Origin of the sequence: Providencia sp. PROV130, assembly GCF_028482225.1 — a bacterium.
Classification (GTDB): Bacteria; Pseudomonadota; Gammaproteobacteria; order Enterobacterales; family Enterobacteriaceae; genus Providencia; species Providencia rettgeri.
On the sequence record NZ_JAMPQC010000008.1, the window covers coordinates 1 to 57,671 of the forward strand.

Genomic DNA, 57,671 nt, shown 5'->3' on the forward strand with positions numbered 1-57,671 from the left:
TTAGCGGAAGAGCAAGCCGCCGAAGATGCGAGAATTGCAGAGGAAGAAGCTGAAGCTGAGCGCTTACGTTTAGAAGAAGAAAAAAATAATTTACCAACAGAGCAAGAAAAACCTAAAAAAGAAGGTTTCTTTGCTAGGCTAAAGAAAGGGTTATTAAAAACTCGCCAGAATTTAGGTTCAGGTTTTTTTGGGCTGTTTTCAGGTAAAAAAATTGATGATGACTTATTTGAAGAGCTTGAAGAGCAGCTATTGATTGCCGATGTCGGGGTTGATACCACTCGCAAAATCATTGATAACTTAACGGCACATGCAAGCCGTAAAGAGCTCAAGGATGCAGAAGCGTTATATGGGAAATTGCGTGAGGAAATGTCTGATATTTTAGCGAAAGTGGATAAACCACTCGTGATTGAAGACAAAAAACCCTATGTTATTCTTATGGTTGGTGTTAACGGGGTCGGGAAAACGACAACAATTGGTAAATTAGCACGTCAATATCAGTCGGAAGGGAAAAGCGTCATGTTAGCCGCGGGGGATACTTTCCGTGCAGCAGCCGTTGAGCAACTTCAAGTATGGGGAGAGCGCAATAAGATCCCTGTGGTCGCTCAACATACTGGCGCAGACCCTGCATCGGTTATTTTTGATGCGATTCAATCAGCGCAGGCGAAAGGGGTTGATGTTTTAATTGCAGATACCGCTGGGCGCTTACAAAATAAATCGCACTTGATGGAAGAGTTGAAAAAAATTGTCCGGGTGATGAAAAAACTCGATGAAAATGCTCCCCATGAAATTATGTTAACGCTAGATGCAAGTACTGGACAAAATGCGGTAAGTCAGGCAAAACTTTTTGATGATGCAGTCGGTCTAACAGGTATAACTTTGACTAAGCTCGATGGCACAGCAAAAGGTGGCGTAATTTTCTCTATTGCCGACCAATTTGGTATTCCAATTCGGTATATTGGTATTGGTGAGGGTATTGAAGATTTACGTCCATTTAAAGCAGATGACTTTATCGAGGCTCTATTTGCCCGAGAGGAATAATTTTCGATGATTCGCTTTGAACACGTTAGTAAAGCTTATCGAGGTGGCCGCCAAGCACTCCAAGGGGTTGATTTTCATCTTCAACCTGGAGAAATGGCATTTCTAACAGGCCACTCAGGCGCAGGTAAAAGTACATTACTTAAACTGATTTGTGGAATTGAACGCCCAAGTGCGGGTCATATTTTATTCAATGGTCATGATATCAGCCGATTGAAAAATCGAGAGATCCCGTTTCTGCGCCGGCAGATCGGGATGATTTTTCAAGATCACCACCTGTTATTTGATCGAACGGTATATGACAATGTCGCAATGCCGCTAATCATTTCTGGTGCCAGTACCGAGGATATTCGTCGGCGAGTTTCTGCTGCATTGGATAAAGTTGGGTTATTGGACAAAGCGAAAAACCTCCCAATTCAGTTATCTGGAGGGGAGCAACAACGTGTCGGTATTGCCCGAGCGGTGGTGAATAAGCCAACGATGTTATTAGCGGATGAACCAACAGGTAACCTTGATGGTGAATTGTCTGAAGGAATCATGCGTTTATTCGAGGAATTCAATCGTGTAGGGGTGACCGTTTTAATGGCGACCCATGATATTGCATTGATTGAGCGTCGTAACTACCGTGTTCTTACATTGAGTGAAGGTCGTATGCTTGGAGGTCAACATGGCTAAGAATGTCCGTAAAAGTAAGCCGGAACGAGCCAAGCAATCGAAAAGTAAAGCATTAAAAGGCGGTTGGAAAGAGCAATGGCGTTATTCGTGGTTGAATGCGCTCGCTGACATGCTTAGACAGCCTTTGGCCACCTTTTTGACTATCATGGTTATTGCGATTTCACTCACCTTACCGAGCCTTTGTTATATTGTGTGGAAAAACGTTTCGCAAGCCGCGGAGCAATGGTATCCAACACCACAACTCACTGTTTATCTGGATAAATCTCTTGATGAACAAGGTGGGCAAAATGTAGTAACACAACTGCAGGCTCTTGATGGAGTTGACCATGTGAATTACCTTTCACGTGACCAAGCCATGAGTGAGTTTCGCAGTTGGTCTGGTTTTAGTACCGCACTCGATATGCTAGAGGAAAACCCACTACCTGCAGTCGCAATAATTACGCCTAAAATTGATTTTGAAGGTTCTGATGTATTAACAACACTGCGTGATAGAGTCAGTCAAGTCGATGGCATTGAAGAAGTTCGCATGGATGATAGCTGGTTTGCACGGTTAGCCGCGCTAACGGGTTTGGTTGGGAAAGTCGCTTCTGTCATTGGGATTTTAATGATTGTGTCACTATTCCTTGTGATAGGTAACAGCGTACGGCTTAATATTTTTGCTCGCCGCGATACGATTAATGTGATGAAGTTAATTGGTGCCACTGACGGGTTTATCATGAGGCCATTTTTAAATGGTGGCCTTGTATTGGGTGCATTAGGCGCCATTATTTCCCTAATTATGACCTTTCTACTTGTTTGGCAATTAGCGGACGGTGTGGCAAAAGTGGCCAGTGTATTTGGTACACAATTTCAGATTGAAGGGTTGTTATGGGAAGAGTCTTTATTGATTCTACTGTTATCCGCTATGGTTGGTTGGATAGCCGCATGGCTGGCAACACTTCAACATTTACGACACTTTACACCTGAGTAATGCGTTGTTTTCTCATCATTTTTATTAAAGAGTCATGATTTGATTATATCATGACTCTTTGATTCTATTGCAAATTTTCGTTAAAAATGAACTTAGTCTGAATTGTTTTGTCCTACATTGACCTACTGTTAACAAATTTTGTATATAATTTATTTAACGCGGTTAAACTGGTAGACTAAAAACGTTTACCTCATGGTTAACCAATGCGGTTATCAATACAAACTAATCTGTTTCCTATTATTTTATTGAGGATCTGAATGACCAAAGACATGCAATCATTAGCTCTTGTTCCACAAGGAAGTATTGAAGCCTATGTTCGGGCTGCTAATGCTTACCCGATGCTCACCGCTGAGGAAGAAAAGGAACTTGCTGAACGGCTGCATTACCATGGTGATCTGGATGCTGCAAAGCAACTGATCTTATCGCACTTGCGCTTTGTTATTCATGTTGCTCGTAGTTATGCAGGGTATGGTTTACCACAAGCTGACCTAATTCAGGAAGGTAATATCGGCCTGATGAAAGCGGTGCGTCGTTTCAATCCTGAGGTTGGCGTTCGTCTTGTTTCCTTTGCGGTTCACTGGATCAAAGCTGAAATTCATGAATACGTTTTACGTAACTGGCGTATTGTCAAAGTCGCGACAACAAAATCGCAGCGTAAGCTATTCTTTAACTTAAGAAAGAATAAAAAACGTCTTGGTTGGTTTAACCAGGATGAAGTTGATATGGTTGCCCAAGAGTTAGGGGTAAGTACTAAAGATGTGCGTGAAATGGAATCACGTATGGCTGCACAAGACATGGCATTTGATATGTCAGATGACGATGACAGCAGTGATTTTGGTGGTCCTGTAGCCCCAGTCTTATACTTACAAGACAAAGCATCAGACTTTGCCGGTTCAATTGAAGATGATAACTGGGAAAGCCATGCAACTGACCGTTTAGCAGATGCGTTGGACTCTTTGGACGAGCGCAGTCAGGATATCATCCGAGCTCGTTGGTTAGACGATGACAACAAAACGACGTTGCAAGAACTCGCTGATAAATACGGTGTTTCTGCAGAGCGTGTTCGTCAGCTTGAAAAGAACGCCATGAAAAAGTTACGTTTGGCGATGGAAGAAGACGAAGATAGCGAAATGTAATTTATTACTGGCTAATTCGTTGTTCACTAAAATTATCTGCATTTATTACCCATTAAGAGGTGGATAAATGCAGATAATCATTTCTACTTTTACATTTTTAATTGTTCGATTAATCACCGTATAACTCTAGCGGTAAGCCATCGGGATCTGTGAAAAATGTAAAACGCTTTTGGGTATAGGGGTCGATGCGTATGGCCTCACAAGCCACACCTTGCTCAGTTAAATAAGTGACCCATTTATCTAAATCATCAACACTGAAGGCTAAATGACGCAGCCCTGTGGCTTCGGGATAACTCAGCCTCGCTGGTGGATTAACAAAACTGAATAATTCAATTTGGTAATATTCACCAAAGGCTAAGTCCGCTTTCCATGAATTATTGGCTGGGCGGTAATGTTCTTCAAGTAGATTTAAACCCAAAATACGGCAATAAAAATCCTTACTGACCTCAAAATTGGATGCGATAATAGCAACATGATGAATTTTATTTAACTTCATGCTGTTTTCTCCCATATATCAGGTTGCGTGGTGGTATTGAAGCCATTAGCAACCAAGAATAGTCGCATCGCTTCTTTTTCTTGTAGCGCGACCTCGCTAATATCAAATTTCCATAGTGTAACGTCAGGGATGGCTTGGCAAATTTCTTCTAATAAATATGAGCCAACACCGCGTCGGCGAGTGACCTCTCGTACACAAAAATCCTGCAAAGTGGCAGTGTTATGACCCACAGTCACTTTTGCGGCTCCAAGAAGGCGCTCGTTAAAACGAGCGGCATAGAATAGATCACCTGATTTACACATTTTGGCTAGTTCAAAAGGGCTCTGGTCAGGCCAGATTTTATGTAAGTCCAGATATTGTTGCTCAGTAGGATTGACCAGCGAGATAATAGTGAGTCTCATGATATTTTGTTTGTTTCCCTGTAAGAGTTGCAGTCACTCATCCTGCCAGAGTGATCTACAACCGATTTTTTGATTTTAGAGAGAAAAATTTGGTGATACTTAATTTTCCGAATTTCACTCGGATTAATTTAAATTTAACCAGAATATAACACTAGTATTTACAAAAAACCTACTTTAACACATCAGTTTTTTATTCTGCTTCTAATGTAAAAACCTACCATATCCATTTGCTATTTAGCATAATTATCTTGTTTAATGTTATGAAATATATAGCCTTATTCGCTGTATTTTGAAATCTCAGGCATTGTACCTGTCAACTATAATAATCTACTACAAATCAAACACAAACACTCAGAACCATGAAGACGGGGACGATAAAATGAAGAATATGAATAAAGCATTACTAGCGGGCTGTATTGCGATGGCATTCAGTTCAGCAGGATGGGCAAAGGAAATTAAAATAGCGGTTGTTGGTGCGATGTCAGGGCCTGTAGCTCAATATGGTGATATGGAATTTACAGGGGCACGCCAAGCGATCGCAGATATTAATGCTAAAGGTGGCATTAATGGAAACACATTAGTGGCAGTAGAATATGACGATGCCTGTGACCCGAAACAAGCGGTTGCAGTGGCAAATAAAGTGATTAACGATGGTATCCGCCATGTTATTGGGCATTTATGTTCCTCTTCAACACAGCCAGCATCCGATATTTATGAGGATGAAGGTGTCATTATGATCACCCCAGCTGCAACTAATGCGGATTTAACCACACGTGGTTATCAAATGGTCCTGCGGACAACCGGTTTGGATTCGGACCAAGGACCCACTGCAGCTAAATTTATTATGGAAGATATCAAACCAACTCGTATTGCTGTTGTTCACGACAAACAACAATATGGGGAAGGTTTAGCCCGTTCTGTACGTGAAAGCCTCAATAAAGCTGGCGTTAAAGAAGTGATGTTTGAAGGAGTAACGGCGGGTGACAAAGACTTTTCCGCTTTAGTAGCAAAATTGAAGAAAGAGAATGTTGATTTTGTTTACTTCGGGGGATATTACCCAGAAATGGGGCAAATTTTACGCCAAGCGAAGCAAGCTGGCTTGAATATTCGCTTTATGGGGCCTGAAGGCGTCGGTAACTCTTCATTATCAAATATTGCAGGTGATGCCTCTGAAGGTATGTTGGTAACATTACCAAAACGTTACGACCAAGTTGCGACTAACCAACCAATTGTTGATGCCATTAAAGCGAAGAAAGAAGACCCAACAGGGCCATTTGTTTGGACAACTTATGCAGCTATCCAAGGTTTAACGACGGCAATGGAACGTACTGGTAGTATCGAGCCTGAAGATTTAGTGAAAGACCTGAAAGCAAATCCGGTCGAAACCGTCATGGGAACATTAAGCTGGCAGCCAAACGGTGACCTGAAAGGGTTTGAGTTCGGTGTATTTGAGTGGCACAAAGATGGGACTTCCACCTCTGTAAAATAGTACTCAGCAGTGTTCCAGCATAGCGAATAAGAACCGGAAGTAAGTCACTTGCTTCCGGCTTCTGTTCTCTATAGAGGACAAGTAGTTCGAAAGGATAGTCTTATGTCAGATCAAATTCTGTATTTTATTCAGCAACTTCTGAATGGTTTAACCCTTGGCAGTACTTATGCACTGATAGCTATCGGTTATACGATGGTGTACGGCATCATTGGGATGATTAACTTCGCCCACGGTGAAGTGTACATGATTGGTAGCTATGTCTCTTTTATTGTGATCGCAGGCTTAATGATGCTTGGGATTGATATCGGCTGGATCCTTGTTGCTGCGGCCTTCATTGCGGCAATTGTGGTCTCTAGTGCCTATGGTTGGAGTATTGAACGGGTTGCTTATCGGCCTGTCCGCCATTCAAAACGCTTGATTGCGCTGATCTCTGCGATCGGGATGTCTATATTTCTGCAAAACTATGTCAGCTTATCGCAAGGCTCGCGTGATCTAGCTTTACCTAGCTTAATTTCAGGGCAATGGATCTTGGGGGAAAGCGATGGCTTTGAAGCAACCGTCACTAAGATGCAATTAACTATCTGGGTTGTTACGGTTCTTGCCATGGTGGCTTTAACGTTATTTATTCGTTATTCAAAAATGGGCAGAGCCTGCCGAGCCTGCGCAGAAGATCTTAAAATGGCCAGCTTATTAGGCATTAATACCGATCGCGTCATTTCATTGACTTTCGTTATCGGTGCTGCAATGGCTGCTGTGGCTGGTGTGCTATTGGGGCAATTTTATGGTGTGATTAATCCCTATATTGGTTTTATGGCAGGAATGAAAGCATTTACTGCGGCGGTATTAGGGGGGATTGGGAGTATTCCCGGCGCCATGTTAGGTGGTTTAATCTTAGGCGTTGCAGAAGCGATGACCTCTGCATATTTAAGTACAGAATATAAAGATGTTGTGTCATTTGGTTTATTGATTGGTGTGTTGTTAATCATGCCAACCGGCATTCTGGGACGCCCGGAGGTCGAAAAAGTATGAGAAAAGAAAATTGGATTAATGCCATTGTGGCTTCAGTGACTTTTTTCGTATTGGCACTGTTCATGATGGGGTTGCAGCTCGCTCTTGATGGCACAAAACTGGTTGTTACGGTTGGGGATTCTGTGCGTTGGAACTGGATCATTGCGGGTATTATTGTCATCTTTGTTTATCAGTTGGTTCGTCCGGCATTAAGTAAAGTATGGCAAGGAGTTCCTAAGAAGGCGTGGGCTATTCCTGATTTTGATGGTTCGACAGCCAAGCAAAAGATTCTTGCGGCTGTAATTATTATTGCTGCAATTATTTGGCCATTTATTGTTTCTCGCGGAAGCGTAGATATTGCTACCCTGACATTAATTTATGTAATGTTAGGCTTAGGGTTAAATGTGGTTGTTGGGTTATCCGGCTTACTAGTTCTTGGGTATGCCGGCTTTTATGCCATCGGTGCTTATACTTTTGGTTTATTAAATCATTACTATGGTTTTGGCTTCTGGGAAAGTTTACCGATTGCAGGGTTAACCGCTGCGTTAGCCGGCTTTTTATTGGGATTCCCTGTTCTAAGGTTGCGGGGGGACTATCTTGCAATAGTGACGCTTGGCTTTGGGGAAATTGTTCGTATTTTATTACTGAATAATACCGAAATCACTGGCGGGCCTAATGGGATCAGCCAATTACCGAAACCGACTTTTTTTGGCTTGGAATTTAGCCGTACTGCAAAAGATGGCTGGGATACCTTCCATAACTTTTTTGGCTTAGATTACAGCCCTGGTGACCGTATTATTTTCCTGTATTTTGTTGCCTTGTTATTAGTAGTCTTAACCTTATTTGTTATCAATCGCTTACTGCGTATGCCATTAGGTCGTGCATGGGAAGCATTGCGCGAAGATGAAATTGCTTGTCGCTCATTAGGGCTAAGCCCGACTCGAATAAAATTAACCGCATTTACTATCAGTGCAGCCTTTGCGGGGTTTGCAGGGACGTTATTTGCCGCCCGGCAAGGGTTTATCAGCCCAGAATCTTTTACCTTTGTGGAGTCGGCATTTGTGTTAGCCATTGTCGTTTTAGGGGGAATGGGCTCACAAACTTCCGTGATTTTAGCCGCAATTATCTTAGTCGTATCACGGGAAATGATGCGTGACCTTAATCAATACAGCATGCTGTTATTAGGGGCGCTGATGGTACTGATGATGATCTGGCGACCACAAGGCCTATTACCGATGAAACGCCGTCAAATGCAGGTGAAAAAAGTCCCTGAAGGGGAGGGCGTATGAGCCATATAACAACGCCTTTGCTACAAGTTAATGGCTTAACAATGCGTTTTGGTGGGTTACTTGCCGTCAACAATGTTGAGTTAACTATTAATCAAGGGGAAATAGTTTCACTGATTGGCCCGAATGGGGCGGGTAAAACCACCATTTTTAACTGTTTAACGGGTTTTTATAAGCCAACCAGTGGCACAATTTTATATCGTGAAAAACATCTTGAAGGGCTGACAGGGCAGTCTATTGCCCGCCTTGGTGTCATCCGAACATTTCAGCATGTGCGGTTATTTAAAGAAATGACGGTGATTGAAAATTTACTTGTGGCGCAACATCAACATTTAAAAAGTGGCATTTTTTCTGGGCTATTGAAAACCCCAGCGTTTCGTCGGGCAGAGGCTGAAGCGCTTGATAATGCGGTAAAATGGCTTGAGCGTGTTGATTTACTCCCCTTTGCCAATCGACAAGCGGGTAATTTAGCCTATGGGCAGCAACGTCGGTTAGAAATAGCTCGCTGTATGGTCACTCGCCCTGAAATATTAATGCTAGATGAACCTGCAGCAGGTCTTAATCCTAAAGAAACCAATGATTTAGATGACTTGATTGCCGAGTTACGAGCTCATCATAATGTTTCAATTCTCTTAATTGAACATGATATGAAATTAGTCATGGGAATTTCAGATCGCATTTATGTCGTGAATCAAGGAACGCCATTAGCGAATGGGACACCGAGTGAGATCCGTCAACATCCTGATGTGATAAAAGCCTATTTGGGGGAAGCTTACTGATGCTAGAGTTTAAAAAAGTTTCTACCCATTATGGAAAAATTCAAGCACTACATGAAATTAGTTTGAATATCCAAAAAGGTGAAATTGTGACCTTAATTGGAGCAAATGGTGCAGGGAAAACCACCTTGCTCAGTACGCTTTGTGGCGATCCACGTGCATCGGAAGGCCAAGTCATCTACCGAGGCGTGGATATCACCCAATTGCCCACTTCGAAAATTATGCGTGAAGACATTGCATTAGTACCCGAAGGGAGGCGTGTATTTTCTCGTATGACAGTGGAAGAAAATCTCGCAATGGGGGGCTTTTTTGCCGATCGCCAACAGTACCAAGAACGTATTGAGCGAGTTTATAAGCTATTTCCAAGGTTGTATGAGCGTCGAAGCCAACGTTCAGGAACTATGTCTGGCGGTGAGCAACAAATGCTAGCGATAGGCCGTGCTTTAATGAGCCAGCCAGAGTTACTCTTACTTGATGAGCCATCCTTAGGCCTTGCTCCCATTATTATTATGCAAATTTTCGATACAATTCAACAGCTACGTGAAGAAGGAATGACGATTTTCCTTGTCGAACAAAACGCCAACCAAGCGTTGAAACTCGCAGACCGTGGCTATGTGTTGGAAAATGGGCATATTGTGTTGGAAGACAGTGGACAAGCGTTATTAGCTAATGAGGCAGTGCGGAGTGCTTACCTAGGCGGCTAAAATTTTCATCATACTTCACGCTGTGGCGTTGTTGGCTTCACTCGGCTACTTGGGTCACATACTTATGTATGCTCCCCAAGCTATCCTCATTTTGCCGCCTAGCCACAACGCGAATGATTTAGAAAATTAAATCATCATTCACTTTTTCTGATTGCTCGGGTTATCTGTTGATGCAGGTAGCCCGTTTTTGTTTCTGATGTATTCCATTTTGAGCTGTTTGGCATGGGTTTTCTCTCTATACATCGTTGCAATGTTCTGTGAAGCGACTCGCAATTTCGCTATTTACTTGTTTCTATGCATAAAAACAAATGTATATACAAATTTTTCTCTAGAAACATACAGCTACTTGTTGTTGTATAACTTCTCTTGTGTTCCAACCTTCACACTTCCTATAAAATTTCAAATTTAAATGTATATACTTTGTGAAGTAAATGTATATATATTTGAGTCATAGATAAACAATCTCAATGAATAGATAGTCTCGAGTAAGTTGATATTAAATTAATCCATTGATTTTAAATCAAATAATTAATTTTAAAACACAAGTGCATCGCCACTAACTGGGTATCTCGCAGATTATTATAAATAAAATTGTTAATTTAACGTTAATTAAAAATGGATGATAGGGGATACAACCATGTTAAATCGTACTGACTCAACTCGAGTGATCCGCGCACCACGTGGCAGTGAGAAAACCTGTAAGAGCTGGCTGACAGAAGCGGTATATCGCATGATCCAAAATAATTTAGACCCTGATGTCGCTGAGCACCCTCAAAGCTTAGTGGTCTATGGTGGTATCGGTCGTGCAGCACGTGATTGGGAATGCTATGACAAAATTTTAGATGTGCTGACCACATTGGAAGATGACCAAACTTTACTCGTGCAGTCAGGTAAACCCGTCGGAGTGTTCCCTACCCATCCAGATGCGCCGCGTGTATTGATCGCAAACTCAAATATTGTTCCTCACTGGGCGAATTGGGAGCACTTCAATGAGTTAGATCGTAAAGGCTTAATGATGTATGGCCAAATGACGGCCGGTTCTTGGATCTATATTGGTTCTCAAGGGATCGTCCAAGGCACCTATGAAACGTTCGTTTCACTGGCCAAACAACACTTTAATGGTAACGCAGCAGGGCGTTGGATCTTAACGGGCGGTTTAGGTGGAATGGGCGGAGCACAGCCATTAGCAGCAACCATGGCGGGTTTTAGCATGATAGCGGTCGAATGCGATGAAAGCCGTATCGATTTTCGTTTAAGAACCCGTTATGTGGACAAAAAAGCGACGACATTAGATGAAGCACTACAATACATCGAGGAAGCCAAAGCAAGTGGCCAGCCAGTTTCTGTTGGGTTATTAGGTAATGCGGCTGATGTTTATAGTGAACTGGTGAAACGCAATATCACCCCTGATTCCGTCACTGACCAAACTAGCGCCCATGACCCTGTACACGGTTACTTACCACAGGGTTGGACACTTGCCCAATGGCGTGAAAAACAACAAACCGCAGCTGCTGAAGTGACCAAAGCAGCGAAAAAAAGTATGGCAGTCCAAGTGGATGCGATGTTAACGATGCAAAAGCGTGGCTCAGCAGCTTTTGACTACGGCAATAATATTCGCCAAATGGCAAAAGATGAAGGCATTAGTAATGCTTTTGATTTCCCAGGTTTTGTTCCTGCTTATATTCGCCCTCTGTTTTGTGAAGGTATTGGTCCATTCCGTTGGGTCGCGTTGTCAGGTGACCCTGAAGATATCTATAAAACAGACCAAAAAGTAAAAGAATTATTACCAGATGACAAACACTTACATAATTGGCTCGATATGGCACGTGAGCGTATCGCATTCCAAGGGCTTCCTGCACGTATTTGTTGGGTAGGCTTAAAAGACAGAGAAAGATTAGGCCGTGCTTTCAACGAAATGGTGAAAAGTGGTGAGTTAAAGGGCCCAATTGTGATCGGCCGTGATCACTTAGACTCAGGCTCTGTGGCTAGCCCTCACCGTGAAACGGAATCCATGAAAGATGGCTCTGATGCGGTATCAGACTGGCCTTTATTGAACGCACTATTAAATACCGCAGGTGGTGCAACATGGGTCAGTTTACATCACGGTGGTGGTGTCGGCATGGGCTTCTCACAACATTCAGGCGTTGTCATTGTGTGTGATGGAACGGACGCTGCTGATAAGCGTTTAGCTCGTGTTTTACATAATGACCCTGCAACGGGCGTTATGCGTCATGCAGATGCAGGTTATGACATCGCCATTAACTGTTCGAAAGAGCAAGGCTTGAACTTGCCGATGGTGAAGTAATGTCGTGTGCCAGCTGAAGTAGAGCTGGCATCTTTCTGGAATAGAAGGAATTCAGTATGAATGCTGCGTTAACTCAGAAAAGACAAGGGCCACTGGCGGGGATCAAAGTGATCGATTTAAGCCGTGTGTTAGCAGGCCCTTATTGCACAGGCATGATGGCCGATCTTGGTGCTGAAGTGATCAAAATTGAAGTGCCCAACCACGGTGATGATAGCCGCCATTTAGGGCCATTCATTGATGGGGAAAGTGTTTATTACGGTTTAATTAACCGAGGTAAACGCAGTATTGAATTGGATCTTAAAGCGGATGAAGACCGAGCGATTTTATTCCAGCTAGTCAAAGAAAGTGATGTGGTGGTTGAAAACTTTCGTCCTGGTGTGACTCAACGACTCGGTATCGATTTCGAGAGCCTAAAGCAGCACAACCCTAAATTAATCTACGCCAGTATCTCTGGATTTGGGCAAAACAGCCCACTCGCCAGTTATCCCGCTTATGACATCGTGGCACAAGCGATGTCAGGCCTAATGAGTGTCACTGGTTTCCCAGAAACAGGGCCTACACGCAGTGGTGAGTCAATTGGCGATGTGTGTGCAGGGATGTTTGCCTCATGGGCGATAAGCAGTGCGTTATTTGCGAGAGAGCGTCATGACGAAGCGGCACAGTATATTGATGTAGCGATGGTGGATGTCTTACTGAGCATGCAGTTAACTGGGCTTTCAAACCTATTTGCTCATGATAAGGCTCCGAGCCTAGTGGGTAACCGCCATCCAGTATCTACGCCATTCGATACTTATCAGGCAAAAGATGGCTTAGTGGTTATCGCGATTGCGAGTGAAAAGCTATTCCAACGTTTTTGTGAATGTATGGAAAAATCGGAGTTATGTCACGACTCACGCTATCTTAATGACCCGAGCCGAACACAGCACCAAGCTGAACTTAGAAAAGAGATCGAAAGTTGGACACGCCAAAAAACCGTTGAAGAGGTATGCGACATTTTATTAAATGCGGGCGTTCCTGCTTCACCAATTCATAATTTACACCAAGCAACACAAAGTGAGCATGCCCAAGTGAGGCAAGTTCTGACGCACCTGAATGATGGGGGAACGCCTTTGGTTTCTCAACCGGTTTTTTTCAATGGGAATAAACCTCATTCGACCCGCCGTGCACCAAAATTAGGTGAGGCAAACTTAGTGTATAAGCCAGCGAGAACAACCATTAAAAATGCGGAGACGATGCAATGAGTTTTGATATTAATGAAACAGAACAAGCGGTTGTGGATGCGATAGAAAAAGTTTGTCATGACATTTTACAGCCGAATGCACAAAGATACGATGAGACAGAAACCTTTTGTGCAGAAAGTTTACAAGCGTTAGGAGAAATGGGCTGTTGGGGAATTAATTTACCTGAGCAGTATGGCGGTTTTGGTATTGGCAGTGTGGCGATGAGTCAGGTAGTCGAAGCTGTTGCTGCCGCTTGTGCTTCGACTTCATCGGCTCTAACGGCACATTTTTTGGCGACAGATTCAATTTTAATTGGTGGTACCGAAGAGCAAAAAAATTATTGGTTACCAAAAGCCGCTGCTGGGGAGCTATTAGGCGCATTTGGCTTAACTGAGCCGGCTGCGGGTTCTAATCCTGCAGATATGCGAACCGTGGCAACTCGTGAAAATGGTGGCTGGCGTATTCGGGGTAATAAACACTATATTACTAACGCCAAAGAAGCCGACTTTATTGTGCTATATGCGAAAACGGATATAGAAGCGGGAGCCCGTGGGATCAGCGCATTTATGATCCCTAAAGGCACGGAAGGTGTGGCATTTTCTCAACCTGAAAAAACGATGGGATTACGGGGGAGCACGATTTATGAATTAGCACTGAATTGTTGGCTACCGGAATCGGCATTACTGGGAGAGGAAAATAAAGGGTTCCATACCGCGATGGAAGTTTTAGATAAAGGGCGTGTTGAGGTGGCCGCAACATCCCTTGGTATTGCTCGCGCTGCGATGGAAAGTGCTTTAGGTTGGGTAAAAGAACGCCAAATTGGTAAAAAACCATTAGCCGCATACCAAGGAACTCAATGGCGTATTGCGGATATGCATACCCAGTTGGAGGCCGCTCGTATGTTGACTTGGCAAGCTGCCGAATTGCGTGATTCAGGGGAGCGTTTTAGTTTGCAATCTGCGACGGCGAAATTGTTTGCCGCTGAGTGCGCGGGTTTTGTTACAGATGCAGCATTACAGCTTCATGGTGGCTACGGCTATATTCGTGACCTTCCCCTTGAACGTTATGTGCGTGATGCACGGATTTTACGGATTTTTGAAGGCACGTCAGAAATACAAAAAATTATTATTTCACGTGCCGTTTTAGATGCCCACTAATTTATTTTAAGTATTGAGCGAGTAAGCGGGACAGGCGTTTACTGGTTTATGGAGCACCATAGGAAGCACTACCTGACAACAGGATCATGGAATTAAAAACACAACAACAATCAGGTTTAAGAATGTATTTCAATTAGTTATTTAGGGTGAATAACAGATAAAACATCACCCAGCGTAATGCTTAATAACTGTACCTTACAACTGTAGTTATTGCGGTTCCATTACGATTAATTGGTTCATTCTTTAAGCCAGCCTTGCTTAAAGAGGAGTTACCATGACAGTTTCAAACGACATCGCTACAGGGCAAAAAAATCGGCAGGAGAATGTACCTTTAATCGAAGCGCGTTCCATCGATTACATTCCAGAGTCCGAGCGCCACGGCACCTTATCAAGCCAATTCACACTTTGGTTTGGTTCTAATTTGCAAATAACCGCAATTGTAACCGGAGCCTTGGCAGTCGTACTAGGTGGGGATGTATTCTGGTCATTAATTGGCTTATTTATTGGCCAGTTGTTAGGTGGTGCGGTGATGGCCTTGCATGCGGTGCAAGGACCAAAATTGGGGTTACCACAAATGATTTCGAGCCGTGTACAGTTTGGTGTATACGGTGCCGTCATCCCTATTTTATTAGTTTGCATGATGTATGTCGGGTTTTCTGCCAGTGGTACTGTGCTGGCAGGGCAAGCGGTGGGTCAGTTATTACATGTGACGGATTGGGTTGGAATTATCATTTTTGGTGTGGTGATTATTGGCATCACAATTTGTGGTTATCGCATCATCCATATTTTAGGAAAAGTGGCGAGCGTTATTGGTGTAATTACGTTCTTCTATCTATTTTTCCGTCTATTTTATATGAATGATGTTTCGGTACTACTGGAAAACCGCCATTTTAGCTGGACTAACTTTTTATTAGCGATGTCATTGTCTGCTTCTTGGCAAATTGCATTTGGGCCTTATGTTGCTGACTATTCACGTTATTTACCGACTAAAACTCCAACAATCAAAGCCTTTTTGGCCGTGGGTTCAGGTACAGTTATTGGTACGCAAGCATCGATGATTTTAGGGGTTTTTGCCGCAGCGCTTGCAGGGAATAAATTTGCGGGTAACGAAGTATCGTATATCGTGGGCTTAGGTAGCACAGGTTTGATAGCGGCTCTGTTATATATCAGTATTTTCTATGGGAAAGTGACGATAACCGCGCTGAATGCTTATGGCAGTTTTATGTCTATGGCAGCAATTTGGTGTGGCTTCCGTGGGAAAAGCCAAATATCTCGTGGGCAAAGGTTGTTTTTCATCATTCTGATGGTGAGCTTCTCGACAGCTTTAGGGTTAGCTGGGCAACATTCATTCTTAAAGTTATTCTCTGCTTTCTTATTGTTTTTACTCGCATTCTTTACTCCTTGGAGTGCAATCAATCTTGTTGATTACTATTGGGTCACTAAAGGCCGCTACGATGTGCCTGAACTCGCAAACCCAAATGGCCGCTATGGGCGTTGGAATAAAGTTGGGATATTCACTTACATTGCGGGTGTGTTAATACAGTTACCCTTTATTTCAACAGGGTTTTATACCGGGCCTTTAGTCGAAAAACTCGGTGGTGTTGATATCTCATGGATTGTGGGCTTGGTGGCAACCAGTGTTATTTACTATGTTGCGATTAAAAAATGGCCTATGTCAGTGGCAGACCGATTGATATTACCCACAACTAAATAACCATTTCATCAAAAACGAGCATTAAAAATAGTAAAAATTGAGATAGCCAGTAGCAGTGTGAATATCACTGTTACGGTTTCTCTCAACCTAAAAAACGATTTTAGAACATCATCATACCCAACAATCGTTGAAGAATTGGGATAGGAGTTGCTATGAAAATTTTAGTCGCAGTGAAGCGAGTAATAGACCATAACGTCAAAATAAGAGTAAAAGCCGATGGCTCAGGCGTTGAATTGGCGAATGTCAAAATGGCCATCAACCCCTTCGATGAAATCGCTGTCGAAGAAGCTGTACGTTTAAAAGAGGCGGGAAAAGCGACAGAAGTTATTGCTGTTTCCGTTGGTGATATTGGCTATCAAGAAACATTACGCAGTGCGATGGCGATTGGTGCTGACCGTGGCATTTTAGTCCAGAGATCTGGAGAGTTGACCTTAGAACCACTGGATATTGCGCGTTTACTTCAACGAATTGTGGAAAAGGAACAGCCAGATCTTATTTTATTAGGCAAACAAGCTATTGATGATGATTGTAATCAAATAGGCCAAATGCTTAGCGCATTATTGGATTATCCGCAGGCGACATTTGCCTCACAAATTCAGTTTGAAGGCCAATTACTGCAAGTTACAAGGGAAATTGATGGCGGGTTAGAAACGTTAGAGATGCCATTACCCGCGGTTATCACAACGGACTTAAGGCTCAATGAACCTCGTTATGCAACTTTGCCTAATATCATGAAAGCTAAGAAAAAAACGTTAGATATTATCGATATTGCTGATATGAATTTTACTCTATTAGGGCAAATTAAAATGCTTAGTGTCTCAGAGCCTAAAAAACGGGCAGGGCAATGTACATTGTTAAGCAGCGCGATAGAGCTAGTCAGTGCATTGCAAGCGAAAGAAGTGATTTAATCGAGGAAAATATCCATGAGCCAAATATCTGTATTAGTGGTGGTCGAACATGATAACCAAACAATTAAAATCTCTACTTATCATAGCATTAACGCTGCAAAACAACTTCTTGCCGCGGGTGATCATTTGCACTTATTAGTTGCAGGAGATGAGACGAAATTGGTCGCTCAGCTAGCTGCGTGTATACAGGGCGTGAGTAAAGTTCTAGAAATACAATCAGATAACTTGAAAAACCAACTCGCAGAACCGATGGCTCACGCTGTGGTTAATATCGCAAAGGAGTATACCCATTTACTGTTTCCTGCGACGACATTTGGGAAGAATATAGCCCCACGGGTTGCTGCAACGTTAGGGATTGCACAAATTTCAGACATTACTCAAGTTATTGATTCTCAAACCTTCATTAGGCCTATTTATGCAGGAAATGCGTTAGCAACAGTGCAGAATAATGGCCAACAAGTGGTTATTACGGTGCGTAGTTCGGCATTTTCGGGGGGATATGAAGCACAAAGTGATGCTGAAATTGAAACCGTTTCCCTTGCCGATATTCCCTTGCGTAGTCAGCTAAAAAGCCAATCTCTAACCCAAGTTAGCCGTGCGGAATTGAGCTCTGCAAAAGTGGTTATTTCAGGTGGGAGAGGTTTGAGCTCTGGTGAAAATTTTGCGCTATTGGAAACAATCGCTGACAAATTGGGCGCTGCGGTTGGTGCTTCACGTGCCGCGGTCGATGCAGGCTTTGTTCCGAATGACTATCAAGTCGGGCAAACAGGGAAAATTGTTGCACCAGATTTATATATCGCAGTAGGAATTTCAGGAGCAATTCAACACGTTGCAGGCATGAAAGAAAGTAAAGTAATCGTTGCGATTAATAGTGACCCTGAAGCGCCGATTTTCCAAGTTGCAGATTATGGCATTGTTGGCGATCTATTTGAGATCTTACCGGAATTTGACAAAGCATTAGCGTAAGAGGTGGATGAATGGCTATCGACAATATTGATAAGATAAACGAGGCCCCCGAGCGGGAATCGATGGAGTTCGATGTCCTGATTGTCGGTGGTGGGCCTGCGGGGTTATCTGCAGCAATACGATTAAAACAGCTTGCCGCAGAGAAAGGAACAGACATATCGGTTTGTTTAATTGATAAAGGCGCACAGATAGGTGCTCATGTTTTATCTGGTGCGGTGATTGATCCACGGGCTCTTGATGAATTGCTGCCAGACTGGCAGCAAAAAGTTTCAGGCCCCTTAACACCTGTAAATCATGACCGTTTTTTATGGTTGAAAGAGAAAAAAGCAAGTCATTTACCCCTATCTTTATTACCAAAGTGTTTGAAAAATGATGGTAATTTCATTGGTAGCTTAGGGCAGGTCAGTGCTGCGCTTGCCGTTGAGGCTGAAAGATTAGGAGTTGATGTTTTTGCTGGTTTTGCTGCGGTTGAAGTGCTATTTGATGAGACAAACCAAGTAATAGGTGTCACCACTGGAGATATGGGACTTGATAAATCAGGTAACCCAACACCGATGTATCAACCAGGTATGAATTTGCTTGCGAAAATGACCTTTTTTGCGGAAGGGTGCCGAGGTCAACTCGGTAAACAATTAATAAACCATTTTAATTTATCTGCAGAGAGTGGCAAACAAACCTATGGTTTGGGAATTAAGGAAATCTGGCAAATTCCAAAAGAGCAACATCAAGCAGGGTTAGTTGTCCATTCTGTTGGTTGGCCACTAGATAACCACACCTATGGCGGTGGCTTTGCTTATCACTATGGAGATAACTTAGTCGCAGTGGGTTTGGTCGTCGGGCTAAATTATGAAAACCCTTATTTATCACCATTTGATGAGTTTCAACGCTTAAAAACCCATCCTGCTTTTAGTGATTTTTTATCGGGTGGAGAGCGTATCAGCTATGGTGCTAGAACGATGGTGGCAGGTGGGTTAGCCGCGTTACCCGAATTAAGCTTTCCTGGTGGGGTGCTAATTGGCGATGATGCTGGTTTTTTAAACGCGGCTCGTATCAAAGGCACACATTGTGCCGTTAAAAGTGGCGCACTAGCGGCAGAAGCGTGGTTTAGCGCTATCCAGAATGGAATGGTTGACTATTTACAGTTTAAACAGCAATTTCGACAGCTATTTGAAGAGAGCTGGTTATATCAAGAGCTTTACCAAACACGGAATTTTAAGCCTTATATGAAAAAAGGTTTAGTCGTTGGTTCAATGCTATTTGGTGCAGAACAACTGTTATTAAAAGGGCACAGCCCGTGGACGTTGAAATTAAAACAATCGGACCACGAAGGAATAAAAGAAGCGAAAGGTTTTACACCGATAGACTACCTAAAACCCGATGGTAAATTAATTTTTGATAAACCTTCTTCCGTTTTTTTATCGAATACGAACCATGAAGAGGAACAACCCTGCCATTTAAAACTGGCTGATACTAATGTTCCTATCCAAGTTAATTTAATGAAATATGCTGCGCCTGAGACACGTTATTGCCCCGCTGGAGTCTATGAAATTATAGGGGATAAAAGTGAAGAAAAACTGCAAATTAATGCACAAAACTGCCTGCATTGTAAGGCTTGTGACATTAAAGATCCGTTACAAAATATCACCTGGACTGCTCCCCAAGGAGGGGAAGGGCCTATTTATCAAGGAATGTAAAACGAATTTATTGTGATGTAGATGTGCTTGATATTTTTTGTTTTATCAGTCGCTTTGGGGCAATTTTGCCCCATTTTTTTATTTCTGCATTAATTCTCAATTCGCGAATGTAATTTTAATTTGTAGCGCGAACCCGCGGTGATCATTTTAACATAGCTAATTAGGGTCTTACCTGTCCAAGTGCGCCGACTAAGTTGTAAACAAGGTGAGTTTTCTTTAATTGATAATGATTGAGCAATGGACTTTGTGGCTAATGCGGCTTCAATGGTATGTTCCATTTCACTGACAGGAAAATGGCGTTGCAAGTAACCGCTAGGCGTTTCTGTATCGCCATATTTTTGCTTAACAAAGTCAGGCACAATGGCGTGGTTAACATAGCGTTCTTCTAACATTAAAGGGATATCGTTTTCAAAATGAAGAACTTTACAGTATCCCACATCACTTCCTTCGCTAATTCCGAGCTGTAGTGCGATTTCTGCTGACGCGGAAATAATTTTAAGTTGTAATTGGTGACCGCTATATTTGTTACCGCTCGTTGAGATCTCATCAAAAATATCAAATGCTTTTGTAACTGGGAGCTCATGTTTTTGGGTGGCAACAAATGTGCCTTTTCCTGCAATACGATTTAGGATCCCTTTTTGGCTTAACTCTGAAATGGCTTTATTCACCGTCATACGGCTTACATTAAATTGAGCGCATAGCTCTAATTCTGTCGGTATTTGAGTTTCAGGCATAAAAATACCTAAATCAATACTGCGTAAAATGTAAGACTGGATTTGCTTATATGCAGGTTGTGATGTCATCGTTGTTATTCAAAATTATTGTTAAAGGAAGGAGTGGTAAAATTGCTTTATTGCCACATTTCACTCACAAACTTTGTATTGAATGCAAGTTTATCAGTAATTACTGGCTTTGCTAGTAGGAGACACCTATTTCTAATAATTAACCTGAGTTAAATAACAGTTTAGAGTGCTCGTCATTGTCTGAATTATTTTATTATAAGGTAAGTTTTACTAGGGCTATATACCTTTATTTATTATCATAATGTTAAATTTACTTAGCGAAATAGGCATTTACTCATGCGAGTTCAATATTTCCATGTCAGTCTTACTCAATGTGATTATCAAAATGTCAGCCCAATGGGGATGGTAAGATTGATTGCCTCTAAAAAAGTATTTTTCTTTAATCAGGATGATTTTTCAAATAGCCAAATTTTTTTAGAGCGCATACAGCAAGGTGACTCTTTGGTTATTTGTGCAGAAGAGATGAATGATGGAAGCTATTGGGTTGAATGGGTTTACCATGCTGAGCATGGCCGGCTTGAGCCCGATAGAACCGTTAGCTTTAATCGTTCACTAGGAAAACAATACTTAATTTCGTTAGTCTTAATGGCACTGATACCTGCGGTGTATTACTGTTTTACTGAGGCAGACGACAGTTTCTTGATGATAATATTAGTGGCCATTTTGGGTTGTGCTGCTTTCACTGGGATCATTCTTTTTGGCTTAGCACTCGTACAAACAAAGCATATTTTAAGCCCAAAACGAAAATTAATTTTGAAAGCGCTAGATTCAGTTATTGCTGGGAAATATAAACTGTTTGAAGAAAGTTCATATATTGAAATCGACGGTATCAAGAATCCTAAATCTAAGCCTGTAAAATTACATAAAGCTGCTGAAATTAATGTTGATAAAACATCACTATCCGTGACAAAAGGTAAGGTAAATATCACTGCAAATTACAACCTTACGATCGCTGCAGGAGATACTCTCCAAACACTCAATAAAGTTAATTTACAGATTAATAAAAAACACATGGGAGTTTTAGTCTCAGCAAATGAGCCCCTTTTTAATAATCATAAATTATTTATTGCACAGGCGGATGAACTTGAGGTTTTACATAAAAATATTCAGGAAGATTCAAAGGAACAAGTCGTTTTTGGCATCCTAAATCATCAAGACGGACTAGCATATAGCCTGATAGGTAAAGGCGCTCCACAAGAAAGAGGGTTCTATATTGGTTTGTGGGGCTTTATATTCTGTATTCTAGCGCTTTTCATTCTAGCCGTTGGTAGCGTATCTATTAGCGAAACCTTTGAAAAAGGCGGCTATTGGGATTATTGGGACTGGATGAATATTATTGATACTGGTGTCATGTTTATCAGTTTCTCAGGAACTATTTTACTCGGAATAAGCTTCCTTATTGCTTTATGTGTGGCGATTTATTTTAAAGTGTCAAAACGCGGTAATGCCTATTATCAATCTCAATATTTTTTAAAACAACTTCGTCGGCAGCACGGTAAAACAGATTATGTGACGGAGGTGCGTTCATGAACCCATTTCTCAGTAAACGATTCCTTATTTTAACGTTTATTTTTGCACTCAGTTTATTGTTCACTCTTTTTGTTTTTATTCGTGGTGGTACGGAAGATTGGCAATGGCAAAACCATAATGAAAATAGTGTAGCAATAGGTAGCTATGATTTCGCAACGACATTTCCATCTGAAAAGGGGATGCTAATAATAGCTCAAAAAAGCAGCCGTTCTAGCTATTATTATTCTTATAGTCCTTATGAAACGTTGAGTGAATATGATTACCAGATATTGTTTGCAGATAATCAAGGTGTCCATTTTATTACGTATGGTGACCAAAGCTTCTATAATGCTGTTTGTGAAAGAAATGAGTGCTTAATCATGCTAAGGGATGGCTACCGTACTATTAATTTAACCAACTTTTCGGTAAGTGAATTAATTCCTTGGGGAGATAAGCCCAGTACTCTATTTTCGACATTAATTATGGGTAAAATTTATCAATCTAAAGGTTCTCCTTTTTATGTGGTTGCGGATAATGAAAATATCTTTATTAGCACAGATAAAGGAATGGTATGGGAACATTTTATGAATGTTCGTGATTTAGCTAAATCATTATTTCCTGAGGAAATTTCTGGTAATTCAAATTTCTCCTACGCAACTTACCGAGATAAAATCGTAATGTGGTACAGCTACGGTAATCAAATGGGATCACTAGAAGTTATCATGGATATCCCCACTAAACAGGTTATAAGTAGTAAATGGTTACCTGTCAGAATCAATGAATCAGCACAAAATCGTCATGGCGATATTTTTGTGGTTGCTCAGGAGCCTTCACGCCGTTTATTTTCTTTGATGCAATTCCAGACTAATGGTGATTTTGAGGTTATTGCAGAAAGCGGTTATAACCATTTGAACAGCTTAAAAGTTGGTAATCAGGGGGTAATTGTTTCGAATTCAGTTAGAGGTTCACAACAATACTTAATGATGGATATTGCAACCAAAGAGATCCGTTATCGCCCTGAATTTCCTTTGTATAACAAAATATACAATATGGCGAACCAATCTTTGATTGAAATAGAAAGCACTTATTCGAATGAAGGTAAACTGACTAAAGGCGCACAAGTTTCTTATCAATCTTTGCATTGATATGCGATTGTGATTTAGCGTGTTCTTATTCAAGAAGGATAGGGGAAACTTTATCCTTTTTTATATTGGTTACTTAAAAGGTTAATTTAATGCGGAGATGGGAATAGTTTGCGGTAAATCTTCGCGTTAAGATGAGTAAGAGGGCCTTTCAATGGTAGATTGAAAAACAGATAAAAATTAATCAATTCTAATTGATTATATGGAAATATTATCTTCAATCAGAAAAAATAAAAGGAATATAGTTAATAATGTTATTAACTATAGGTGGTGCTATTAGATGTTATCACTAAAGATTACTAATTAAATTGTTTTTCTAAATTTATCCATATTTAATCAAACGGTTGATTTTATTTTAGTAAACCTTAGTGACTTTATGAATATTATCGTAATTAAAAATCAAGCTAAACATAAGGTAAAAAATAGGTAGTATTGACTAGATCCTATTCTTCATTTAATGCAAAATAACAGTGCAAAAATTAATTCTAATTCTAATTCTAATTTTATTTTAATTGAGATAGCTAAATGAATATATCCAAAATCAGTATTGCATCTATTTTTATTGCAAGTGCATTATTAAGTGGTTGTGCTAAAGAATCTTCTCGCTCTTTAGCTGTAGAAAAAGTTGCGACATATAATACTCAATATTCAGGTCCAAAAAGCCCAATATCAATAGGGAAATTCGATAATCGTTCTAGTTATATGAATGGTATTTTCTCTGATGGTGTTGATCGTTTAGGTAATCAATCTAAAACCATTTTGATGACACATTTACAGCAAACAGGTCGTTTTAATGTATTAGACCGTGCAAATATGCAAGAGCTTAAAGAAGAAGCTGGTATTAAAGGTCAGTCTCAACAGTTAAAAGGTGCAACTTATGTGATTACTGGTGATGTTACTGAATTTGGGCGAAAAGAAGTAGGGGATCGCCAGTTATTCGGTATTTTAGGTCGTGGTAAATCACAAGTAGCGTATGCCAAAGTTAATTTAAACGTTGTTAATGTTCAAACATCTGAAGTGGTATTTTCTTCACAAGGTGCTGGTGAATATGAATTATCAAATAGGGAAGTGATTGGTTTTGGTGGCACCGCTAGTTATGACTCAACATTGAATGGAAAAGTATTAGATTTAGCCATTAGGGAAGCTGTAAATAACTTAGTTTCGGGTATTGAAAGTGGTGCATGGCAGCCAGCTAAATAAGGAAATACGATGAAAATTAAATTATTGGCTGTTATGGCCGGTGCGATTTTATTAAATGGCTGTGCCAATGAACCAAAACCATTATATAACTGGGATGGTTATCAAACAACGGTTTACCAATATTATCAACAAACAGAAACTAGCCCCCAAGAGCAAATTCAAGCTTTGAAAAAGAATTTGGAAATGAGCAAAGCAAAAGGTTTGGCAACTCCGCCAGGGTTACATGCACATTTAGGGTTATTGTACTCAACAACCGGAGCGGTTGATCTTGCAATGCAAGAATTCACTGCAGAAAAAGCATTGTATCCAGAATCTGCGGCTTACATGGATTTTCTCATGAAAAATAAAGGAAAAGTAAAATGAAACATTTACTTATAGTCTGCGGATTGGTGATGACATGGTTATTAACGGGATGTGCTCAGCCAACTAAAGTTGATTACACGGCATTTAATCAAAGTAAACCAAAAAGTATTCTGGTGCTATTACCACAAAATAGTTCACCAGAGGTACAGGCAAGTCATGGTTTATTATCACAAGCGACCTTTCCTTTAGCTGAGGCGGGTTATTATGTGTTCCCTGTTGCTGTTGTTGAGGAAACTTTTAAGCAAAACGGGATGACAAATGCGGGTGATATTCAGGCTGTTCCTCCAGCAAAATTACATGAAATTTTTGGTAATGATGCGGTACTTTATTTGAATATTACTGAATACGGAACAAGTTATCAGGTTATTTCCAGTGATACTCGCGTTACAGCGGATGCAAAATTGGTTGATGCTAGGACAGGGGCGTTATTATGGAGTGGCTCTGCAACTGCATCGAGTGCTGAAAATAATTCCTCGTCAAATGGTATTATTGGGGTGTTAGTATCTGCTGTTGTTAACCAAATCGTAGATACAATGACAGATAAAAGCTATGCAATTGCAGGTATAACAAGTGTCAGGTTATTATCTGCAGGTAAACCTAATGGTATCTTATATGGGCCTAGGTCACCTAAATACGGTAAAGATGCTCAGTAATTATTAATTATTTTAATAATGGGTAAAATAAAACTATTTTACCCATTTTATTTAAGTTATCTTTATTTAAGTTATCTTTATTTAAGTTAAATTAATGTATTTAATTATGTTGTTATATTAAGTATATGTACTTTTACTAATGTAGTTAAACTAAATTTAATAAAATTAAACTCTTATTTAATAAATAAATTAAGACTGTGACTTGAGTCAAGTTGTTTCTGCCTCTCTTGCTAATAATGTGATAGAGGTACAATATTATGACAATAGCGATTACTTTGGTAATACAACTGTTATATATATAATAGCAGTCGGTTGTACTAATTCCTCGTTGATAGGAGTCATAGTATGTTCTTGTTAAACGAATCTCTCATTTCAAGGTATTTCTTCTATATGAAGAAATGGTTCAATATTGATATCTCTTTAGCCTTCTTTTTCCCAAATAAATAACCTTTCTATTTTCCTTTCTTAAAGTTTTTTTAACTTATTTCACTATGGGTTAAATCTCTATTATTTATTATTTAATGAAAAATTAAAGGTATTATCATGGCTAAAAGAATCGTAGAACCATTCCGTATTAAAATGGTAGAAAATATCCGTATTCCATCAAGAGAAGAACGTGAAGCGGCGTTAAAAGAAGCAGGATATAACCCATTTTTACTACCAAGCAGCGCGGTTTATATTGATTTATTAACTGACTCAGGTACCAATGCGATGAGTGACCACCAGTGGGCAGCAATGATTACTGGTGATGAAGCGTACGCAGGATCTCGTAACTATTATGATTTAAAAGATAAAGTGAAAGAGATGTTTGACTATGATTACGTCATTCCTGCTCACCAAGGTCGCGGTGCTGAAAATATGTTATTCCCTGTTTTATTGAAAGTAAAACAGGAACAAGGCGGTGCTAAAAAACCGGTATTTATTTCTAATTTCCACTTTGATACAACAGCAGCACACGTTGAATTAAACGGTTGTAAGGCAATTAATATTGTTACCGAAAAAGCCTATGACTCGGATACTTATGATGATTGGAAAGGTAATTTTGATATCCAAAAATTAAAAGATAATATTGCGGAGCATGGTGCAGAAAACGTTGTTGCAATTGTATCTACTGTAACTTGTAATAGTGCAGGCGGTCAGCCAGTATCAATGGCGAATTTGAAAGAAGTTTATGAGATTGCTAAACAACATAATATTTTTGTTGTCATGGACTCGGCTCGTTTTTGTGAAAATGCGTATTTTATTAAAGAGCGTGATCCTAAATATAAAAATTCGACAATTAAAGAAATTATTCTTGATATGTATAAGTATGCTGATGCATTAACGATGTCAGCGAAAAAAGATCCACTATTAAATATTGGTGGGTTGGTCTGTATTAAAAATGATGAAAAGATCTTCACACTGGCAAGACAACGCTGTGTTCCAATGGAAGGTTTCGTGACCTATGGTGGATTAGCGGGTCGTGATATGGCGGCAATGGTACAGGGTCTTGAAGAAGGGGCTGGTGAAGAATATCTGCATTATCGTATAGGGCAAGTTAAATACTTAGGTGACCGCTTACGCGAAGGTGGTATTTCAATTCAATATCCTACAGGCGGGCACGCAGTATTTGTCGACTGTAAAAAACTGGTTCCACATATTCCAGGTGACCAATTCCCAGCGCAAGCTGTTATTAACGCACTTTATTTAGAATCGGGTGTTCGTGCGGTTGAAATTGGTTCATTCTTATTAGGGCGTGATCCTGAAACGGGAAAACAAAAACATGCAGACATGGAATTTATGCGATTAACTATTGCGAGACGCGTATATACCAATGACCATATGGATTATATTGCAGATGCTCTCATTGGGTTAAAAGATAAATTCGCAACTCTGAAAGGTCTTGATTTCGAATATGAACCACCAGTATTAAGACACTTTACAGCAAGATTAAAACCAATTAAATAATAGGTCGCTTTTCTGGTTCCCGTGCAATGCGGGAACCTCATCCTTATTCTTAAGGTAAACACCATGAATAATTCGGCAGCCAAAAAAGAACCCTCCATAATGGTAGGGGGTTTTGTGCTAGGCGGTGCCATGATCGGGGCGGGTATGTTTAGTTTGCCCACTATTATGGCTGGAGCTTGGTTTATTAACTCTGTAGCTATCTTGTTAGTTGTTTGCTTTTTTATGTTTCACTCAGGGATTTATATTTTAGAATGTATATCAAAATATGGATCAGGAACGAATTACTTTTTCATATCTAAAGAATTATTACCAAAATGGGCATGCTATATAGCTAATATGGCATTAATATTTGTACTTTATATATTAATTTATGCCTACATATCAGCCGCAGGCTCGGTTATTAAAGAAGCCGCCGCTATTTACGGATACAACATCAATTTAAGATTAATATTTATTATCTTTACATTAATATTAGGTGCGAGTATTTGGTGGAGTGGCGTTGGAGCAAGCCGTTTAACATCATTGTTTTTATTTATTAAAATAGTTTTATTTATTTTGGCTTTCTCTGGGTTATTTTTTATTGTAAAAACAGATTTGTTATTAACTTCACCGGTTGAGGGCGGACAAACAGCATTGCTACCTTTTGTCTTTATTATTATCCCCTATGCAATTACTTCTTTTGGTTATCATGGGAATGTTTGTAGTCTATATAAGCTTTATCATGAGAATGAAAGAAAGGTTGTTAAGAGTTGTGTTATCGGTTGTGTATTAGCATTGGTTCTCTATTTTCTTTGGATCATGGGGACAATGGGAAATCTACCGCGGGCAGAATTTTTGACAATTATTAATAAAGGCGGTAATTTAGACGCATTTATTGAATCACTATATGCAGTGCTGAATAGCAAAAATATTGCGACATTCTTACTGTGGTTCTCTATTAGTGCTGTATTCTGTTCATTCTTAGGTGTCGCAATTGGGTTATTTGATTACATTCTTGCTTCGCTGAATTTTAAAGATAATCCATCAGGTAGAATGAAATCTGCATTATTATGTTTCTTGCCTCCTCTTATTCTTTGCATGTTATTCCCAAATGGTTTTTTAATCGCAATAGCTTATGCAGGTATGGCGGCATGTATCTGGGCTATTATTTGCCCTGCAGTTATGGCATTAAAGGTAAGAGAGCGTTTTCCTGAATCTAAATTTAAAGTGTGGGGCGGAAAGGGGTTAATCTATGCCGTAATCGCTTTTGGTGTCTTTGGTATTATTTGCCAATTGTTAGCGCAGTTTAATTTGTTACCGATATACCGTTAATTTTTCAAAATACAAGCTGTAAAATAACTGCAAAGGTACAGTGAGGGTTCGCTGTACCTTTTTCTATCCAACAATATGGCTGACTGTAAACTAGTATTGAAATATGACCGTTTTTTTAAAGTACATTTTAATATTTTGTCCTTGATAAATAATGGGTTTAAAGGCCATTTTTTTAATCGCTTTCACCGCTTCTTCTTTAAAACCTAAATCAGGGATCTTGTTGTTTAGTATTTCAACGGATTCAACTTGGCCATCTAATCCAACTAATAACCGAATTTGTACTTTAACCACTTTTGTATAGCCTAAGGAGCGAGCCTCTTTTGGATACTTAGGGGTCGCATCCTGTAAAATTGTATAGGAAATACCACTCGAACCGAGTGCGGTATAACTTCCATCACCATTAGCAGCGAATTGGTTATTACCCGATAATATATTATTCGCTTTACCACCTTGACTACTTTCTGAAGTTGATGAGGTGGTGGCAGAATGATTTTTAGCCGCTGAATTGGAGGGTGTTTCTTTAGCTGTTTCTAGTGAGTCTTGCTGTGTTTTATGGCTTATTTTATTGGCAATAAGCTGATTTTCTGTGTTATTTCGAGTGTCATTGTTCAGTAATTTACTTTGTTTTTCTTGTTTTTTTCCTTGTACGGGCTGACTGATCTCCGGTTTTGTATTTACTTTAGTTTTCTGTGTGAGCAAAGGTGATTCAACTGTATTATCAACGGGAACATTGACAGGAGTTAATGAATTTTTAAGTTGGGTTTTTGAGGGTATTTTACTTTCATTAGGTTGAGACTTGCTAAGCGGCTTCAGTTGCGAAGCAGCTTCAGCCTTCGAAGGGGATTCTGATATAACTTCTTGTAATTGCGCTTGTCTCTTACTACTCTGCTCTCCTGAGCCCCCAGAGGAGCCCATTGGCCCTTCTAGAGATAGCGTTATCGTTTCCTCACCTTCGACCATAGGTACTGCCCTACCTGTTTGTAGGGCGATAAACATAATGGCAATGATATGGATAACGAGTGACAGTACTAAAGCAAGTTTATAGCGAAAAAACGGGTTTATAGTCACTGAAACATTTCCTGTTTAAATCAATAGGTGGCTTTGATACCTGCAAAAAATGAGCGCTCATTTCCAGGAATCAATGAGCCGTAGCCTGCAGTAACATAGTCGTAGTAGGTTTTATTCATTAAGTTAGTGACTCCACCATATAATTCAATGTGTTCAATCGGTGTGTAACGAACACTCAGGTCAATGAGCTCACGTGATTTAACAACGCCATCTTCTTCTTTATTGGCATCAGAAAGGAAGTTATTGTACGAACCATAATAGGTGTACTGAATATCTCCTGATAAATCCTCAGTAAAGTCGTATTTTACTTTTAGTTTAACGGAGTGCTCTGGCACTTTAGTTAAACCACTTTTCGTGTAATCAATGGTGTTTTTGCCGTTTTCTTCCAAGAATTGACGGCCATGGTTGTTATAATCAGAACGTCCTCTGAGCCATGAATATGATTCTTGGAAGGTGAAATCACCGAGAGTTTGCTGGAAGTCAACATCGGCTCCCCAGCGGCGAGTTTTCAACAAATTCATTGTCTTCGCATCATTGACACTAGTGAGATAAATGCGATTTAACTGATTATTCGTATTGGATGTCCAGAACGTGACATTAACAGTACTAAACGCTAATTTGTCTCTTAAACCAACCTCAAATAAGTCATATTTCTCATCTTCGGCCTTAGTCGGTGTGTAAATTTTTTCACCATTAACGACCGATTGGTCACTGATTTGCAAGCCATCAGGAAGGGTGTAGCCTCGTTCATATCGCCCATAAACTCGGCCTGTATCGCGATAAAGGTAAGCAAGAGAGAGTTCTGCAGCGGTATTCCAACGGTCTGAAGTACCTGATCCATTTACCGTACCGCTTTTATCAAATGACCATTCAGCCAATTCACGTCTTAGCCCTTGAGTAAAAACAAATTGGTCTGATTTCAGGCTGTTAAGGACATAAATTGCTTTTGTTGTTTTATCATAATCGAAATTATGAGGAACCCCATAATATCGTCCTTTGCTGTCTTTTTTATAGCTTCCAATATAATGAATAGAAGCCTTTTGTTTAGCGTAATCTACGCCCAAAAGTAGGTTACTATCATCAAGGTAGCCGATATCTAGTTTGATTTTTGTTCCGTGGCTTTTTTGATTAACTTTTTGTTCCCAGTTGGCATTATTAGTATAAAAACCATCAGTGTAGAAAACATCAGTAGCAAAATTGAGTTTATCCGTAAATGCATTTTGGTAACTTAAATTATAGCTATCGACCTCGCGGTCACCGGTCAAATAACCGCTGATTGTTTTTTTAATTAACTTACCATTTTCATCAATCCCAACAGTGACGGTTTTGTCTGGTGGAACGTAGTCTTTACCATACTTTTTGATATTACGTGATGTGAGCGTTTTTACGTACTGAGAACTTTCAGTGAGATGGCTTCCTCGCAACATCAGGCTTTGATCTGAAGTGAGATCCCATCTTCCACCTAATGAATAATATTCTGAATTACGGTAGGTATCTTTATAGTAAAGGTCACGATTTAGTTTACTGGCAGTGCCTAAAATTGAAAATTTATCATTAACCCGCGCCCCTAAATTAGCATTTAAACGGTATCCTTCTGAGTTCCATTCAGATAAAACACTTGTTTTGGGATTAGCCATACTTCTCAGGTTAGAAGTGATATTAATGACTCCACCTGCAGTCCCTGAGCCGTAAATAACGCTTCCACCGCCAGGAATGATTTCAATACGCTCAAGTTGTTCAACGGGAATAATATCGTAGTTAGTGGTGTAAGGGTGATTTGCTAATGTGGTAATTGGAGCCCCATCAAGTAATACTTGTAGGTTACGTTGTGAGGTTTCAGCCCCTTGTCCCCGCAAGTCTATATTACCTTGCCCAGAGGTATCGACACTAATACCAGGAACGGATTTAAGCACATCAGAGATTGTGCGATTGCCTTTACCTTGAATATCTTCTTTTGAAATAACAATAATTTGCTTGGTATCTCGTAAACGTTCTATTTCAACGTAGTCAGGTCGTGCATAACTATCTTGAAGCTCAATTGCATCGGTAGCATCTTGAGGCTGCGACGATTTAAGCTCTTTATTGGCTGCATGAGTGGTAAAAGAAAGTGTTGATAAAATAATGAAACAAATAAAATCTGGCTTAAATTTAACCATATTGTTTCCAACGGAGGAAATATTTTTCATTGGAGTCGGTTTGCCTTTTTAATGATAATGCAAATGATAATCAATCTTATTATATTGTTATTGATTTCAAGATCAATTAATTTAAACCAATTTATTCTATGCCTAATTATTTGATTTAAGTGAAAATAAATTGTTGACTTAGGGGGTATATGTTACTGAGTGGATGGTCGCTTTTACGTCAGGATAGATATGAAAATAGTGATCGGGATGGTTCATTTACTCAGGTTGGATTCTTGTATTTAGCGATCTACTTCAAATTACTCACATTAATCTCAAATTTTTAATTTTCTCTGATTCCCAAAATCAAATAGTAACCCCCTTGAAATATAAGTATTTTTACCTATATAGAGTAAAGAGCGACCAAATCTAGCGGTTAAAATATTTTCCTATAGCGCCGATAAAGTTAAATATTGTCAGATTATCCCACCAAAAGAGAAATTCTATGCAGAAACTTCGAAATTACTCAATTCGCACTGTGGTCTTCGTATTGTTAAGTATTTTGTGTCTGATCTTGGGGGGAACGAATGTATACAGTGGTTGGTCACTATCACGCATTGCTGATGGAAACGATATTGATAGGCAATTAGTACAACAAATGACGGTGATCAGTCAGGGAAATGACCAATATTTTCGTTTTGTTACACGGTTAACCCGGGTAATGGAAAGTAAAAGTGAAGGAAAAACAGTGGACTATGGCCCTGTCAAAGAGGCGATGTCCAATATGGAAAAATATTTAGAGCAGATAAAATTGATTTCTCCTGGGCCAATGACTCCTGAAATTGCAGAGCAGGTAATTAGCAGTTGGCAAGCACTACTTGATGATGGGGTAAAGCCTCAATTAGCCCTTAGTATGGAAAGTGATGCTAATAAATATTTATCCCACGCCCATAATGTCACTCCCGCATTGAGCCGAGCTTTTGGCTCTTCAATTCAAAAATTCAACCAGACAGCAGAAGAGTTGATTAGCCAAGCTCGAAATCATGTTGATAACGTGATGAATATTACGCGAATGGTTATGATAATCACTGCAATATTAGGGATCTTCATGCTCATTTTTACTGATCGCTATATGGCAGAGATGATGCAAAAACCACTAGGTTTACTGAGACAGCATTTTATTGATATCGCAAAAGGTGATTTAAGCCATCCTGTACAGTCATTCGGAAATAGCTGTGTAGGAAAATTATTTCCAATACTTGAAGGGATGAGAAAAGATTTAAGTGAATCGGTCAATACAATCCGGCAAGGAAGTGACAATATTTATTTGGGGGCAAATGAAATCTCAAACGGTAATAGCAACCTTTCATCTCGAACAGAAGAGCAGGCCGCTGCGTTAGAAGAGACGGCAGCGAGCATGGAGGAAATTACAGCAGCAGTTCAATTGAATATGGAAAACACACTCCAAGCTAATCAACTAGTCGGTGAAGCGTTTGTGGTCGCTAATAAAGGGAATAGCATTGTTGATTCAGTTGTCGTTACTATGAGTGAAATCTCCCAAAGTTCACAAAAAATCGCAGATATCATCAACATGATTAACGATATCAGTTTCCAAACTAATATCTTAGCGCTCAATGCTTCTATCGAAGCGGCTCGTGCAGGTGTGCATGGGCGCGGTTTCATGGTGGTCGCTGCAGAGGTACGTAAGTTAGCGAGCCATAGTGCAGAAGCCGCGATGGAAATTGAACGGTTAATTGCAGACTCAGGAACTTGTGTACAAAAAGGAACTGGTTTGGTGAACGAGATGGGCAAAACGATGGAGCATATTTTACAAGGAATCAATGAGGTGACAGCAATTATGGCGCAAATCACTGTAGCTTCAGAAGAGCAGAGCAAAGGAATCGCCCAAGTTGGAGTCGCTATTACACAGATGGACGGTGTTACGCAGCAAAATGCCTCTTTAGTTGAGCAAGTGGCTACAGCAGCCAACTCATTAGCACAGCAAACTCAAGACCTACAACAAGCGGTTCAGAAGTTTAATCTATCTGCGGCTTGATAATAAAAAGCCCTCACTGCATGACAGTGAGGGCTCACAAAAATACGGCATTAACCGACTAGGATTAGTTCATGCCGTATTTTTTCAGTTTCTTACGCAGAGTGCCGCGGTTGATACCCATCATCAGGGCTGCACGGGTCTGGTTTCCACGGGTATATTGCATAACCATGTCCAACAAAGGCTGTTCTACTTCAGCCAATACCAGCTCATATAAATCATTAACATCTTGATTATTTAATTGAGCAAAATAGTTCTTCAGTGCTTGCTTAACTGAGTCACGTAACGGTTTTTGAGTTACTTGATCTTGTGAATTTACAGTAGCAACGGTTAGTACGTCAGAATTTACGCGTTGTTCGAACATAGTTCTGTCAGCTCTTATCTTTATTTACGCAAAAATTTTCAAAAAATGCTTCCAACACCTCCAGCTGTTCGCTGGCATCCTCAATGGTGTTGAATGAGCGCCGAAACTGGTCATCAGGTGCATGTTCTTTCAAGTACCAAGAAACATGTTTGCGCGCAATACGGGCTCCTTTGCCTTGACCATAAAAGTCGTGCAATTCCTGTACATGCGCTAGCATAATACGTTGTACCTCTGCCATAGGCATCGGTGGCAATATTTCACCTGTGTCCAGATAATGCTGGATTTCCCGGAAGATCCAGGGTCTTCCCTGAGCTGCTCGGCCTACCATCAAGGCATCCGCCCCTGTGTAGTCTAAAACAGCTCTGGCTTTTAGCGGGTCAGTAATGTCGCCATTGGCAATAACCGGAATGGTAACAGTCTGCTTAACTGCCCGAATATTGTCATATTCAGCTTCCCCATTAAACAGACAGGCTCTAGTTCTGCCATGAATAGTGAGAGCTTGAATGCCGCAATCTTCGGCCAATTTGGCAATCTCTATGCAGTTTCGCTCTTCAGGTGACCAGCCTGTGCGGATCTTAAGGGTAACTGGCACATCCACTGCTTTGACGACACCTTCAAGAATCGATTTCACGATTTCTGGGTAGCGTAGCAGTGCCGAGCCTGCAAGCTTACGATTCACTTTTTTAGCTGGACAGCCCATGTTGATATCGATGATTTGAGCGCCACTCTCAACGTTGATTTGAGCCGCGGCAGCCATTTCATCGGGATCATTGCCAGCTATTTGCACTGAACGAACCCCAAGTTCATCGCGATGAACCATTCTGAGTCTAGATTTGTCGGTCTTCCAAACTTGAGGATTAGAAGAAAGCATCTCTGATACTGTCATCCCAGCACCCATGTCATAACAGAGTGACCTAAACGGTTTATCTGTAATGCCTGCCATGGGGGCAGCAATAAGACAGTTTCTCAACTGATATTGTCCGATTCGCATAACTAAATGGGGGCCATACTGTGACTGCAAGGGCGCGTATATTACGCATTTTTTACGAGATATGAAAGGACAAACTTTGAGCAAACGGTTATTTATCACTAATTTTTTTATCTTGCATCTTTGCAATTATAAAATTAGTTATACTTAACAAATAGTTAAGTTGGTTCCATAACGATTTATTAAAATAACTGTTGTGCTGTTCAAATCTCGTGCAGAACAGATTATCGCCAGCTATTGAGCAATATTTGAGCTATAAGATAATCTATTCTGGCGTTGTTTTCAAAGAAATTATTCTCTGATTTTAATAAAAAAAATCACTAAAAATGCTTGACACCTGTAATCCGGCACCATTCTTCTTTTTCAGCGACAGGATCAATTTCAAAAGTTGAACGGTATGCATCCGCAACACTTTCCGCTTGGCTGGCGAGTACACCAGAAAGACCCAATAACCCACCCGGACGTGGTAGCACACTAATCATAGGGGCGAGTTCGCGTAATGGGCCAGCAAGGATGTTAGCAACCACGACATCGGCTTGTAAGTCATTAGGCTGGTCTTTAGGTAGATATAGGGATAAACGCTCTGAAACGCCATTACGTTGCGCGTTATCGCGGCTTGCGGTGATAGCTTGAGGGTCGATGTCGATCCCAATCGCATGAGCGGCACCTAATTTTAATGCAGCGATCGCTAAAATTCCAGATCCACAACCAAAGTCGATCACGGTTTTACCTTCGAGATCAAGGCCGTCTAACCATTGAAGACACAATGAGGTGGTTGGATGCGTGCCAGTACCAAAAGCGAGCCCAGGATCTAACATCACATTAACCGCAGTTGGATCGGGTACATCACGCCAGCTTGGGCAGATCCACAAACGATCCCCAAAGCGCATTGGATGAAAATTATCCATCCATTCTCTTTCCCAATCTTTGTCTTCTAATTGTTCGATTTTATGGAGAAAACCCGCACCCAGTAGAGGACTATTTTCTAGTTGAGCGACGACAAGTTTCATGTCGGTTTCTGCATCGTAGAGCCCGATAACATCGGTATCGCCCCAAAGACGCGTTTCCCCTGGAAGTGGCTCAAACACAGGGGTGTCATGGCTGTCTTGAAAAGTGACGGATACCGCCCCTGTTTCGATTAACGCATCGCCAAGGTTTTCAGCATCTTTTGCGGTTGAGTTTAGTCTTATTTGTATCCAAGGCATTGTTTTTTCTCTTCTAGAATGCTCGTCATTCTTCACGCTCTAGCGTTGCTCTTCATTCTTCACGCCATTGCGTTGTTGGCTGCGCTCGCTAACCCTAGTCACATACTTGTGTATGCTCCTAGGGATTAGCTCGTTTGCCGCCTAGCTATGACGTGAATTATTTAGAGCACTAAAATGTTTCACGCCAATATTGAGAGCATTACATTTGTTAATTTACATTAGGTAACGCCAAATTCACCTATCAGTAGATAGGAATCAGTGAGTGCTAGTTACCTGTTCGTTTGCTGGTGATTGTACTGGATTTTTGCCAAAAAGATTACCGACAAAAAAGGCAATAAGACTAAAAATCAGTGATGGGACGATAGCGTGAAAGCCCATGATTTCAATTTTAAAACTTGCCAATATGGCATAACTGACGCCACCGACGACCATACCACTGATTGCACCTGTCCCATTGGCTTTTTCCCAGTAGAGTCCGAGGACTAATGGCCACAAGAAAACGGCTTCTAAACCACCAAAAGCCAGTAAATTCAGCCAGATAATCATCTGAGGCGGGTTCCATGCTGCAACTAAAAGCAACGCACCTAAGACCAAAGTGGAAAGGCTAGAGATCCGCGCAAGACGCTTTTCATTTTTGATTTGTGTTGGCACTGTGTTCAGATAGATATCTTTTACGATGGTAGCTGAGGATTGCAGCAGTTGTGCGTTGATCGTCGACATAATTGCAGCCATTGGTGCCGCTAAGAAGATCCCCGCAGCGAAAGGTGGCAGAACTTGTACCATCAAGGTCGGGATCACTTGGTCTGGGATCGTGAGGTCAGGTAAAATTGCACGACCGAGAGCGCCCGCGAAGTGCATACCAAACATCAGCACTGCCATGACGATAGTTCCCAAAATAATGCCGCGGTGAACCGCTTTACTGTCTTTATATGAAATACAACGAACTGCGGTGTGAGGTAAGCCTATCACCCCAAAACAGACCAAAACCCAAAATGAAGCTAAAAATGGCCCGCTTAAAATGTCATCTGCACCTTCAGGCGATACCAATTTCGGATCTATGCTATGCATTTTTTCTATTGCAGCGGGTAGACCACCGGCATGGTAAATAATCGCAACGAGTAGGATCACCGTGCCTAATAGCATCACTAGCCCTTGCAGCGCATCATTCAGGACACTGGCCCTAAAACCGCCAATTGCGGTGTAGAGTGCGATGGATACCCCAAAAATCATTAACCCGTAAGTATATGGAATACCTGCTGCCGTTTCTAATAAGCGTGCCCCACCAATAAACTGTACTGTCATGGCACCAAAAAAGGCAATGAGCAGGCTAACACTGGCAAACCACACTAAAAACCGGCTTTGGTAGCGTGCATACAGCATATCGTTGAGCGTAACAGCATTATAGCGACGTGCCAAAATAGCAAATTTTTTACCGAGTACGCCGAGAGAAAGCCAAATAGCAGGCAGTTGGATCATCGCCAATAGCACCCAACCTAGGCCATATTTATAGGCAGCTCCCGGCCCACCAATAAATGAACTCGCACTGATATAAGTTGCTGTGATGGTCATCGCAAGGACAAAGCCGCCCATTGAACGATTACCTAAAAAGTATTCATTTAAAAACTCGCCTTTTGTTCGTTTTTTATATGCATAAATGGATAGCAAAAAGACGAGAGCTAGGTAGCCGACGAGAGGCAGGAGAACTTCAATCTGCATCATTCTCCTCCAGAGAGATGTCTTTAAAAATCAGTTTAACCATCATAATGCAGAGCAAAATAAAAATGATGGGTAAGATGAGACAAGACCATTCAAACCACAGTGGTAGCCCTGTAACTCCAAGTGTATTGTCCGGCAGGTAAGCACTAATAACCCAGCCGACTAGATAGGCGATAGTCAAATAAAATGACCAGCGTGCTTCTTTATTTGATTGAAGAAAACGTTTATCCACCCGTTATTCCCCTTCATTCCCATAAAAAAATAATCAGCAATTGTACGATAATCCGTGGGCTGAGTGTGAAAAATAGCAGAAGAAAAGTGCAATAAAGCGTATTTAGCACAAAAAAATACCGTAACGCAGCGCGTTACGGTATCGATTAACGATGAGTTAAACAGGTTATCGCTGACTTATTCAGCAATACCCAGTTTTTTCTCTAAATAGTGGATGTTAGTTCCGCCTTTTTGGAAATTTTCATCGCTCATAATCATTTGGTGCAGTTCAATATTGGTTTTAATACCATCAACGATAAGTTCGTTTAACGCATTTTTCATACGAGAAATAGCGATTTCACGAGTTTCACCATAAGTAATTAATTTACCAATCATTGAGTCATAATACGGAGGTACAGTGTAGCCTGCGTAAATATGAGATTCCCAACGTACGCCAAAACCACCAGGAGAGTGGAAACGGGTGATTTTGCCCGGGCTTGGGATGAAGGTATTCGGGTCTTCTGCGTTGATACGGCATTCCACAGCATGACCATGCACCACGATATCTTCTTGTTTCACTGATAATGGTAACCCAGATGCAACACGCAACTGCTCTTTAATCAAGTCTACACCAGTGATCATTTCAGTGACTGGGTGCTCAACTTGAATACGGGTATTCATTTCAATGAAGTAGAACTCACCGTTTTCAAATAAGAATTCGAAAGTACCTGCACCGCGATAACCGATTTCAATACACGCATTGGCACAGCGCTCACCGATATTGCGGCGAATTTCAGGTGTAATACCTGGAGCTGGTGCTTCTTCAACCACTTTTTGGTGACGGCGCTGCATTGAACAGTCACGCTCTGCCAAGTAAACCGCATGGCCTTGGCCATCAGCCATGACTTGAATTTCAATATGACGTGGGTTTTCAAGGAATTTTTCCATGTAAACCATATCATTATTAAAAGCGGATTTCGCTTCAGCACGCGTTAGGTTGATAGAAGATTCTAAATCTTTCTCATTACGTACCACACGCATACCACGACCACCACCACCACCAGATGCTTTGATGATGACAGGGAAGCCGATACGTTTTGCGATGGCTTTATTTTTTTCAGTGTCGTTCCCTAATGGGCCATCAGAACCCGGAACGCAAGGTACACCGGCTTTTTTCATCGCGTTAATAGCAGAAACTTTATCACCCATTAGGCGGATGGTTTCAGCTTTTGGACCGATAAAAACAAAACCAGAGTTTTCAACTTGTTCTGCGAAATCTGCGTTTTCAGCCAAGAAACCATATCCTGGGTGAATCGCTTGCGCACCTGAAATTTCCGCTGCTGAGATAATCGCAGGGATATTTAAGTAACTTTTCGCTGATGCTGCTGGGCCGATACAAATTGTTTCATCAGCCAGTAACACGTGTTTTAGATCGCTATCTGCCGTAGAGTGAACCGCTACTGTTTTGATGCCAAGTTCTTTACAGGCACGCAAAATACGTAATGCGATTTCTCCACGGTTAGCAATAACAATTTTTTCCAGCATGGAAACGCCTCGTTATTCGATGACAACTAATGGCTCGTCAAATTCTACTGCATCACCGTTTTGCAACAGAATGGCTTTAACAACGCCTGCTTTATCTGCTTCGATTTGGTTCATCATTTTCATCGCTTCAACGATGCAAAGTGGATCACCAACGCTGACCGTTTGACCAACTTCAACGAATGATTTCGCTTCTGGGCTTGGTGCGCGGTAGAAAGTACCAACCATTGGTGAGCGAACTTGGTGACCTGCAACTGCTGCTGGTGCAGCTGGCGCTACCATTGCTTCAGATGGTGCAACCGCATTAGCCAGAGCAGGTTGTTGTGCAACCGGTGCTGAGTAATACTGTTGAGGTGCAGCCATAACCTGAGCAGCAGGTGAAACGCGGCTGATACGTACTGACTCTTCCCCTTCAGAAATTTCCAGTTCAGAAATGCCAGACTCTTCGACCAGCTCGATCAGCTTTTTAATTTTACGAATATCCATGGATATGATTCCGTACTCTTATATTTGGATTGAATTAATTAGGCGCAGACGGTTAACCGCTGCCTGTAAAGCAAAACTATAACCATCAGCACCTAGACCACAAATTACACCGATAGCTTTATCGGAGAAATAAGAATGTTGGCGAAATGATTCCCTAGCATGCACATTAGACAGGTGGATCTCGATAAACGGGATACTCACCGCGAGTAATGCATCACGTAGTGCAACACTGGTATGTGTGAATGCAGCCGGATTGATGAGGATAAAATCAACATCATGACGTGCAGCATGAATTTTATCGATGAGTTCAAATTCTGCGTTTGACTGAAAATGACTCAGTTTTACTCCTAGCGGGTTTGCCTCTGCCTCGAGCTTGGATACGATATCAGCAAGAGTTTGGTTGCCGTATTTATCAGGTTCCCGTGTACCTAGCAGGTTCAGGTTTGGCCCATTCAAGAGTAAAATGTGAATATCTTCTGCCATTATGCTGCTAACTCCGACGATATTATCAATAGCCCGACAACATAACGCGATGCTAAGCGTTTGTCATCTTTTATCATAAAAATAAATGGATTTTCTACTGACAAAGTCCGTCATTATAATTATTTCGTGACATATAGCAGCAAAATACTGGTCTTATCAGAGAAATTACCCGAATTTATTTTTGAAAATGTGCGGTAATCCCTATTTAGGCGGGAGTACCGCAATAAATGCGTTACTCCGCTAGTAGGTTAACTAGCGTACGCCCAGTGACTTCATTTTTTAAGAGTTTTTTTGCATATTCGACACAATCTTCTAATTTAATCTCATTGCTGACTTGCTCATAGAAAGCCGCGGGGAGAGTATCTGCAAGGCGCTGCCATACTTTAGTGCGATTTGCAGCAGGGTAGTAAACAGAATCCACACCTTGTAGGCGGACATTACGTAAAATGAATGGCATGACGCTAGTTGGTAAGTCGAAGCCACCGGCTAAACCGCAGGCAGCAACAGTACCATTATAGTGCGTTTGTGCAAGAAGATTGGCGAGTAATTCACCGCCTACAGTATCAATCGCCCCTGCCCATAGCTGTTTGTCTAATGGCTTAACAGGGTGAGTGAAATCACTGCGAGGTAATACTCTCTTGGCACCTAAACTTTGCAGGTAACTGCTGTTTTCTTCTCGACCTGAAATCGCGACAACCTCATAACCCAGTAGAGACAGTAATTGCACGGCAGTACTACCAACACCACCGCTAGCGCCACTCACGATGACTTCGCCTTTATCTGGCGTCACACCCGCTTCTTCTAAAGCGTTTACGCAGAGCATAGCGGTAAAGCCAGCAGTGCCAATAACCATCGCTTGCTTTAAAGATAAATTCTCTGGAAGAGGCGTTAAATATTTAGCCGGAACCCTTGCTTGAGACGCTAAACCTCCCCAATGCGTTTCGCCCACCCCCCATCCTGTCAGTAGCACATGTTGGCCAATTTGGAAGCGGGGGTCTTCACTGTGGTGGATCACGCCTGAAAAATCGATACCAGGTACCATCGGATATTGGCGAACAACCCCTGCCTTTCCACAAATGGCTAACCCATCTTTATAATTGAGTGTGGACCAATGAATATCGACTATAATATCACCGGCCGGGAGCATTTCTGTCGTTAGAGGTTGAATGCCAGAGATAATTTTATCTTCCGATTGTTGCAGGACCAGAGCTTTCATCTTTCACTCCTAGTAAAATGATTAAATATGTATTTAAAAATGCCTAAAATTTGCGGGTAATTCATTGACGTAGTGACAGTGTTTAAGCTATTAATATTGTAATTAATTTGTAAAAAATCATTTTTTTCTGGCATAAATAGGCTTTTATCATGCAAAATATCGCATCTCGACGGATTCATTTTGCGTATTGACATAAATTTGCCGCGTTTTTGGTAGATAATAGAGCGAACACCCAGCGAATTCACCCAATTTGTATTGGAAATAGCCAGTGTGTAGCAATAATAAAAAGAACTAAAGAATATTTGAACTTGTTGCCCCAATAACTTGTCACACTGGGAAGAAAAAGATGGAGTATATAACAACCAAAGAGTAGATGTTTTTCTGTATAATTTTATCCTGTAGGTAAAGAATACAATTAATATCTATTTTTGGGGTTTTTATCTGCTTCGTTTACATAAGAAGCATGTACAGTACGGTACGTGAAAAATAGATGAATTAACCATATTTATAGAAGCAGCTCATTAACGCCTTGAGGCAGCTTCAAGTGGTTGGTAGAGTAGACGGGTTTAAATTCGTCCCCAGCTTGCAGGATAACTCTTTCGTTATGTTTAAAAAATTTCGTGGCATGTTTTCTAATGACCTGTCTATTGACTTGGGTACGGCCAATACCCTTATTTATGTCAAAGGACAAGGCGTAAAATTAAATGAACCCTCTGTAGTTGCTATTCGTCAAGACCGCTCTGGATCGCCAAAAAGCGTTGCTGCAGTCGGTGGTGAAGCGAAGCAGATGCTGGGACGTACACCAGGCAATATTTCGGCAATCAGGCCAATGAAAGACGGTGTTATTGCTGACTTTTTCTTGACTGAAAAAATGTTACAGCACTTCATCAAACAAGTTCATAGTAATAGTTTTTTACGCCCAAGTCCGCGTGTCCTTGTTTGTGTGCCTGTTGGTGCGACACAAGTTGAACGTAAAGCCATTCGTGAATCTGCGTTAAGTGCGGGTGCGCGTGAAGTCTTCTTAATTGAAGAACCGATGGCTGCCGCTATTGGTGCTGGGTTACCTGTATCAGAAGCAACAGGCTCAATGGTTGTTGATATCGGTGGTGGTACAACAGAAGTCGCTGTTATTTCTTTAAATGGCGTTGTTTACTCTTCTTCGGTACGTATTGGTGGTGACCGTTTCGATGAGTCTATCATTAACTATGTACGCCGTAATTATGGCTCACTAATAGGTGAAGCGACAGCAGAACGCATTAAACATGGAATTGGTTCTGCATTCCCAACCGACGAAGTTTACGAGATTGAAGTTCGCGGTCGTAACCTTGCAGAAGGTGTGCCTCGCGGATTTAAAATGAATTCCAATGAAATTTTAGAGGCATTGCAAGAACCTCTAACAGGAATTGTCAGCGCAGTAATGCTAGCACTTGAACAGTGTCCTCCTGAACTGGCCTCAGATATCTCAGAACGCGGTATGGTCTTAACGGGTGGTGGCGCGCTTCTTCGTAATTTAGATCGCTTATTGATGGAAGAAACGGGTATTCCGGTTATCGTTGCAGAAGATCCACTAACTTGTGTCGCGCGTGGCGGCGGTAAAGCGTTAGAAATGATTGATATGCACGGAGGCGACCTGTTTAGCGAAGACTAAATGGCCTTTTAGAAACAGTTGGGGAAGGTTCTCCAACTGTTTTGACTATTTTTTGTTCCTCTGACATTAGCGAAACTTAGCCACACATGAAGCCAATTTTTAGGCGAGGTCCATCCCTACAGTTACGCATATTTTTTGCGGTAATCATTGCACTTGTACTGGTGGTGATTGACCATCGTTTTGAGCCTTTCAATAAAGTCCGTAACTACTTAGACACGGCGGTTAGCCCATTCTATTTTTTAGCGAATGGCCCTCGCCAATTTCTAGATAATATTTCCGAAAGTTTCTCTTCAAGAGAACAACTGCAATTCGAAAATAAAGCCTTACGCCAAGAGCTATTACTGAAAAAAGCGGACAACTTGCTTTTAGAGCAACTTAAGCAGGAAAATGCACGCTTAAGGGAGTTACTTGGCTCGCCACTTCGTCAAGATGAACACATGATGGTAACGCAGGTTATTTCAGGGGCAAACACGCCATATCGTGACCAAGTAGTTATAGATAAAGGCAGTAATGAAGGCGTTTATGAAGGGCAACCCGTTATTAGTGATAAAGGCGTTGTTGGCCAAGTGGTTGGGGTAAGTAACTTTAATAGCCGTGTCCTGCTAATTTGTGACACTACCCATGCATTGCCTGTGCAAGTATTACGTAATGATGTTCGTGTGATTGCAGCCGGTTCCGGATGTGCTGATGATATCCAATTAGAACCGTTACCTGAAAATACCGATATTCGTGTTGGTGACGTCCTTGTCACGTCAGGGTTAGGGGGGCGTTTCCCTGAAGGTTATCCAGTAGGGGTGGTCTCTGCCGTAAAACATGACACACAACGAGCGTATACCATCATTAGCGCGAAGCCGAGCGCCGAATTACAGCGTTTACGTTATCTTTTGTTATTATGGGGAAATGATAACGACCCTAAAACACCATTACAGCCTTCGGAAGTCTATCGGGCAGCAAATGAACGCTTAATGAAAGTATTGCCACAAGTATTACCTAACCCGAATGAAATTCAGGGGCCTCCATTGCCACCCTCAATGGCTCCGACGTCACAACCATAAGTAGAGGAAACACAGTATGGTTATGGGCAAGAGAGTAAATTAGCATGGATGAGTATCGTGGAAATGGCCGTGCCATCATTTGGTTATCGTTTTTCATTGCGTTGATATTGCAAGTCATGCCTTGGCCGGAGCAACTCAGCTTTTACCGGCCATCATGGCTTCTGTTGATTCTCACTTATTGGGTGATGGCGCTACCACACCGTGTGAGTGTTGGCACGAGCTTTATCTTAGGGATTATCGTTGATTCCATTCAGGGTTCAGCACTGGGGGTACATGCCCTCTCTTTTAGCATTATTTGCTATCTCGTCTCTTATAAGCACCAGTTGTTGCGTAATATGGCGCTGTGGCAGCAAGCACTGGTGATTATGTTGCTTACTATCATTCAGGATCTTGCTGTTTTTTGGGCTGAATTTCTATCATCACAAGTATTATTCCATCCGCAAGTATTTTGGAATAGCGTAGTGAATGGTATTCTATGGCCATGGCTATTTTTGCTTTTACGTAAAATTCGCCGGCAATTTTCAGTATGTTAGGATGTTAGTTGTCGGTCTGACTGGGAATACAGTTTATGTGTTTAATTTATCTTGCGTCTGGCTCACCCCGTCGACGTGAACTTGTTCAGCAACTTAATTATACCTTTGAAATCTTGCGTCCAGAGGTAGAAGAACAGTGGCAGGAAGGGGAGACACCTCAAGACTATGTGCAACGTCTTGCACGAGATAAATCTTTAGCCGGTGTTGCGATAGCACCCGATAATCAACCTGTTTTGGGCGCGGATACTATCGTTGTTCTTGCAGGCAAAATTTTGGAAAAACCGCGAGATGGCCAGCATGCAGAAGAGATGCTAAGTGCGTTATCGGGAAAAACTCATCAAGTGATGACGGCTATTGCCTTATCCAACCGTCAACAGACGATACAGTCACTAATTGTGACAGATGTGACATTCCGCGAGTTATCTTTACTCGAAATACGGGATTATATACAGTCAGGAGAGCCAATGGATAAGGCTGGCGCTTATGGAATTCAAGGCATTGGTGGGCGTTTTATACGTAAAATCAATGGCAGCTACCATGGGGTTGTTGGTTTACCACTGGTTGAAACAGACGAGCTAATTCAGCGATTTTTAGCGTTAAGTGATGGTAAGGGGAAGTCATGACTGCGGAACTATTAGTGAACATTACACCATCTGAAACGCGCGTTGCTTATATTGATGGTGGGATATTACAAGAAATTCATGTTGAGCGAGAAGCAAAAAGAGGATTAGTAGGGAATATTTACAAAGGCCGCGTGAGCCGTGTCTTACCGGGGATGCAGGCGGCCTTTGTTGATATTGGTCTAGATAAAGCGGCCTTTTTGCATGCTTCGGATATTATGCCCCATACGGAATGCATTGCGGGTGACGAACAAAAGAACTTTCATGTCAGGGACATCGCTGAGCTCGTTAAGCAAGGACAAGACTTAATTGTTCAAGTCGTTAAGGACCCCCTTGGCACCAAAGGCGCTCGCCTTACTACAGATATAACTCTCCCTTCTCGTTATTTGGTCTTTATGCCAGGGGCTTCCCATGTGGGCGTTTCTCAACGTATTGAAAGTGAAGTTGAAAGAGAACGCCTAAAAGAGTGTGTTTCACAGTATTGTGATGAAAATGGTGGTTTTATCATCCGTACGGCAGCAGAAGGGGTCGGGGAAGAGGAAGTTAAACAGGATGCGGCCTTCTTAAAGCGCCTGTGGGCGAAAGTGATTGAACGAAAAAAACGTAATGTGACTCGCACAAAAATCTATGGTGAATTAGCGCTTGCTTACCGCATTATCCGTGATTTTGCTGGTGCTCATCTTGATCGTATACGTGTTGACTCCCGTTTGACCTATACTCAATTGCAAGAGTTTATCGAAGAGTATGTGCCAGAAATGACAGCTAAGCTCGAACTTTATCAAGGTAATCAGCCAATATTTGACTTGTTTGACGTTGAAAACGAAATTCAGCGAGCAATGGATCGAAAAGTAGAGCTAAAATCAGGTGGTTATTTGATTATCGACCAAACTGAAGCCATGACGACGATTGATATCAATACTGGGGCATTTGTTGGTCATCGTAATCTTGAAGAAACCATCTTCAATACTAATATCGAAGCGACTCAAGCAATAGCAAGGCAACTGCGTTTACGTAATTTAGGCGGTATTATTATTATTGACTTTATCGACATGGTTGACCCAGAACATCGTCGCCGTGTGCTAGCATCATTAGAACAGGCATTGAGTAAAGATAAAGTCAAAACCACCATTAATGGTTTTTCACAGCTAGGCTTAGTTGAAATGACGCGTAAGCGCACAAGAGAAAGCCTAGAACATGTGTTATGTGATGACTGCCCAACTTGCCAAGGGCGTGGAACCGTCAAGTCGGTAGAAACAGTTTGTTATGAAATTTTACGTGAAATAGTTCGCGTTCACCGTACTATCGATGCAGATAGGTTCTTAGTTTATGCATCCCAAGCGGTGGTTGATGTCCTTAAAGGGGATGAATCACATGCCCTTGCAGAAGTTGAAATCTTTGTTGGGAAGCAAGTTAAAGTTCAGACTGAACCTCTTTACAGTCAGGAACGTTTTGACGTCGTAATGATGTAATAAGGAGATTTGAGTGAGACGACTGCCACGTGTAGCACTGGTGACGACTGCGGTTATATTATTACTGTGCGCATTAGTGCTGTCAGGGCTGCGTTTTCTTCTGCCAAATATTGACAACTATCGACAGGATCTGGTCGATTATGTTGAAAAAAAGACCGATGTATCTGTACAAATTGGTAAAATCGAAGGGGCTTGGCAATCTTTTGGCCCTGTACTGACGTTATCCGATGTCGCTTTACAGAGTAAAACTACGGATGCCACCGCGAATACCATTACGGTTGAATTAGATATCTGGCGCTCATTATTTTCTCTACGCTGGCGCTTTCGTGATTTAACCTTCTATCAGTTAAATGTTGATTATAAAGTTCCTTTAAGCCTTGGAGACTCCGCGGAAGGCGAGTCTTTAGATAGCATTGAAGAGCTATTTTTACGCCAATTCGACCACTTTATATTAAAAGAAAGCCAACTAACCTTCCTCACACCTTCTGAACAAAAAACAACGCTGATTTTACCCGAGCTTTCATGGCTGAATGACAATGAACGGCATCGTGCTCAAGGTTTTGTGAGTCTTGAGACCATTAATAAGCAGCATGGCTATCTGCAAGTAAAGCTTGATGTGTCAGATAAAAACGGCGTGTTAAGTGACGGTATTTTTTATCTACAAGCGGATAATATTGATATGCAGCCATGGCTTAGCCGCTGGCTGCGCGATAATACTTCATTGCGGGATGCCAATTTTAGCCTGTCTTCTTGGGTAACCCTGAGAAATCATCGAATTGATAGCGGCCTTATTCAACTACGACAAGGCGAAGCTAACTGGGGAACGGGCGAATTAGCCCAAAACTTACAAGTTAATGATTTGCTTTTGCGAATGAAAAGGCAGGGGAATGGGTGGTTATTTAACATTCCTGAGCTTGATACCTTGAAAACCAATGAGTTTATCTGGCCGCAAGGGAGCGTCTCTGCATTGTATTTGCCTGCCAGCAAAAAATATCAAGATAATGACCATTGGCGCATCCGTGCTAAAGATATTGAACTCGAACGTTTAAGCGAAGTTTTACCCACATTTTCTTTTTTGACACCTGAAATGGTACAGGATTGGCAACATCGCCAACCAACTGGTGTAGTGAGTGAATTTGCCCTTGATATCACACAAAACATGCCTGAAAACGTACAAATCAACATGGATTGGCAAAATGTCAGCTGGAAAAAATGGAAAGAGTTGCCTTCAGTCAATCATTTTTCGGGTGTTTTAATTGGTGGCATGCAAAGTGGTAGTGCCACAGTTAGCTTGCAAGATAGTGAAGTGGACTATCGCGATGAATTTAAAGCTCCTTTTTTAATAAAGACGGCAGCAGGCCAGTTCCATTGGGTAAATAATGACAGTGAGTTTAAACTGTGGAGCCCATCATTAGGGGTACAAGCTCAGTCTCTTTGGGCTAATGGTGAGTTTCGTTATGCAAAAGCGAAAAAAGGAAATTATGCCGATCTCGCCATTCTTGCCGGAATTCGTTTAGATGATGCAGGGGATGCGTGGCGTTATTTCCCACAAAAATTAATGGGGCAAGATGTGGCGGATTACCTGACGAAAGCCATTATCGCAGGTAGTGTAGATAATGCGACGTTGGTCTATAAAGGTGACCCAGCTCATTTCCCATACGATAACAATGATGGGCAATTCCAGGTTTATGTCCCTCTGCGTAATGCGACATTCGAATATGACAGTGAATGGCCTGCATTATTGAACTTAGATATGGATTTAGACTTTAGGCGTGCAGGGCTATTTATGCATGCACCAACAGTAAAACTGGCGGATGCCACGGCAACCAATCTTGATGCTAATATCCCTGATTACACTAAAGAAATGCTGTATATCAATGCAGATATCAGTGGAACTGGAAAACAAATCCAGCAATATTTTGTGCATACCCCGATGAACCACTCAATTGGCGATACGCTTGAAGAGTTACAAATTGGGGGAACTGTTAATGGCCAGTTAGGGTTATCTATTCCACTGGTGGCGGGTAAGGATGTTGTCGCCAAAGGAAAGGTCAATCTCAATAAAAACGATTTATATATTCAGCCAATTGATAGCACTATTTCTGCTTTGACGGGCAGCTTTGAGTTTAACAATGGAGATTTACGCGGTGAAAACCTGCGTGGACACTGGTTTGAACAGCCAATTACTGTCGATTTCACTACCACTGACCAAGCAAAAAATTATTTAGTGGATGTGAATATTAGCGGAAACTGGGCGGTGAATAAGTTGGCAATGTTACCTGCTGAGATTAAACAAAAATTATCAGGAACCACTGACTGGAAAAGCCAAGTCGCTATCACCATTCCGAATACGGCAAAAGAACCCGTTGGCTTACAAATAGACGTCACCGCAGGGCTAAAACAACTGAAAAGCCAACTACCTGCTATTGATAACGCTTTGTTAGCAGAGCTTGGGCAAATTAATGTTCAAGCAAAAGGAACCACAGAACAGTTGGTGGTTGGTGGTGATATCGGTAAGCGCATTGGTTTTAATACTCAATGGGGATTGAGTGACAAACCTCTGAGTTTATTAAAAGCCCATATTGCCCAATGGCGTGACGGTATTCCTGAACTCCCTAAAAACTCAGCTTTTATTGTCGATTTGCCAGCGATTACTGATATGAACTGGGAGAAATTAGCTGGGTTACTAGTGTCATCCCATAGCCGCGAAGGTGGTATGAATATTGGCTTGCCGGATATGCTCCAGGTCAATATTCCGTCAATCTACCTCGCTGGGCAGCAATGGAACGCAGTAAACTTTTCTTATGATTTACAACGGACTGAGCAGTTGGTCAGTATCAACAGTGAAAACCTAAAAGGCTCGTTACAAATCTTTGCTTCACAGCCTTGGCAGGTCGCTATTGATTATTTGTATTACAACCCTAGCACTTCCTCTAGTGCTCAAATCAATGACCTTGCCACAACACAATTTGATTTTAGCCAATGGCCACAATTGCAGTTTCATTGTAAAGAATGTTGGGTTGCTGGGCAGAAATTGGGTGAAATTAGTGCGAATATCCAACCTAAAGGGACGTTATTGCAACTGACCGATGGCACGCTAGATAACAGTGTTACGAAATTAACGCTAGATGCTATTTGGAATAGCGAAAACGGCAATAAAACGCAAATTGCAGGTTCATTGACCGGCGAAGCTTTTGACGAAACAGCAGCGTATTTTGGTATATTGGTTCCCATTATCCAATCACCTTATACTATTGAATTTGATTTAGATTGGGCTAATTTGCCTTGGTCACCAGATATTGCCTCTTTAAATGGTAAAATGTCTGCAAAATTGGGTAAAGGAGCGATTGCACAAATGGGGGGCGGTCGTGCAGGGCAAATATTGCGTCTAGTCAGCTTTGATGCGCTGTTGCGTAAACTACGATTTGATTTTAGCGATACATTTAGTGATGACTTTGATTTTGATTCCATTAAAGGTGATGCGACCATTAAAAATGGTGTACTGGTTTCGAAAAATACCTATGTTGATGGTTTAGTTGCCGATATTGCTTTTAATGGTCAAATTGACCTCGTTAAACGCCAAATTAATGTTGAAGCCGTCATTACACCGGAAATATCTGCTACAGTAGGAGTAGCAACCGCGTTTGTGGTAAACCCATTTGCAGGCGCTGCCGTATTTGCGGCAACGAAAGTGCTCGGTCCACTATGGAGTAAAGTTTCCGTTATTCGTTACCGAGTAACAGGTAGCTTGGACGAGCCGAAAATTGATGAAGTATTACGTCAACTGAAGGAGACTCAAGAGTAATGAAAAATGGCAACGTTGCACTTTTGCAGTTATGTAGTGGAAATAATACTAAACACAATTTGGCGCAAATCGAACAACAGATCAAACAGTTACCAGAAACTGTTGAGTTAGTACTGACACCTGAAAACGCATTGTTATTTGCAGATGCAGCGACCTATCGTAAACAAGCGGAAGAGCAAGGAAAAGGCCCTTTGCAAAAAGCGATCAGCGCAATGGCCAAACGTTATCATGTTTGGATTTTAATTGGCTCAATGCCAATGATTAGCCGTGAAGATCCCGAACGTATTACAAGTAGTAGCTTATTATTTGATGCTGAAGGAAACATTAAAGCGCGCTACGATAAAATTCATATGTTTGATGTCAATATCGAAGATGAACAAGGCACTTATAACGAATCCGTGATTTATCAGCGTGGTGAACATATTACCGTTGTTGATACGCCGGTGGGTCGCCTTGGTATGACGATTTGTTATGATTTACGCTTTCCTGGTTTATTCCAAGCATTACGTGAGCAAGGTGCAGAAATTATCTCTGTACCAGCGGCATTTACCCGTTACACCGGTCAAGCACATTGGGAGCCGTTATTACGAGCTCGTGCGATAGAAAACCAATGCTATATTTTAGCACCTGCTCAAGTCGGTGTGCACGGCACACGTCGCACGTGGGGGCATAGCCTTGCGGTTGATGGGTGGGGTAAAGTGATGAAAAAGAACGTGGATGCAGTCGCTTCTACGGTACTGAATATTAAAACAGACAGCTTGAGTGTCATGCGCGAGCAAATAAAAGTGGTGAAACACAACCGTTTTAGACCGCAATTGACATCATTGATTAAAAAAGAAACCAAAGAGTAACGAATATGAGTTTAGTTTCTGTCAGCGAACATTTGCTGGCCGCCAACCGCCTTGGGCAAGAAAATCTGTATGACATTTTAGGTTTGTTATCTGAGCGCCATCTAGATTATGCGGATCTGTTCTTTCAATCGAGCTTCCATGAGTCATGGGTGCTTGAAGATAGGATCATCAAAGATGGCTCTTACAATATCGACCAAGGTGTTGGTGTGAGAGCTGTCAGTGGTGAAAAAACGGGTTTTGCTTATGCAGACCAAATTTCACTACACGCGCTGACACAAAGTGCTACCGCTGCACGCAGCATTGTGAATGAGCAAGGCTCTGGTAAATCACAAATTTTAACTAACGTTGAATATAAAAAACTGTATTCAGTGGCAGAGCCACTGCAAAGCTTATCGCGGGAACAAAAAATTGATTTGCTGCACCGTGTTGACCAAGTTGCACGCGCAGAAGACCCACGTGTCATTGAGGTCAATGCCAGTTTAACCGGTGTTTATGAGCAAGTGCTAGTCGCTGCAACAGATGGTACTTTGGCGGCAGATATTCGCCCGTTAGTGCGTTTGTCAGTCAGCGTGCTGGTGGAACATGACGGTAAGCGCGAACGCGGTGCAAGTGGCGGTGGTGGCCGTTATGGTTATGAATATTTCTTGGAAATTCACCAAGGGCAAGTGGTTGCTGAACAATATGCACGAGAAGCAGTGCGTATGGCACTGGTGAACTTGTCTGCGGTTGCGGCTCCTGCGGGAATGATGCCTGTTGTGCTGGGTGCCGGTTGGCCAGGGGTTCTATTGCATGAAGCGGTGGGGCATGGTTTAGAGGGTGACTTCAACCGTCGCGGCACTTCTGTCTTTTCTGACCAAATTGGTGAACAAGTGGCATCACCACTGTGTACCGTTGTGGATGATGGCACAATCGCGGGCCGTCGTGGCTCTCTCGCTATTGATGACGAAGGGGTACCTGGGCAGTATAACGTCCTAATAGAAAATGGTATTTTACGTAATTATATTCAAGATAAACTGAATGCACGCCTGATGGGAGTTACTCCAACAGGTAATGCACGTCGTGAATCTTATGCGCACTTACCGATGCCGCGCATGACCAATACCTACATGTTAGCAGGTACATTAACGCCAGAAGAAATTATTGCGAGTGTGGATAAAGGCATTTATGCACCAAACTTTGGTGGTGGTCAGGTAGATATCACCTCAGGTAAATTTGTATTTTCAACATCAGAAGCTTACCTGATTGAAAAGGGTAAGATTACTTCTCCTGTGAAGGGAGCGACGTTAATTGGCTCGGGTGTTGAAGCTATGCAGCAGATTTCAATGGTTGGTAATGACTTAGCGCTAGATAAAGGTGTTGGTGTTTGTGGCAAAGAAGGCCAAAGTGTTCCTGTTGGTGTAGGCCAACCAACATTAAAACTGGACAAACTGACTGTTGGCGGTACCGCATAATCGTTCATGGCAATATAAACTAGGCTCTGCTCGCCCTTGTAACAACTTCTTGTCGATGTTGTGACTGGGGCGATTGTGTGCCTGCAAAGCACAAAACAACTGAGGTGTTATGAATAAACGTTTTTTACCTGTCGTATTGATGGCTATTTTGATTGTGATTAGCCTTTATTTCAATGGTGGAGATAAAACACCATCTGAACCATCCATTAATCAAAGCAATCCACCTTCTCGTGAAGCGATAACACCAAAAGAAACACCACAACCGATTGATAAGCTAACTGCACAAGACAACGTGGTTAGTTTTATGGAAAAATATCAAAAACTTCCAGCTTTCTATATGACGAAGAAACAAGCCCGTGAAGCCGGATGGGATGCGAAAAAAGGTAACCTTTGCGATGTGTTACCTGGAAGAGCAATTGGCGGAGACCGTTTTTCTAACCGTGAAAAAAGTTTGCCAATTGCACAAGGGCGTCAGTGGTTTGAAGCAGATATCAATTATCGCTGTGGTCATCGCGGGGCAGACCGTTTGCTATACTCATCGGATGGAATGATTTTTGTGACTCATGACCACTATAAGAGCTTTACTCAAGTCCACTAAAGGAAAATCATAATGAGCAAACAGGTGAGCTTTGATTTCAGGCAAATAAATTCATTGAATGATTTTTATGACCAATTTGCTCAACAATTTTCCCTTCCTGATTGGTTTGGTCATAATCTTGATGCCCTGTGGGACATGGTTTCCGCAGGCATTGAATTGCCTGTAACCATCACGTTTTCACATATGACGGCCGAACAACGTATAAAATTCGCAGATGTTATTGATGTGATGAATGACGCACAAGATATGTGGGAAGAAGAGTTCGTTTTTGCTTTAGATATAACAAAAAGCTCTAACTAATATTCCTATCACTCATGGTAAAGTCTAAATAAGATAACTGAGCTGATAGGGGTCTTTAGGATGAATAACGTTACCTGCACTGCATTTCCGCTAAAAGAAAAAAAATTCCTTATTGTTCACGGCTATACGGCATCCCCTGATAAAAATTGGTTTCCATGGTTGAAATCAGAGCTTGAAGCCTTAGGCGCTTTTGTTAACGTCCCCACCATGCCTGATTCTTTAACTCCCGACCCTAAAAGGTGGCAGCAGCGCTTACAACACTTACCTTTTGATATTGATGAAAATACGGTTTTGATTGGTCATAGCTTAGGTTGCATTACCGCATTACGATTTTTGCAAAATACGAGGCAATCGGTAGCGGGTTATGTATTGGTATCAGGGTTTGATGAAACGCAAGAAACATTGCCAGAATTACAGCATCACACCCTTGAGCCATTGAATTATGATGAACTCATACAGATAGCAAATAATCGAATATCGATTATATCAACCAATGATGAAATTGTGTCACCAAGGTCTTCGAAAGCATTGGCAGAGGCTTTAAAAACACAGGTTATTATTGAAGAATCTGCCGGGCATTTCCTTGATAGAGAAGGCTATACTGAGTTCAAAACACTACTTGATACAATCAAAGCGCATTTTAGCTAGTTATGGCTGGTAAGAATACTAGGCACACTGGCTTTGAGTATTTCAATCAACTCTGGGTCCATATATGGATAGTCATCAGGGATATCCAGAACATGAAGCGGTTTGTATTCCAAAAGGCGGGAAAAATCTGCTTTTAAGCGGTTTTTATGTTTTTGCTCCATCACAAAGATGACATCAGCCCAACGAATTAAGTCTGCATTGACGGGGCGTTGTGCATTACGGCTCGTTCCCGCTGAACGGGTGACCCAACTTTCATGGTTGCGCCAGATCTGCTCAGCGGTTGGACTACGCCATTGGTTTTTACTGCAGATGAATAAAATATTCACGAGTTGTTGTGTATCTCTTCAAGGCTAATACGGGCAAGTTGTATGTTACTTACTTGCGGGTATGCCATACCTAATTGGGCTGCACGGATCATTTTTTCGCTTCGACCGTACATCTGTTTCCAGTTTTTTTCAGGTATATAGCAGTCAACTAGGCGTGAATTTAGTTGATCGCGGGATTTATTGATACGAGCTTTGGCTCTGCGCCATGCTCTATTTCGGGTATTATCCATATCTTCCTCATTATTTATCGGGGTTCAGCAGCCGCGATAATACGGGTCAGAGTATGACTAACAATGGCATGATAAGTTGTTTCGGCAGCGCTATCAACACGCTATTAGGTTTTTCAGATTAATGCTTAATTTACCAAGAAAAATCCCCTAGCCGTAGCGTAGGGGATTATCGATTAAGCCATTTCAGACAGATCTTTCAAATATTGAAAAATTTGGCGATAGGCTTTTGGCGGTTTATTGCCTTCACGCTCTTTTTTTGCATTACGCACTAATGCACGCAATTGTTGCCTGTCTGTTTGTGGGAACAGGGCAACCACGTCTTCAATGACTTCATCACCGCCATCTAATAAACGGGTACGTAAGTCTTCCAGCTTATGTAAAATGACTACTTGCTGGTTGTGACGGTTTTTAAGCTTATCCAGAGCCTCTGTAATCGGCTCAGCCTCACGTGAACGTAATAACTTACCAATCAATTGTAATTGGCGACGGCGGCCTTCACGTTTGATTTTTTGGGCAAGTTCAATAGCTTCAAGTAATTGAGTATCTAACGGAATACGTTTTAATTCACTTTTACTTAAATCAACGAGCTCAGCCCCTAATTTTTTGAGGATCTCAGCATCGCGCTTAATTTCGCTTTTACTGACCCAAATGATTTCCTCGTCTTCTTCGTCTTGCGGCGCTGGGATATCATCCAGCCAGTCATCAGGCTGTTTGGCCATATCGATTTTCCTTTTTACCGAACACAGTCGTTTAATTACGCGTAATTAATATGATTTACTGTGTTGTGAGTGTTAACATTCATCTATTATATATTGTAACTGGGAAAACCCCTCTATGACTACCTAGCATTTACGTGTTAGGGCAGAAAATCACGTTTCCCCCATATTATTGATTGGACTAAAGCATGAGTGTAACTGAACAAGTCACTGAACAACGTAAAAAACTCGAAGAAGCCGTCGCACACGCATTAGAATTTGCAAAAACACGTTGTGATGCCGCGGAAGTCGCAGTAAACAAAAGCACTGGGATCAGTGTGAGTACCCGGCAAGGGGAAGTCGAAAATGTTGAGTTTAACAGTGATGGGGCACTTGGGATCACCGTTTATCATCAACAACGTAAAGGTAGTGCCTCTTCTACAGACTTAAGCCCTGAAGCGATTGAACGCACAGTTCAGGCGGCAATTGATATCGCTAACTACACCTCAGAAGACCCGTGTGCAGGGCCGGCAGATAAATCTTTGCTGGCTTTTGAGGCTCCCGACCTCAATTTGTTCCAAGCGAGCGAACTTTCTCCCGAAGAAGCCATCCGCTTAGCATCGATTGCAGAAATGTCAGCATTAAATGCAGACTCCCGCATTGTGAATACGGAAGGCGGCAGCTTTAATGGGCACTATGGTGTGCGTGTGTTTGGCAACTCCCACGGTATGTTGCAAAGCTACTGCTCAAGCCGCTATTCGATGTCGAGCTGCGTGATTGCAGAGCAAAATGGTGAGATGGAACGTGATTACGCTTATACGATCGGTCGTAGCTTAGGGGCATTACAGTCCCCTGAGTGGGTTGGGCAGGAATGCGCTCGACGCACCTTATCTCGTTTATCACCTCGTAAATTACCTACGATGAAAGCGCCTGTTATTTTTGCGGCCGAAGTGGCAACGGGTCTGTTTGGTCACTTAGTTGGTGCCATTAGTGGCAGCAGTATTTACCGCAAATCTTCTTTCTTGCTCGATAGCTTAGGAAAGCAAATTCTACCAAGCTGGCTAACTATCAATGAGCAACCACATTTAATGGGCGGATTAGCATCATCACCTTTTGATAG

General features: G+C 41.5%; 53 protein-coding genes (1 of these 53 running past the window's edge). 36 read left to right on the forward strand and 17 right to left on the reverse strand.

The features are described 5' to 3' along the window. The 4 genes from ftsY to rpoH form a co-directional block, all read left to right on the forward strand. The coding region (gene ftsY, locus PSF28_RS06910; RefSeq protein ID WP_272684819.1) for a signal recognition particle-docking protein FtsY at window positions 1–1,038 on the forward strand (1,038 nt) is incomplete at its 5' end. 6 nt (window positions 1,039–1,044) lie between these two features. Beyond that, window positions 1,045–1,710 (forward strand): cell division ATP-binding protein FtsE, encoded by a 666-nt coding sequence (ftsE, locus tag PSF28_RS06915; RefSeq protein ID WP_210838014.1) that lies wholly within the window; start codon window positions 1,045–1,047, stop codon window positions 1,708–1,710. After that, window positions 1,703–2,680: a permease-like cell division protein FtsX gene (ftsX, locus tag PSF28_RS06920; RefSeq protein WP_004258540.1), complete on the forward strand. Its 978-nt coding sequence runs from the start codon at window positions 1,703–1,705 to the stop codon at window positions 2,678–2,680. Before ftsE ends, ftsX begins: the two co-directional genes overlap by 8 nt. A 257-nt stretch (window positions 2,681–2,937) precedes the next feature. Beyond that, window positions 2,938–3,816 (forward strand): RNA polymerase sigma factor RpoH, encoded by an 879-nt coding sequence (rpoH, locus tag PSF28_RS06925; protein WP_004908152.1) that lies wholly within the window; start codon window positions 2,938–2,940, stop codon window positions 3,814–3,816. Window positions 3,817–3,925: 109 nt separating this feature from the next. On the opposite strand, the gene gloA2 is transcribed toward rpoH, so the two are convergent. Next, window positions 3,926–4,312, reverse strand: coding sequence for an SMU1112c/YaeR family gloxylase I-like metalloprotein (gloA2, locus tag PSF28_RS06930; protein WP_272683954.1), 387 nt, complete (start codon window positions 4,310–4,312; stop codon window positions 3,926–3,928). Further along, complete coding sequence (gene panM, locus PSF28_RS06935; protein ID WP_210838018.1) at window positions 4,309–4,713, reverse strand: aspartate 1-decarboxylase autocleavage activator PanM; 405 nt, start codon at window positions 4,711–4,713, stop codon at window positions 4,309–4,311. Before panM ends, gloA2 begins: the two co-directional genes overlap by 4 nt. A 379-nt stretch (window positions 4,714–5,092) precedes the next feature. On the opposite strand from panM, the gene PSF28_RS06940 reads away from it, so the two are divergent. The 12 genes from PSF28_RS06940 to PSF28_RS06995 all read left to right on the forward strand — a co-directional run bounded on the left by PSF28_RS06940 (window position 5,093) and on the right by PSF28_RS06995 (window position 19,940). Continuing rightward, window positions 5,093–6,202: a branched-chain amino acid ABC transporter substrate-binding protein gene (locus PSF28_RS06940; protein ID WP_004908157.1), complete on the forward strand. Its 1,110-nt coding sequence runs from the start codon at window positions 5,093–5,095 to the stop codon at window positions 6,200–6,202. Between the two features lie 102 nt (window positions 6,203–6,304). Further along, on the forward strand, window positions 6,305–7,231 hold the full coding sequence (livH, locus tag PSF28_RS06945) for a high-affinity branched-chain amino acid ABC transporter permease LivH (protein WP_210838020.1): 927 nt from the start codon (window positions 6,305–6,307) through the stop codon (window positions 7,229–7,231). Further along, window positions 7,228–8,499 carry a high-affinity branched-chain amino acid ABC transporter permease LivM gene (locus tag PSF28_RS06950; RefSeq protein ID WP_210838021.1) on the forward strand — a complete coding sequence of 424 codons (1,272 nt, stop codon included), beginning with the start codon at window positions 7,228–7,230 and terminating at the stop codon, window positions 8,497–8,499. Before livH ends, PSF28_RS06950 begins: the two co-directional genes overlap by 4 nt. Beyond that, complete coding sequence (gene livG / locus PSF28_RS06955) at window positions 8,496–9,275, forward strand: high-affinity branched-chain amino acid ABC transporter ATP-binding protein LivG (RefSeq protein WP_004908162.1); 780 nt, start codon at window positions 8,496–8,498, stop codon at window positions 9,273–9,275. The genes PSF28_RS06950 and livG overlap by 4 nt, the downstream gene beginning before the upstream one ends. Beyond that, entirely contained in the window at window positions 9,275–9,976 is a 702-nt protein-coding gene (livF, locus tag PSF28_RS06960; protein WP_210838023.1) for a high-affinity branched-chain amino acid ABC transporter ATP-binding protein LivF, read from the forward strand. The genes livG and livF overlap by 1 nt, the downstream gene beginning before the upstream one ends. 637 nt (window positions 9,977–10,613) lie before the next feature. Next, window positions 10,614–12,281: a urocanate hydratase gene (gene hutU, locus PSF28_RS06965; protein ID WP_210839734.1), complete on the forward strand. Its 1,668-nt coding sequence runs from the start codon at window positions 10,614–10,616 to the stop codon at window positions 12,279–12,281. 56 nt (window positions 12,282–12,337) lie between these two features. Continuing rightward, the gene (locus tag PSF28_RS06970) at window positions 12,338–13,522 is read left to right on the forward strand and encodes a CaiB/BaiF CoA transferase family protein (RefSeq protein WP_272664365.1); all 1,185 of its coding nucleotides are present in this window, start codon (window positions 12,338–12,340) and stop codon (window positions 13,520–13,522) included. Further along, window positions 13,519–14,658, forward strand: a complete 1,140-nt coding sequence (locus tag PSF28_RS06975; RefSeq protein ID WP_272684820.1) for an acyl-CoA dehydrogenase family protein — start codon at window positions 13,519–13,521, stop codon at window positions 14,656–14,658. The genes PSF28_RS06970 and PSF28_RS06975 overlap by 4 nt, the downstream gene beginning before the upstream one ends. A gap of 274 nt (window positions 14,659–14,932) precedes the next feature. Next, on the forward strand, window positions 14,933–16,372 hold the full coding sequence (locus PSF28_RS06980) for a purine-cytosine permease family protein (RefSeq protein ID WP_210839728.1): 1,440 nt from the start codon (window positions 14,933–14,935) through the stop codon (window positions 16,370–16,372). 152 nt (window positions 16,373–16,524) lie between these two features. Further along, entirely contained in the window at window positions 16,525–17,280 is a 756-nt protein-coding gene (locus PSF28_RS06985; protein ID WP_210839726.1) for an electron transfer flavoprotein subunit beta/FixA family protein, read from the forward strand. 15 nt (window positions 17,281–17,295) lie between these two features. After that, a complete protein-coding gene (locus PSF28_RS06990) occupies window positions 17,296–18,246 on the forward strand; it encodes an electron transfer flavoprotein subunit alpha/FixB family protein (protein ID WP_210839724.1) in 951 nt (316 codons plus the stop codon). Between the two features lie 11 nt (window positions 18,247–18,257). Further along, window positions 18,258–19,940 (forward strand): electron transfer flavoprotein-ubiquinone oxidoreductase, encoded by a 1,683-nt coding sequence (locus tag PSF28_RS06995; RefSeq protein ID WP_272684821.1) that lies wholly within the window; start codon window positions 18,258–18,260, stop codon window positions 19,938–19,940. An 89-nt stretch (window positions 19,941–20,029) separates the two neighbouring features. Here PSF28_RS06995 and PSF28_RS07000 read toward each other — a convergent pair whose 3' ends face one another. Further along, window positions 20,030–20,743, reverse strand: coding sequence for a UTRA domain-containing protein (locus PSF28_RS07000; protein WP_210839708.1), 714 nt, complete (start codon window positions 20,741–20,743; stop codon window positions 20,030–20,032). A gap of 276 nt (window positions 20,744–21,019) precedes the next feature. Here PSF28_RS07000 and PSF28_RS07005 point away from each other — a divergent pair, with 276 nt between their 5' ends. From PSF28_RS07005 to PSF28_RS07035, 7 genes are all read left to right on the forward strand, one after another. Next, on the forward strand, window positions 21,020–22,273 hold the full coding sequence (locus tag PSF28_RS07005) for a hypothetical protein (protein WP_272684822.1): 1,254 nt from the start codon (window positions 21,020–21,022) through the stop codon (window positions 22,271–22,273). Beyond that, a complete protein-coding gene (locus PSF28_RS07010; RefSeq protein WP_210839707.1) occupies window positions 22,270–23,397 on the forward strand; it encodes a hypothetical protein in 1,128 nt (375 codons plus the stop codon). The genes PSF28_RS07005 and PSF28_RS07010 overlap by 4 nt, the downstream gene beginning before the upstream one ends. A 522-nt stretch (window positions 23,398–23,919) precedes the next feature. Next, complete coding sequence (locus PSF28_RS07015) at window positions 23,920–24,594, forward strand: CsgG/HfaB family protein (protein ID WP_272664358.1); 675 nt, start codon at window positions 23,920–23,922, stop codon at window positions 24,592–24,594. Between the two features lie 9 nt (window positions 24,595–24,603). Beyond that, window positions 24,604–24,957: a DUF4810 domain-containing protein gene (locus PSF28_RS07020; RefSeq protein ID WP_004908184.1), complete on the forward strand. Its 354-nt coding sequence runs from the start codon at window positions 24,604–24,606 to the stop codon at window positions 24,955–24,957. Next, entirely contained in the window at window positions 24,954–25,610 is a 657-nt protein-coding gene (locus tag PSF28_RS07025; RefSeq protein ID WP_272684823.1) for a DUF799 domain-containing protein, read from the forward strand. The genes PSF28_RS07020 and PSF28_RS07025 overlap by 4 nt, the downstream gene beginning before the upstream one ends. A 543-nt stretch (window positions 25,611–26,153) precedes the next feature. Then, window positions 26,154–27,557: a tryptophanase gene (locus tag PSF28_RS07030; protein ID WP_004908186.1), complete on the forward strand. Its 1,404-nt coding sequence runs from the start codon at window positions 26,154–26,156 to the stop codon at window positions 27,555–27,557. A 63-nt stretch (window positions 27,558–27,620) separates the two neighbouring features. Further along, window positions 27,621–28,868 (forward strand): aromatic amino acid transporter, encoded by a 1,248-nt coding sequence (locus PSF28_RS07035; RefSeq protein WP_210835922.1) that lies wholly within the window; start codon window positions 27,621–27,623, stop codon window positions 28,866–28,868. Window positions 28,869–28,958: 90 nt separating this feature from the next. On the opposite strand, the gene PSF28_RS07040 is transcribed toward PSF28_RS07035, so the two are convergent. Both PSF28_RS07040 and PSF28_RS07045 read right to left on the reverse strand, forming a co-directional pair. Beyond that, entirely contained in the window at window positions 28,959–29,936 is a 978-nt protein-coding gene (locus PSF28_RS07040; protein WP_272684824.1) for an energy transducer TonB, read from the reverse strand. A gap of 20 nt (window positions 29,937–29,956) precedes the next feature. Continuing rightward, window positions 29,957–32,092 (reverse strand): TonB-dependent receptor, encoded by a 2,136-nt coding sequence (locus tag PSF28_RS07045; protein ID WP_247605255.1) that lies wholly within the window; start codon window positions 32,090–32,092, stop codon window positions 29,957–29,959. Window positions 32,093–32,564: 472 nt separating this feature from the next. Between PSF28_RS07045 and PSF28_RS07050 the strand changes: the two genes are divergently transcribed. Beyond that, window positions 32,565–34,115, forward strand: coding sequence for a methyl-accepting chemotaxis protein (locus PSF28_RS07050; protein WP_210835927.1), 1,551 nt, complete (start codon window positions 32,565–32,567; stop codon window positions 34,113–34,115). Between the two features lie 64 nt (window positions 34,116–34,179). Here PSF28_RS07050 and fis read toward each other — a convergent pair whose 3' ends face one another. The 9 genes from fis to acuI all read right to left on the reverse strand — a co-directional run bounded on the left by fis (window position 34,180) and on the right by acuI (window position 42,322). Next, window positions 34,180–34,476: a DNA-binding transcriptional regulator Fis gene (fis, locus tag PSF28_RS07055; RefSeq protein WP_004258438.1), complete on the reverse strand. Its 297-nt coding sequence runs from the start codon at window positions 34,474–34,476 to the stop codon at window positions 34,180–34,182. Window positions 34,477–34,483: 7 nt separating this feature from the next. Further along, window positions 34,484–35,467, reverse strand: coding sequence for a tRNA dihydrouridine synthase DusB (dusB, locus tag PSF28_RS07060; RefSeq protein WP_004908195.1), 984 nt, complete (start codon window positions 35,465–35,467; stop codon window positions 34,484–34,486). A gap of 317 nt (window positions 35,468–35,784) precedes the next feature. After that, complete coding sequence (gene prmA / locus PSF28_RS07065; RefSeq protein ID WP_210835928.1) at window positions 35,785–36,669, reverse strand: 50S ribosomal protein L11 methyltransferase; 885 nt, start codon at window positions 36,667–36,669, stop codon at window positions 35,785–35,787. A 255-nt stretch (window positions 36,670–36,924) separates the two neighbouring features. Further along, window positions 36,925–38,385 (reverse strand): sodium/pantothenate symporter, encoded by a 1,461-nt coding sequence (gene panF, locus PSF28_RS07070; protein WP_210835959.1) that lies wholly within the window; start codon window positions 38,383–38,385, stop codon window positions 36,925–36,927. Further along, window positions 38,375–38,617 carry a DUF997 family protein gene (locus tag PSF28_RS07075; RefSeq protein ID WP_004908202.1) on the reverse strand — a complete coding sequence of 81 codons (243 nt, stop codon included), beginning with the start codon at window positions 38,615–38,617 and terminating at the stop codon, window positions 38,375–38,377. Before PSF28_RS07075 ends, panF begins: the two co-directional genes overlap by 11 nt. 176 nt (window positions 38,618–38,793) lie before the next feature. Next, the gene (gene accC / locus PSF28_RS07080) at window positions 38,794–40,140 is read right to left on the reverse strand and encodes an acetyl-CoA carboxylase biotin carboxylase subunit (RefSeq protein ID WP_102137952.1); all 1,347 of its coding nucleotides are present in this window, start codon (window positions 40,138–40,140) and stop codon (window positions 38,794–38,796) included. A gap of 12 nt (window positions 40,141–40,152) precedes the next feature. Continuing rightward, a complete protein-coding gene (gene accB, locus PSF28_RS07085) occupies window positions 40,153–40,623 on the reverse strand; it encodes an acetyl-CoA carboxylase biotin carboxyl carrier protein (RefSeq protein ID WP_272684825.1) in 471 nt (156 codons plus the stop codon). Between the two features lie 18 nt (window positions 40,624–40,641). Further along, on the reverse strand, window positions 40,642–41,106 hold the full coding sequence (aroQ, locus tag PSF28_RS07090) for a type II 3-dehydroquinate dehydratase (RefSeq protein WP_004908209.1): 465 nt from the start codon (window positions 41,104–41,106) through the stop codon (window positions 40,642–40,644). Window positions 41,107–41,338: 232 nt separating this feature from the next. Continuing rightward, on the reverse strand, window positions 41,339–42,322 hold the full coding sequence (gene acuI / locus PSF28_RS07095; RefSeq protein WP_272684826.1) for an acrylyl-CoA reductase (NADPH): 984 nt from the start codon (window positions 42,320–42,322) through the stop codon (window positions 41,339–41,341). Between the two features lie 604 nt (window positions 42,323–42,926). Between acuI and PSF28_RS07100 the strand changes: the two genes are divergently transcribed. The 11 genes from PSF28_RS07100 (at window position 42,927) to PSF28_RS07150 (ending at window position 55,300) form a co-directional block, all read left to right on the forward strand. Beyond that, entirely contained in the window at window positions 42,927–43,970 is a 1,044-nt protein-coding gene (locus tag PSF28_RS07100) for a rod shape-determining protein (RefSeq protein ID WP_004908213.1), read from the forward strand. Window positions 43,971–44,056: 86 nt separating this feature from the next. Further along, a complete protein-coding gene (gene mreC / locus PSF28_RS07105) occupies window positions 44,057–45,025 on the forward strand; it encodes a rod shape-determining protein MreC (protein WP_109911672.1) in 969 nt (322 codons plus the stop codon). Between the two features lie 44 nt (window positions 45,026–45,069). Further along, window positions 45,070–45,558, forward strand: coding sequence for a rod shape-determining protein MreD (gene mreD / locus PSF28_RS07110; RefSeq protein WP_115167923.1), 489 nt, complete (start codon window positions 45,070–45,072; stop codon window positions 45,556–45,558). A 35-nt stretch (window positions 45,559–45,593) separates the two neighbouring features. Further along, window positions 45,594–46,181, forward strand: coding sequence for a Maf family protein (locus PSF28_RS07115; RefSeq protein WP_210835932.1), 588 nt, complete (start codon window positions 45,594–45,596; stop codon window positions 46,179–46,181). Further along, complete coding sequence (rng, locus tag PSF28_RS07120) at window positions 46,178–47,647, forward strand: ribonuclease G (protein ID WP_004908223.1); 1,470 nt, start codon at window positions 46,178–46,180, stop codon at window positions 47,645–47,647. Before PSF28_RS07115 ends, rng begins: the two co-directional genes overlap by 4 nt. A gap of 13 nt (window positions 47,648–47,660) precedes the next feature. Further along, a complete protein-coding gene (gene yhdP, locus PSF28_RS07125; protein WP_272684827.1) occupies window positions 47,661–51,452 on the forward strand; it encodes an AsmA2 domain-containing protein YhdP in 3,792 nt (1,263 codons plus the stop codon). Then, complete coding sequence (gene nit1, locus PSF28_RS07130; RefSeq protein WP_004908231.1) at window positions 51,452–52,303, forward strand: deaminated glutathione amidase; 852 nt, start codon at window positions 51,452–51,454, stop codon at window positions 52,301–52,303. The genes yhdP and nit1 overlap by 1 nt, the downstream gene beginning before the upstream one ends. Before the next feature lie 5 nt (window positions 52,304–52,308). Then, window positions 52,309–53,754 carry a metalloprotease TldD gene (gene tldD / locus PSF28_RS07135; protein ID WP_272684828.1) on the forward strand — a complete coding sequence of 482 codons (1,446 nt, stop codon included), beginning with the start codon at window positions 52,309–52,311 and terminating at the stop codon, window positions 53,752–53,754. A 109-nt stretch (window positions 53,755–53,863) separates the two neighbouring features. Further along, complete coding sequence (locus tag PSF28_RS07140) at window positions 53,864–54,352, forward strand: ribonuclease domain-containing protein (RefSeq protein WP_110731670.1); 489 nt, start codon at window positions 53,864–53,866, stop codon at window positions 54,350–54,352. A gap of 12 nt (window positions 54,353–54,364) precedes the next feature. Further along, window positions 54,365–54,652, forward strand: a complete 288-nt coding sequence (locus tag PSF28_RS07145; protein WP_210835939.1) for a barstar family protein — start codon at window positions 54,365–54,367, stop codon at window positions 54,650–54,652. Between the two features lie 60 nt (window positions 54,653–54,712). Then, window positions 54,713–55,300, forward strand: coding sequence for an RBBP9/YdeN family alpha/beta hydrolase (locus tag PSF28_RS07150; protein ID WP_004908243.1), 588 nt, complete (start codon window positions 54,713–54,715; stop codon window positions 55,298–55,300). On the opposite strand, the gene PSF28_RS07155 is transcribed toward PSF28_RS07150, so the two are convergent. From PSF28_RS07155 to yjgA, 3 genes are all read right to left on the reverse strand, one after another. After that, window positions 55,297–55,626, reverse strand: a complete 330-nt coding sequence (locus PSF28_RS07155) for a low molecular weight protein tyrosine phosphatase family protein (protein WP_210835941.1) — start codon at window positions 55,624–55,626, stop codon at window positions 55,297–55,299. The two genes, PSF28_RS07150 and PSF28_RS07155, sit on opposite strands and share 4 nt — an antisense overlap. Continuing rightward, window positions 55,623–55,856: a hypothetical protein gene (locus tag PSF28_RS07160; RefSeq protein WP_210835947.1), complete on the reverse strand. Its 234-nt coding sequence runs from the start codon at window positions 55,854–55,856 to the stop codon at window positions 55,623–55,625. The genes PSF28_RS07155 and PSF28_RS07160 overlap by 4 nt, the downstream gene beginning before the upstream one ends. Window positions 55,857–56,029: 173 nt before the next feature. Beyond that, window positions 56,030–56,575 carry a ribosome biogenesis factor YjgA gene (yjgA, locus tag PSF28_RS07165; RefSeq protein WP_272684829.1) on the reverse strand — a complete coding sequence of 182 codons (546 nt, stop codon included), beginning with the start codon at window positions 56,573–56,575 and terminating at the stop codon, window positions 56,030–56,032. Window positions 56,576–56,760: 185 nt separating this feature from the next. Here yjgA and pmbA point away from each other — a divergent pair, with 185 nt between their 5' ends. Next, on the forward strand, window positions 56,761–57,671 hold the 5' portion of the coding sequence (gene pmbA / locus PSF28_RS07170; protein ID WP_210835948.1) for a metalloprotease PmbA. Its footprint extends 430 nt past the window's final position; the window shows 911 of its 1,341 coding nt (coding positions 1–911); the start codon lies at window positions 56,761–56,763; the stop codon falls past the right edge of the window.

What these genes read in the sequence shown, in the direction of transcription:
- ftsE (WP_210838014.1), top strand. Translation starts at nt 1,045, where the DNA reads ATGATTCGCTTTGAACACGTTAGTAAAGCTTATCGAGGTGGCCGCCAA.
- ftsX (WP_004258540.1), top strand. Translation starts at nt 1,703, where the DNA reads ATGGCTAAGAATGTCCGTAAAAGTAAGCCGGAACGAGCCAAGCAATCG.
- rpoH (WP_004908152.1), top strand. Translation starts at nt 2,938, where the DNA reads ATGACCAAAGACATGCAATCATTAGCTCTTGTTCCACAAGGAAGTATT.
- gloA2 (WP_272683954.1), bottom strand. Translation starts at nt 4,312, where the DNA reads ATGAAGTTAAATAAAATTCATCATGTTGCTATTATCGCATCCAATTTT.
- panM (WP_210838018.1), bottom strand. Translation starts at nt 4,713, where the DNA reads ATGAGACTCACTATTATCTCGCTGGTCAATCCTACTGAGCAACAATAT.
- PSF28_RS06940 (WP_004908157.1), top strand. Translation starts at nt 5,093, where the DNA reads ATGAAGAATATGAATAAAGCATTACTAGCGGGCTGTATTGCGATGGCA.
- livH (WP_210838020.1), top strand. Translation starts at nt 6,305, where the DNA reads ATGTCAGATCAAATTCTGTATTTTATTCAGCAACTTCTGAATGGTTTA.
- PSF28_RS06950 (WP_210838021.1), top strand. Translation starts at nt 7,228, where the DNA reads ATGAGAAAAGAAAATTGGATTAATGCCATTGTGGCTTCAGTGACTTTT.
- livG (WP_004908162.1), top strand. Translation starts at nt 8,496, where the DNA reads ATGAGCCATATAACAACGCCTTTGCTACAAGTTAATGGCTTAACAATG.
- livF (WP_210838023.1), top strand. Translation starts at nt 9,275, where the DNA reads ATGCTAGAGTTTAAAAAAGTTTCTACCCATTATGGAAAAATTCAAGCA.
- hutU (WP_210839734.1), top strand. Translation starts at nt 10,614, where the DNA reads ATGTTAAATCGTACTGACTCAACTCGAGTGATCCGCGCACCACGTGGC.
- PSF28_RS06970 (WP_272664365.1), top strand. Translation starts at nt 12,338, where the DNA reads ATGAATGCTGCGTTAACTCAGAAAAGACAAGGGCCACTGGCGGGGATC.
- PSF28_RS06975 (WP_272684820.1), top strand. Translation starts at nt 13,519, where the DNA reads ATGAGTTTTGATATTAATGAAACAGAACAAGCGGTTGTGGATGCGATA.
- PSF28_RS06980 (WP_210839728.1), top strand. Translation starts at nt 14,933, where the DNA reads ATGACAGTTTCAAACGACATCGCTACAGGGCAAAAAAATCGGCAGGAG.
- PSF28_RS06985 (WP_210839726.1), top strand. Translation starts at nt 16,525, where the DNA reads ATGAAAATTTTAGTCGCAGTGAAGCGAGTAATAGACCATAACGTCAAA.
- PSF28_RS06990 (WP_210839724.1), top strand. Translation starts at nt 17,296, where the DNA reads ATGAGCCAAATATCTGTATTAGTGGTGGTCGAACATGATAACCAAACA.
- PSF28_RS06995 (WP_272684821.1), top strand. Translation starts at nt 18,258, where the DNA reads ATGGCTATCGACAATATTGATAAGATAAACGAGGCCCCCGAGCGGGAA.
- PSF28_RS07000 (WP_210839708.1), bottom strand. Translation starts at nt 20,743, where the DNA reads ATGACATCACAACCTGCATATAAGCAAATCCAGTCTTACATTTTACGC.
- PSF28_RS07005 (WP_272684822.1), top strand. Translation starts at nt 21,020, where the DNA reads ATGCGAGTTCAATATTTCCATGTCAGTCTTACTCAATGTGATTATCAA.
- PSF28_RS07010 (WP_210839707.1), top strand. Translation starts at nt 22,270, where the DNA reads ATGAACCCATTTCTCAGTAAACGATTCCTTATTTTAACGTTTATTTTT.
- PSF28_RS07015 (WP_272664358.1), top strand. Translation starts at nt 23,920, where the DNA reads ATGAATATATCCAAAATCAGTATTGCATCTATTTTTATTGCAAGTGCA.
- PSF28_RS07020 (WP_004908184.1), top strand. Translation starts at nt 24,604, where the DNA reads ATGAAAATTAAATTATTGGCTGTTATGGCCGGTGCGATTTTATTAAAT.
- PSF28_RS07025 (WP_272684823.1), top strand. Translation starts at nt 24,954, where the DNA reads ATGAAACATTTACTTATAGTCTGCGGATTGGTGATGACATGGTTATTA.
- PSF28_RS07030 (WP_004908186.1), top strand. Translation starts at nt 26,154, where the DNA reads ATGGCTAAAAGAATCGTAGAACCATTCCGTATTAAAATGGTAGAAAAT.
- PSF28_RS07035 (WP_210835922.1), top strand. Translation starts at nt 27,621, where the DNA reads ATGAATAATTCGGCAGCCAAAAAAGAACCCTCCATAATGGTAGGGGGT.
- PSF28_RS07045 (WP_247605255.1), bottom strand. Translation starts at nt 32,092, where the DNA reads ATGGTTAAATTTAAGCCAGATTTTATTTGTTTCATTATTTTATCAACA.
- PSF28_RS07050 (WP_210835927.1), top strand. Translation starts at nt 32,565, where the DNA reads ATGCAGAAACTTCGAAATTACTCAATTCGCACTGTGGTCTTCGTATTG.
- fis (WP_004258438.1), bottom strand. Translation starts at nt 34,476, where the DNA reads ATGTTCGAACAACGCGTAAATTCTGACGTACTAACCGTTGCTACTGTA.
- dusB (WP_004908195.1), bottom strand. Translation starts at nt 35,467, where the DNA reads ATGCGAATCGGACAATATCAGTTGAGAAACTGTCTTATTGCTGCCCCC.
- prmA (WP_210835928.1), bottom strand. Translation starts at nt 36,669, where the DNA reads ATGCCTTGGATACAAATAAGACTAAACTCAACCGCAAAAGATGCTGAA.
- panF (WP_210835959.1), bottom strand. Translation starts at nt 38,385, where the DNA reads ATGCAGATTGAAGTTCTCCTGCCTCTCGTCGGCTACCTAGCTCTCGTC.
- accC (WP_102137952.1), bottom strand. Translation starts at nt 40,140, where the DNA reads ATGCTGGAAAAAATTGTTATTGCTAACCGTGGAGAAATCGCATTACGT.
- accB (WP_272684825.1), bottom strand. Translation starts at nt 40,623, where the DNA reads ATGGATATTCGTAAAATTAAAAAGCTGATCGAGCTGGTCGAAGAGTCT.
- aroQ (WP_004908209.1), bottom strand. Translation starts at nt 41,106, where the DNA reads ATGGCAGAAGATATTCACATTTTACTCTTGAATGGGCCAAACCTGAAC.
- acuI (WP_272684826.1), bottom strand. Translation starts at nt 42,322, where the DNA reads ATGAAAGCTCTGGTCCTGCAACAATCGGAAGATAAAATTATCTCTGGC.
- PSF28_RS07100 (WP_004908213.1), top strand. Translation starts at nt 42,927, where the DNA reads ATGTTTAAAAAATTTCGTGGCATGTTTTCTAATGACCTGTCTATTGAC.
- mreC (WP_109911672.1), top strand. Translation starts at nt 44,057, where the DNA reads ATGAAGCCAATTTTTAGGCGAGGTCCATCCCTACAGTTACGCATATTT.
- mreD (WP_115167923.1), top strand. Translation starts at nt 45,070, where the DNA reads ATGGATGAGTATCGTGGAAATGGCCGTGCCATCATTTGGTTATCGTTT.
- PSF28_RS07115 (WP_210835932.1), top strand. Translation starts at nt 45,594, where the DNA reads ATGTGTTTAATTTATCTTGCGTCTGGCTCACCCCGTCGACGTGAACTT.
- rng (WP_004908223.1), top strand. Translation starts at nt 46,178, where the DNA reads ATGACTGCGGAACTATTAGTGAACATTACACCATCTGAAACGCGCGTT.
- nit1 (WP_004908231.1), top strand. Translation starts at nt 51,452, where the DNA reads ATGAAAAATGGCAACGTTGCACTTTTGCAGTTATGTAGTGGAAATAAT.
- tldD (WP_272684828.1), top strand. Translation starts at nt 52,309, where the DNA reads ATGAGTTTAGTTTCTGTCAGCGAACATTTGCTGGCCGCCAACCGCCTT.
- PSF28_RS07140 (WP_110731670.1), top strand. Translation starts at nt 53,864, where the DNA reads ATGAATAAACGTTTTTTACCTGTCGTATTGATGGCTATTTTGATTGTG.
- PSF28_RS07145 (WP_210835939.1), top strand. Translation starts at nt 54,365, where the DNA reads ATGAGCAAACAGGTGAGCTTTGATTTCAGGCAAATAAATTCATTGAAT.
- PSF28_RS07150 (WP_004908243.1), top strand. Translation starts at nt 54,713, where the DNA reads ATGAATAACGTTACCTGCACTGCATTTCCGCTAAAAGAAAAAAAATTC.
- PSF28_RS07160 (WP_210835947.1), bottom strand. Translation starts at nt 55,856, where the DNA reads ATGGATAATACCCGAAATAGAGCATGGCGCAGAGCCAAAGCTCGTATC.
- yjgA (WP_272684829.1), bottom strand. Translation starts at nt 56,575, where the DNA reads ATGGCCAAACAGCCTGATGACTGGCTGGATGATATCCCAGCGCCGCAA.